The organism is Komagataeibacter saccharivorans (genome assembly GCF_004348195.1).
Taxonomy (GTDB): Bacteria; Pseudomonadota; Alphaproteobacteria; order Acetobacterales; family Acetobacteraceae; genus Komagataeibacter; species Komagataeibacter saccharivorans.
On sequence record NZ_CP036404.1, the window covers coordinates 467,940 to 523,658 of the forward strand.

Here is a 55,719-nt window from a genome sequence, read left to right on the forward strand (position 1 = left end):
GCGGGCCGACCGGCACGTCATGCCACCGCCCCAGCCGGACGGGAAAACGCGCGGCGATCAGGTCGCGCAGGCGGGTGGCCGTGGCGCGGCCCGTGGCGTCATCGAAATAGACATGGGCATGGTAGCTGGCGATTTCGGCCACGTGGCGGGGGGATGGGCTGGCGTCGGTCATGGGGCGGGTCGGTTCCTGTAAGGGCGTGCGGCGGCGGCCATCGCGCATCGGTGGGCGTATAACGCGCGGCGGGGCGTGGGGGCTGTTTCAAAAAACGGTCAGGACAGCACACCGTCCGCCATGCCCGCCCGCGCGTATGATCCCGCCTGTATCCGGCCCCCCGGTCAATGCGCGCAGGCGAATGATGCCCTGACTGCGCCCGGAATGTGGCACGGGCAGGGCAGGGCGTGCATTATTTCCACACCCACTTGCCAACCACGCGGCCATTGATGACCAGATCGGCGGCATCGACCTCATCCACGGGGTAGGTGGGATTGACGCTGATGATGCGGATGCGCGGCGGGCGGGAATTGGGCACCAGCATAAGCTGCTTCAGCACCACGCCCATGCCGTTCCACAGCACGTACACCCCGTCGGGCGAGGGCACGCGGTGGCCGGTATCGACCAGCACGCGGTCGCCCGCCATGAATTCCGGCTCCATCGAATTGCCCGCCACGCGGATGATGGCAAGCCCGCCGGTATCAGGCAGGTAGTTGCGGATGAAATCACGCGGGATGCGCCATGAATCCAGCGTGGGATGGCTTTCACCATCGCCGCAGGCCGTGTGATCCACGATCGCGCCCGCCCCGGCCTGTGGCGAGATGTCGTATTCATGCACCGTAACCGCCCCGTCATCATCATGCAGCGGCAGGGTGGCGCGTTCCGCCCGGCGGATGCTTTCGTTCAGGTCGGTTTCCCCCGGCACGATGCCGCACAGCCCCCATATCTCCGCCGGGGCGATGGGCGGGTCGCCCCGGTCCGTCAGCAGCGGGACAAGGCGGCGGACCATGTCAACGGGAATGAAATCCTTCTTCAGCTTGTTTTCATAGAAGGCGTAGCTGGAAAACTTCTCCCCCATGCCCAGATCGCGCGCCAGGCCGCGCACGGTATAGCCCGCGCGTTCACGCAGCGCCTTCAGGCGCTGTGCTGCGGGACTGGCCCCCGATGCGCTGCTGCCGCGCAGCAGGTCGCTGGCGGTGCAGCCCAGAACGGCGGCCACCTTTTCCAGCCGGTCGCCGCCGGGGTGGCGCGACTTGCCGCGCAGGATGTCATGCACGTACGTCTCGTTCAGGCCGGCGCGCTCGGCCAGACGTTTCTTGTTCAGGTTGAGCAGCGCCATGCGGCGCTCGATCTCGGCTGCGGCGGGGGAGCGTGTATCCATAATGGGAACTGTCCCATAATCCGGCGTCATGCGGTAGAGGGGACATATCCCATTACTGCTTGACATATTGGGAAATGTCCCATATCTATCCGGCCATGCCCGCACGCCCTTCCACCCCCATCCCGCCCGACCTGCACCGCGTCGCGCGGCTGGGCTGGCATGTCTATCCCGTGCGGCGGGGATCGCGCGCGGCGTGCTTCCGTGGCGCGGTGGATGCCGCCACATGCGATATGGACACCATCGCCACATGGTGCGCGCGCTGGCCCGGCTGTGGCTGGCGGGTGGTGACGGGGCCATCGGGGCTGTTCGCGCTGGATGTGGACCGTCCGGGCACCCATGCCGCCGATGGGGTGGCGGCGCTGGCGGCCCTCGTGCGCCAGCACGGTCCGCTGCCCCCGCGCCCGATGACGCGCACCGGCGGGTCGGGCGGTGCGGTGCTGTTTTTCCGCCATCGTGGCGAATCCCTGCGCGGGCAGTCCGGCTGCCCCGCCCCCGGTCTGGACCCGCACCGGGGGCGGCAGGCCGTCACCATCCCGCCCGCCATCCATGCCGCAACGGGCGGGGCCTATACATGGCGCGTCCCGCCATGGCAGGTGCCGCCGCCGCCAATCCCGTCATGGCTTGGCCGCCTGCTGGCCCCGACCGATGATACCCTGCCGCCCCCGCCGCGCCATGTGGACAGCGCGCGGGCGCAGGGGGCGCTGGTGCGCGCGCTGCATGCGGTATGCGACGCGCCCGCGGGCACGGCCAATACCACGCTGAACGCCCGCGCCTATGCGCTGGGCCGATGGTGCGGGGCGGGGCTGCTGGATGTGGCCACGGCGCGCGACACGCTGTTACACGCGGCGGCGCGGCGGCATATTCCTGTAGCCGAGGCACGGGCTACGGTCCGCTCCGGCCTGAATGCGGGCCAGCGCAATCCGCGCATGCCGTTTCATGGGCACTGAGTCCCATGCGTGCGGGGCAAAGCCCTGTCCTGACATGTCAGGGGTTACAAAACCCGCGCCCCCGCATCCCCGATCCATGGCTGCCGCCACCCTGTTTCAGCCCGTGCGCCGTGCCGCGCGGCAATCCCTGCACCCGTGCGGATGGCTGCTGATACGGGCCTCTTTTTACCCGAAAGAGCGGACGCGCCCGCGCCCCGGCGCAGCGCCCTGCCGCCCACAGGGTCGGTCCTGCGTATTCGGCCGGGTGATGGGGTGGACCGCTCTGCTGTTCAGAAAAGCAGCGACGGCGACATTCCGCCATGTCCGGCTCCGTGCCGGAGCGCAGCACCTGTCCCTGCCGCCAGACCGGCTGGTATCGCGCCATCCCCTCCTTACCCGCAAAAGCGGGCACGCCTGCATCCCGTCATGCCCGGCAATGCGCCGGACGGCAGCAGCTATCCTGCCGCCAGCGCAGCCCGTTTTCCGGGGCCTGCGGGATCGATCCTGTCCATTCTCCGTTCCGCCCGCGCAGATCCCATGGGATCTGCGCGGTTCAGCAGGGTCGGGCATGACCGCATCATGTTCGACGCACCGTTTCCACAGCCTGCCTCAGCCAGCCTGTATGCCGGTCATGCGCCGTGGCGGGCGGTGTTACGGGCTGCCCGCCCGTCATGATGACCGGCACAGCCAGCAAAGGCCCCGCCATGTATGACCGCACACCCGCCATGCCATGGGGCATGCCTGCCATGGGGGCGACCCCACCGGCTGCGTGGATGGACCTGCTGGTGCGCGGGCCGCGCGGGGTTGCGCCGTCGCTCAGCAACTGTCTGGTGCTGCTGGGGCACGATCCCGCCCTGCGCGGGCTGGTGGCGTGGGACGAATTCGCCTGCCGCAGCATGGTCACGCGCGCGCCGCCCCCGGCCTTTGACGGCGCGCCCCCGCCGCCGGGTCCATATCCACGCGCGATGGACGACATGGATGTCGCGCTGGTGCAGGCGTACATGCAGCGTGCCTATGGCCTGCCGGTCAGTCGCGCCGTAGCCGAACAGGCCAGCCGCACCGCCGCAGGGCTGTGCCGCCGCCATCCGGTGCGCGAATGGCTCGATGGCCTGCGCTGGGATGGTACGCCGCGCCTTGCGACGTGGCTGCATCATGCGCTGGGCACGGTGGATGATGGCTACCATGCCGCCGTGGGCACGCGTTTCCTTGCCGCCAGCGTGCGCCGGGTGCGCGAACCGGGCTGCAAGTTCGATTACGTGCCGGTTCTGGAGGGGCCGCAGGGCATGGGCAAAAGCCGCCTTCTGGCCGCGCTGTTCAGCCCGCCCTGGTTCAAGGACGACCTGCCGCGCGATCTGGGCGACAAGGACGCGGCGCAGGGCCTGCTGGGGGTATGGTGCGTGGAGCTGGGGGAACTGCAGGCGCTGGGGCGCAGTTCCAGCCGGGACGCCAAGGCGTTTTTCAGCCGCCAGCAGGACCGGTACCGCCCCAGCTACGGCGCATTTGAAGTGACGCGCCCCCGGCAATGCGTGTTCGCGGGCACGACGAACGAGCGTGAATACCTGACTGATCCCACCGGCAACCGCCGCTACTGGCCCATTAGCTGCACCCGCGCGGATATTGACTGGGTTGTGGCATGGCGCGAACAGTTATGGGCGGAAGCGGCGGCGCGTGAGGCCACGGCCCCGATCCCCCTGTGGCTGGAGGACGCGCATCTGCACGCCGCCGCCCGGCAGGCGCAGGATACCCGCATGCACGAAGACCCGTGGCATGATCCCGTCAACGCATGGCTGCGCACCCGTGGCGCGGCCAGCGTGCGAATGGCCGACGTGCTGCATATGGCGCTGGGCCTGCCGCGCGACCGGCAGAACCGCGCCAGCCAGAACCGTGCGGCCAGCGTATTGCGCGCGCTGGGCTGGACACGGCGCAAGATCCGCAGCGGCACGGAGACATACTGGGCATGGTCAGCAGCGCCCGAGGGCAATGCAGGCCCGCAGCCGGGATCATGATGGCGGTGGGCGGTTGTGGCGTATCGGGGCCGTCACGCCTTCGATAGCGGAGTGACGGCAGGGGCCTGACCGGCTCCCGCCCGCGACCACACGCCAGCGGACAGGCGGTGTTCCCCTGTGCCGTTCTGGTCAGTTTCCCGGTTTCCGGCGGCGCGGGCGTCTGTTCCCTCCGTTCCGCAGGGGTGCGGCCATATGTACGGGCTTCAATAACCCTGTATCCCAAAGGGGAGGGAACACAGGGAACATGCCCTGCCTTTCCGCACCACCACATGGCTACAAAGCGCCGCGCAACCGCCCCGGCGTTCTGCACGGTCATTTTCCGGGCACGCGATCCCTGCCAGCCCGCACCCGTGCCGCCCGTGGGAACAGCCGCGCGCTACCATCCATGGTGTCCGGTCAGGTGACGGGCAGCCGTGCCCCTTTGTTGCACGAAACCGGCTGGCGCAGATGTCCCGGATACATGGCGGCAGGACGGCGTGCCGTTCAGTCAGGGCAGGGGTGGATATATCCCCTTCGGGCAAGGGACGTGGGGATTTCGGGCCGCTGTCCGGCGGGGCGATCGGGTACGGGGCGCGCTGCCTGCATGACGAATCGTTAGAATAATCCTGTCGCACACCGTCGCACAGGAAATATCATGGCCGTACCGCATAGCCGCACCCCCGTTGCCCCCACGCCCGCGCGCAATAACCCCGATGGCGTTCCCCACCGTATTGCCGCCCTGCTGCGTGCGGACCGGCGGGCGCGGCTGCTGGCGCGTGACATTGCAGCCGGGCTGAAGCCGGACATGGGCACGGATGGTCCCGCCGCCAGCGCCCGCGTGGTGGAAACTGTCCAGATCGACATGGCGCCGCACATGCGTCCGCACACCGTGCGCCGGTTCAGTGATACCTGCACGCTGGACCGGCTGTTCCACCGCGTCAACGCCGCCCTGACTGCCGACCAGCATGCGGCGGGCCTGCGTTTTCGGGCCTGCTGGCTGCGCAGCACGCGCCATGGCGGACTGGTGCAGCGCTACACGCCCCATACCGGCAGCGGATCAGGCACCCTGGAGGAAACCGAGGCCAGCGTACACGCCCGCCGTGCAATAGATCGCGCGCTGTCCCTGCTGACACCGGCCCGCGCCCGCGTTGTCTGTGCGGTATGCGGCATGGACGAAAATCCCGGCACCCGCATCCGCACGCTGCATATGGCGCTGGATATCCTGCACGAACGGTGGTGAGGGCAGGGAGCGCGTGTGCCCCCATTGTCAGTTGCGTCCATAATCGCGCAAGGGTCCGGCGGTCATGCGGCAATGGCGTCATGGGACGGAAATGCCATGACCTGTCTGTGGCCAGCCTGCCACGCGGACTATTGGCACGCACGCCGCCATCGTCCTGTATCCACGGAATCCCGATGGCCTCAACCACAACCAGCCATGCCCGTCTCTGCGTGCCCGCAGGGATTTCGGCAGTTATGCCATGACATGAGATGTCGTGCCTGTGCTGGCTTCCGGGGCCGGTCATGGGGTCAGGATTGCACGGCTGCTGGCGTATCCGTCGTGGCGCCGATGCGGCGTGGCGTGGTATGGCAAGGGTATGAACAGAACCGGTCTCTGCCTTGCCCTGCTGTCCGCCGTGCTGTTTGGCATCAGCACGCCCTTTGCCAAGCTGCTGCTGGATGGCATGACGCCACAGATGGCGGCGGGGCTGCTGTATCTGGGTTCGGGAACCGGGCTTGCGCTGGTGCTGGCCGCGCGGCGGGCGCTGCGGCTGCCCACGCATGATGAAGCGCCCCTGACGCGCGCCGATGTGCCGTGCCTGCTGGCGGTGATCGCCAGTGGCGGCGTGGCGGGGCCGCTGCTGCTCATGATCGGGCTGGCGCGCACGGATGCGGCCAGTGCGTCGCTGCTGCTGAATCTGGAAAGCATCGCGACACTGCTGATTGCGTGGGTCGTGTTCCGTGAAAACGTGGATCGCAGGCTTATGCTGGGCGCGCTGGCCATCGTGCTGGGCGCGGGCGTGCTGTCATGGCAGGGGCATGCGACGCTGGCCCCCGGCGCGCTGTATATCGCCGCCGCCTGCCTGTGCTGGGGGATCGACAATAACCTGAGCGGGCGGCTGTCGGCGGCTGACCCGGTGCGGATCGCCATGATAAAGGGCGTGGCGGCGGGCAGCGTGAACCTTCTGGTCGCGCTGCTGGTGCAGCATGCGGGCCTGCCGGGGGCGGGGATTGCCGCCGGGGCCGCCGTGGTGGGCTTTCTGGGCTATGGCGTAAGTCTTGTGCTGTTCATGCTGGGCCTGCGCCACCTTGGGGCGGCGCGGACGGGGGCGTATTTCGCGCTCGCGCCCTTCATGGGGGCGGTCATGTCGCTGTTCGTATTCCATACGCATGATATTGCGCGCCTGCTGGTGGCCGGGGTGCTGATGGGGATCGGGCTATGGCTGCACCTGACCGAACGCCACTCCCATTACCATGTGCATGAACCCATGGAGCACACCCATCGCCATACGCACGATGCCCACCACCAGCACACCCATGGCCCCGACGACCCGCCGGGTGAACCGCATACCCACCGGCACGTCCATACCGAACTGGCGCACACCCACGCCCATTACCCGGACCTGCACCATCGGCACGGTCACGATCATGACCATGAATCCGGGCATACCCATGCCGCGTAAGGCCGGACGGGAAGGATGCCCGTAATCGCGCATCCTGCGCGCGACGAGTGATGGATACGCCCAATCGGCCTGTATGGGATGAAGGGCCGGCAGGTGCGGCATTGACCGCTGTAACGACCATGTCGGTCATGCCCGCGCAAGACGCAGGGATGGTTCCCGTCAATGCCTTGCAGGCGGTATCTGTTGTTCTGGATGGTGCTTATCAGTCCCTGAAAATACCGGATCTGTGCAGCGCTTTTTCGAGGATGTTCCGCATTTTGGTATCGGATGCCGCTTTCAGGTCGGAAAACTTTATTTTGCGGGGGTGGAACCTGTTTATCCCCTCGACATGGTCTTCAAACATCCGGGTGAATTCCTCCGGGTCCCGCCAGTTCAGCATGTTCAGGTCCCAGTACGCGTAATCCCACCATCTGATCTGAAGCATTTTTTCGATGATTCTGTCATCAAACCGCATCTTTATTATTCTGGCCGGATTGCCGCCAACGATGGCGTAGGGGGGCACATCCTTCGTAACGACCGACCCGGCGGCCACGACCGCGCCGTCATGAATTGTAATGCCGCCCTTGACCATGACCCTGGTGCCAATCCAGCAGTCATTACCAATGACTATTCTGCCATAATCCGTATCGAACGGCAGTATTTTCCAGTCCCTGCCGTGCTGATGCGCCAGTTCGCGGTAATAATCATCCGTCGTAACCGGGCTGGAGGTTACGAAATCGACCGGATGAATCTTGCTGAAATCGGTAAAGCCATGGGAAATGGACGAATACCTGCCCACGGATACATCCGCATAGATTTTTGAAAAGGAATAGGAAAACGCCCCGCACTGAAAAAGCGTATTGGTCTTGAACCAGGTATGGCTTTCTATTTCAGCCGATTCATTTTTGCATTGTATGAATATTTTTTTGTTATCGACATTGATATTGTTTTGTTCAAGAGCGTTTATCAGTTCTTTATTTGAAATTATTTTCATGCGATTGATCCCCCCTTATATCGCTCCGATACTGATTCTGCATGTAAAAAACTGTTCAATGATCTTTTTTCATATAATAGTGAAACAAAATATAGAATTAAAATTTACACCATAAATATCCTGTTTTATCTATCATCCATGCACTTCTGTACATAAAATATCCCCATTTACTACTGAATTCTGGTTATATATGCCATGCTGATACCTGTGTGATAACCAATGCCTGCCCTTTTTTGCAAAATCATGGCGGATACTTCCGCAGGGCGCGCGGATTGACACCATCCCCGCCCCAAACCAACATGTGTGTCCGTAAAGGGCTGTTTCGGGTGCCGGGGCTGCCGGATGACGCGAAAGGGTGGCGTGATGGACTGGTACGAAGGCTGGCGTGAAGCGGATCTGCCATCATGGCTGGCGACGCCACGGCAGGATTTTGACCGTCTGGCCGCAGTACTCCTGCCCGAAGCGGGCAATCTGCTGGTAACGCAGGGGGTTTTTGCCCCGCTTGGCGCGGTGCTGGACCAGCGTGGCGGCATCGAACGGGTGGATAATCCGCCCGACACGGCGGATGCGGAAGGCCAGCTTGCCCATGTGCAGGGCCTGCTGCGTGACAGGGTGCGTGCTGGCCCGCGCCGGGCGGCGGCGTGTGTGGTCAACTGCACCGTCATCCTGCCCGGACAGAATGATCCGGGCACGGCGGCCATTGTCATGTGCGCCCATCGTGATGGCACGGCGGCGCAGATCGTGTTTCCCTATGGCTTCATCAACGGACAGGTGAAGTTCGACGCCCCGCTGCTGGAGGACGGGATACAGGACATTTTCCCGCCCATCCGGCTGCGGCCCTACGTCCGCAGCCATCCTGCGCGGGCGGCGGGCTATACCATTGGCGTTTTTGTGGTCCACGGCATTGACCGGGCCGAAGTGCTGCGCCGTTTTGCCATGACCGATAGCGGCGTGGCGGAGGATGCGCGCCCGGCCTGCCGCGCCGTGGCCTCGCTGCCGGGGGGATGGACCGCGCTGTGGTGCAACAGCGCCGACGATGCCCGCGCCCACCTTGCCACCCTGCCGGAACGCGGGGCGGGGGCCACCATCGTCACCTCCTTTATCGACGAACCCGCCTATCGCAGCGCCGCCGCCTGTTACCGCGACGGGGTGGAAATCTGGTCCGTCACCCATGATGGCGCGACAGGCCCGCATGACCTGAACGTAACCGGCACGCCGCCTGCGCAGTTGTCCGACATCATCGCGGATATGGAAAAGGAGGAGGCCGATTGCGGCTATCCGCCCGGCGCGATTGATTTCTGGTTCGACATTCCCGTCGCCCTTGTCCAGTGCGTAACCGGCTTCAGCTACTGCCAGATTGATGAAAACTCGCCTGTTTTCAACAAGATAGCCGAAAGCGGCCTGCCTGCGTAAGATATGGCGGCCCGTGGGCGCATGCGGCCCTGAAATACTGCGTACCGCGCGATGTATTTGCTGCCTGCATGGTTTTTCGACATAAGGATCACATCATGAGACAGCCGCGCCCGGTGGCCGCCAACGCGGTGCCGGGCGCTGGCGTTTACGGAGAAAACCCGCCATGCCCCAGCACCCTGCCACGGCTGCGCGGCGGGGTGGCTACAGCCGGAAACTGGCCGAGGAAATCTGCATCCGTCTGGCGGACGGTCACAGCCTGCGCGCCATATGCGCGGATGCGGGCATGCCGCGCCGGGCTACCGTGTTCCGCTGGCTGCGTGACAATGCCAGCTTCCGCGCCCTGTACGCCGCCGCGCGCGAAGCCGCCGCCGATACACTGGCCGAGGAAATCATAGCCATAGCCGACCACGCCACCGGCCGCGATGACGTGCCCGCCATCAAGCTGCGCATGGAAGCGCGCATGTGGGTCGCAACCCGCCTGCGTGCCCCCGCCGAACGCCGGGGGGAAGGCCAGCCCGCCATCACCGTCACGATCTCGCCCGATGACGCAGCTCTTTAGCCTGACCGCTGACCAGCACGCCGCCAACCGGTTGCTGGGCACGGATGTCACCCATATCCTGCTGCGGGGCGGGGCGCGGTCGGGCAAGACCTTCGTGCTGGTGCGCGCCGTTGTCATCCGCGCGCTGAAGGCGGCGGGGACGCGGCACGGCATTTTCCGCCACCGGCTGAACGCGCTGCGGGCGACGGTGGTGGCCGATACGTTTCCCGCCGTCATGCGGCGGTGCTTTCCCACCGTGGAATGGGCGCTGTCACGCACGGACTGGACGGTGGAGCTGCCCAACGGCTCCACCATCGTATTCGGCGGACTGGATGATGAGGACCGGACAGAAAAGATACTGGGGCTGGAGTTTGCGACCGTTTACCTGAACGAAGCCAGCCAGATCACCTATGGCGCACGCAACATGCTGCTTACCCGTCTTGCGCAGAAATCACCGCTGGCGCTGAAGGAATATATCGACGCCAACCCGCCCACCACCGCCCACTGGCTGTATCGGGTGTTTGAACAGGGGGTGGAGCCGGTATCGGGCGCGCCGCTGCCCGGTCGGGACCGTTATGCCACCATGCGGCTCAACCCCGATGGCAACCGTGCCAACCTTTCGGCAGGGTATCTGGCGCAGCTTGAGGCCCTGCCGGAACGCGAGCGCAGGCGCTTCATGCTGGGGGAATACCAGCAGGCGGTGGATGGTGCGCTGTGGCGGATGGAGGATTTCCGCCGCGACGCCCCCATAACCCCCGCCACGCGCCCCGCCGTGGCCGCACGGATGCGGCGCATTGTGGTGGCGGTCGATCCATCGGGCTGTAGCGGGGCGGAAGATACCCGGTCGGATGAAATCGGCATTGTCGTCTGCGGCGTGGACGGGACGGGTATGGGCCATGTGCTGGCCGACCTGTCCCGCCGCGACAGTCCGGCGGGCTGGGCGCGCACGGCGTTGCAGGCGCAGGCCGACTGGGGTGCCGAACGGATCGTGGCGGAACATAATTTTGGCGGCGCGCTGGTGGAAGCAACCCTGCGTGGCCTTAACCCCAACGCCGCCCTGCGCATGGTTACGGCCAGCCGGGGCAAGGCCGCGCGGGCCGAACCGGTTGCGGCGTTATATGAACAGGGGCGCGTCACCCACCACGGCGCCCTGTGTGTGCTGGAGGAGCAGTTATGCCAGTTTTCCGCCAGCGGCTATCACGGCGCCCGTTCGCCCGACCGGGCGGATGCGCTGGTCTGGGCATTGAGCGACCTGATGCTGTCCACCCCGCCGCCCGCGCCCGCGCGGTGGGTGCCGACGCGGTTCAATATCGGACGTTAGCGCCCGGTTGCGGACAGGCGGGACAGGTGGGCAAGGAAAGGCGTCATCCGTTCGATCTGCGCGGCGGGGGAGAAACGCTCCGCCTGACTGTGGCCACGCGCCACCATCTGCTGCCACTGCGCGGTGTCCGCCGTCATCCGGTCAAGGGCTGCGATCCCCTGCGTGATGTCGCCGGTGTCCAGGGGATCGACCAGCAGGGCGGCATCCCCCGCGATTTCGCCCGTGGCGCCCCCGCGCGATGTCAGGACGGGCACGCCAAGGGCCATGGCCTCGATGATCGGCAGGCCGAAGCCTTCGGCAAGGGAGGGGAACAGCAGGGCATGCGCGTCGCGCAGCGTGCGCAGCAGGGATTCCCGGCTGCACCACGGAATGCGGATGATCTGCTGCCGGGGCGTGCGGGGGGTGAAATCGGGCTGGTCATCCCCGTCCGGCCCCATGATGACCAGCGGGCGGGCCGTGCCGCTAAGGGCATGCGCGGCCACAAGGCGTTCGATGTTCTTGCGCGCTTCCACCCGCCCGATGAACAGGAAACACCCGGCGGGGGCGATGGCGGGGGTGGCCTCCATCGCGCGGCGTTCGGCATCGGTGATGCTGACGGGCTGGTAGAGGTTGAATATCCTGTCGGCGGGAACGTGAAACATATCCACGATCTGCTGGCGCACCGTTTCGGAAACGGTGACCACCACATCCGCAAGGGCGACCTGCTGGCGCAGCAGCTTTTCCATGAAGGTCCGGTCTATGCCGGTCAGTTCCGGGTGGGTCAGCGGGATCAGGTCATGGATCGTGACCACGTTGATCGCGTCATCCACCAGAAAGGGCAGGGGATATGTCGAATACATGATGGCGGGCGGCTGACCGCCACACAGCCGCAGCGGGCGGTTCCAGATGCGGAAATGCACATTGGCCAGCCGGAACAGGTCCGGCACGAACCAGCACCTCTCCCCCGTATCCGGGCGCTGCCGCCTGCGTACCCGCGTGGGAAAGGGCAGCAGCGCGTGCATGAAGCGCAGCACCTTGCGCGCGGGCGTGTTGGGTGGGGGGGCGGTGGCGTCTGGCGCGCGGTCCCACAGATAGGTCACATCGCAGCCCATCTGCGTAAAACACTGGCGCATGCCCGTGGTGTAGGTCGCAACCCCGGTCCCGCCGGGACGCCCCGTATTGCGGCTGTCGAGCCAGATCCGCAGGGGGGATGTTGAACCCGGATCACGCAACACCATCAGCTTTCCCCATCTTCATTGACGACGCGCCACAAGGCGGGTCCACCTATCCCATGAATAGCCGCCCCTGTCATGCCCACCCGCCCGTCAGGCCGGGACGGGGTGGAAATGGCGGGTAACATCCACCCGCGCACCGGGGGCAAGGCGCAGCAGCGGGATGCGGACATGGGCGAAGGCGGCGTTGACCAGCCCGTCGCGGTACTGGCGTTCGGGTCGGGCATGGGTGGCGTCATCCAGTTCAATACCCAGCACCACCGCGCCGGTGCCTTCGTCCACCACCACGAAATCAATGGATTTGGATGCGATCTTGAAAAACGCCTGCCGGTTCACGGTGCTGTCCGGGCCGCGTGGCACGATGAAATCCGCCATGCGCACCTGCGGGCAGACATGATAGCCGCGCGGCACCTGCATGCGCAGCGTATCCAGCACCCGGCGTTCCCATACCGACAGCAGGGGCCGGGGCTGGTACAGCCGCACCGCCCAGTCGTAATCGGTCATGGATACGGGAACGCTGAACCCTGCATCGCCCGCAAGGTCGGGCGGGACGGGACGCGGGCACCCGGATGCGGGCGGGGGCGGCAGGGATGGCCGCCTGCGCCGCACCACCGCCACAACCGCCGCGATGGCCACAAAAGCCACCCCCAGCCGGATCGGTGTCAGGAACAGGGGACTGATATCCATTAATTTTTTCCTCCCCACGGGTGCCGTGTCGCATGGCGGCCTGTCTATCGCGCTTCCGCCGTGACCGCACCCCCCAGATCACACATCACCCCGCACGCCCTGATACCGGAGAGAGAGCATGGACTGGCAGGAACTGAAAAAAACCTACCCGCGCGACCCGGACCTGCCGCCGCGCGCGCATGATCTTGCCGCACTGGGCCGGGTGCTGGCGGGCACGCAGTACGACGCCATCCCCAATCCCTTCGGCACCGAATATAACGGGGCGGGGGAATACATACCGCTGGCGCGGCGCAGGCCATCGGTGCGGACCAATATGTGCCGCGCGGTGGTGGATGATGCGGTGTCGCTGCTGTTCGGGGCGTCGCACTGGCCCGCAACCGTGGCGTCCGATCCGGCGCTGCCTGCCATCATGGCGCAGATGGCGGCGGAAACGGCGCTGCCCGCCCTGATGACACAGGCGGCGACGCGCGGCAGCGTGGGGTCGGTTGCCGTGCTGGTGGAAGCGGTGGACCGCCACCTGCGTTTTCAGGTGCATGATACGCTGTACCTGACCCCGCAATGGGATGCGGATGGCACGCTGGCCAGCGTTACCGAACGCTACAAGGTGACGGGCGCCATCCTGCTGGCGCAGGGCTGGCCCATCGCGCCCGATGAAATGGGCAGCGTGTTCTGGTGGCAGCGCGTATGGGACCGGGCGGACTGCCACGTTTACATCCCGCAGCGCGTCGATGCCGGGCCGCCCACGGGGGTGGACGCCACGCGCGGCACGCATCACGGTCTGGGCTTCGTGCCGTGGGTGTGGATGGCCAACCTTGCCGCCCCCGGCGTGATGGACGGGCCATGCACGTTCGCGCCCGCCATCGATACGGTGATCGAATGCGATTACCTGCTGTCCCAGGCGGGACGGGGGCTGAAATACAGTGCTGATCCGCGCCTTGTCATCCGTGCGGGGGCGGACCCGTATGCCGATGGCACGCCCGCATCCAGCGGCGGGGCGGCGGCGGCGCTGACCCTGCCGCTGGATGGGGATGCCAAGCTGCTGGAAATCAACGGCGACGCCGCCGGGGCCATGCGTGACCATTACCGCGAACTGCGCGCCAGCGTGATGGAACAGATACACGGCAACCGCGCACAGGCCGACAGCCTGTCCGCCCCCACGTCGGGCCGCGCGATGGAGATGCTGTACCAGCCCCTGCTGTGGCTGGCGGACCGGATGCGCCTGTCCTATGGCGAATACGGGCTGCTGGCGCTGTATCGCATGGCGTGCCGTTTTTCGCAGGTGATCGCGGGCGGCATACGCATCGGCGGGGTGGATTACGCGGGGCTGGACCCTGCGGGCCTTGCGTTGCAGTGGCCGCCCTATTTCCCCGGCACGGAAGCCGAGCTTGCGCAACTGGCGCAGGGGCTGGGGGCGGCGGTGCAGGGTGGTTTCGTCTCACGGCAGACGGCCTGCGCCATTTTCGCCGCCCGCGCCGGGTGCCCCGCGCCCCATGCGGAATGGGCGCGCATCGTGACCGAAAGCCAGACCTGACCTTACCCTGAAAAAAACCGAGGTACGACATGACCCGATCCAGCGTTCCCCAGACCCCCGACATGGATACCCTGCGCCATGAACTGGCCGCCCTGCGCGCCGAACGGGATGAAGCCGTAAGCGCCCGCACCGCGCTGGAGGCCGACCTTGCCCGCAGCGCCGAACAGGCCAGCACGGCCCGCACCCGTGCCGATCGCGCCGTCATCCGCGCCGAAGCCCGCGCCCTTGCCGCCCGCATGGGGGCTGTGGAACCCGCCGATGTGGTGCGTCTGGTGGACCTGTCGGGCGTGACGCTGGGCGATGACGGGCTGCCGCAGGGGCTGGACACGATCATGCAGGCCGCGCGTGAAAGCCGCGCCTACCTGTTCACCACGCCGCAGCACGTATCGGGTGCGGCCACCGGCACCACCGCCGCAGGCCCCGCGCCGCGTGCGGGCGATCCCGCCCCGTTCGATGCCCGCACGGCTGGCGCGCGCGATGTAAGGGCGGCAGCGGGTGCGGCGGGCCTGCGCTGGCCGGTGGCGAACTGAAACCGTGCCGGTCCCGCCTGCGGGACCGGCAGACCGGAACACGGATGCAGGGGGCGGGATCGTTACGCAGGTATTGCGTGCCTGCCGCCATCAAGCCTGATTTACAGGACCGGAAGGCATGCGCGGGGGCGGCCCACTGGAACCGTCCCGCGTCTTTCGGTGTTGCTGAAGCCCTGCATGCCCTGACAGGTCAGGATGGAGGGGACATCCGGATCATTACATATTCCGTGCCTGTATCGGCACTGATATCCATATCATTATTGCGTAACACCACCTTTTACCCGTTCCGCGCCCGATGCTGCGCGGAACGGGCAAGGGGTCGTGCGTATCGTGCCCCTTATCTTCCAACCACCCCGGCCCCTACATGACGCCTGCCGTCATGGCCACCCCTGCCGCCGCCCGTGCAGTCCTGCATGGCGGCTTTTTTTGTTCTTTCAAGGAAATGAACTTCATGGCCATTGCCAATTTCCCCGCCGCCCTGCAGCCGGTCATCCAGCAGGGGTTCCTGTCGCGCGCGTTTCAGGATGCGCTGCAGTCGCGGCTGGGCTTCCGCTCCATCGCGGACCAGATGGAATTTCCCGCCCGCATCGGCCAGACCATTACCGATACCCGCGCGGGCCTGCTGCCGCCTGCGACCACGCCGCTCAACCCCACCGCCAATACCAGCTTCGACAACGGCATGACGCCCGCCGAATGGTCGGTGGAACAGTACACGCTGACCATCAACCAGTACGGCAACACCATGGACCTGAACCAGGTAACGGAAGGTGTCGGCATCGCCAACCAGTTCCTGGCCAACGCATCGCGCCTTGGCATCAATGCACGGCAGACGCTGGACCGGCTGGCGCGCAATGCGCTGTTCGGCGGGGCGCAGAACGGGGTGGGCGGCTATCTGGGCGGCAATACGCGCGTCACCGCCACGCTGGGTTCGGCAGGGACGGACGTTGCGGTGGACGACATCCGGGGTTTCCAGAACATCCTTTCCGCCGAGGGGCAGGTGGTGTCCGTTGGCGCATCCGCCGGCATGACCGTCACCATCGGGGCAGGGTCCTATACGCTGGTGGGCGTGACGGCTGACGCCACCAATACCTCCACCGCGCCGGAAGGGATTTCGGGCACGCTTACGCTGGGCGCCAGCGTATCGGTATCCAATGGCACGGCAGGCAATGCGGTGGTGGCCGCCACGGCCCCGCTGGTGCTGCGGCCCAATGCGCGCGCCACCACGGCGGCCCTTGCAACGGGCGACCTGCTGACGGTGCAGTCGATCCTTGGCGCGCTGGCGGTGCTGCGTGACAACAACGTGCCCACGCCGGAAGGCGGCGTCTATCACTGCTATCTGGACAACGCGCAGTTGCTTGGCCTGTTCCGTGATGACGACTTCAAGCTGCTGTATCGCGGGCAGTACGGGTCCGACACGTACCAGACCGGCCAGATCTTCGACCTGCTGGGCGTGCGCTTCATCCCCACGACGGAGGCCCCGCAGCAGGCATCGCTGGGGGCGGGGGCGATCCACCGCGCCATCATCTGCGGTCAGGGCGCGCTGATCGAAGGCGATTACGCCAATATCGGCACGCATTACGCCCCGCTTCTGGATGGCGGCGAACTGACGGATGTGGAGGGCGTGTGCATGATCACCCGCCCGGCGCTGGACCGTCTGGCGCAGATCATCGCGCAGTCGTGGTCGTGGATCGGTGGCTTCGCGCTGCCCACGGACCTGACCGCCAATACCACGGTCATTCCCACCGCCACCAACAGCTACCTCAAGCGCGGGGTGGTGATCGAAAGCCTTGGCGCGGGGGCCTGAGGGGTCTGACGGGGCGCGGGCGGGTTGCCCGCGCCCCTTTCTCCCGCCCGGCACGCAACCGGCCGGTGGGGTGACCCTGCAATCCCGCATTCCCCCGCAAAACGGCGCTGACAGGAAACGGAGGCGACAGCATGACAGACACCCCCTGCGGCGCGGACACCACCACGCCGGTCTCATCCCCGCCCGCCACCTGCGCGCCGGTTGCGTTGCCGGTTGCCGGTGCCATGGCGGACACGCCACTGGTGGATACGGAACTGGCGCAGGCGCGGCGCTACATGGGTTATCCCGCCATGGGCGGACAGGATGGCGGCATGCAGTCATGGCGGTTTTTCCGCGTTTACGGGTTCAATGAATGGCGGCTGCGTAACCTCGCACCCGAAGAATGTGCGCAGGCGCGCGCGTTCCTGACCCAGTGCCAGATGCTGGAAAGCGCGATCATGGCCGCCACCGCCAATCTTGATACCGACCGCGCCGCCGTGTGGACCCGCAACCGTAGCGAAGTGCCTGACCGCTTCATGCTGTACACGCGCTGGCGGGTGCAGTTGTGCAATTTCATGGGCGTGCCGCCGGGGCCGGGGCTGCGCGGGACGGGGGAAATCATCATCTGATGGACCAGACAGCCCTGAACAGCCTTGCCGCGCGTGGCTTCGCGCGCACGGCCTGCCATGTGGGCGCGCCCGCCACGCAGTTCCGCCCCACCGATGCGCTCGCCCCCTGCGCCAGTCCTTATGCACGGGTCATGGTGGCCTTCAGCGCCGAGCGGGATTTCACTTTCTCCGGCCCGGCATTGTGGGATGTGCCGTTCGTGTACGCGCTGATGGATACGCGCGACGTGCGGGCGGGCGACATTCTTGCCTGCGGCGCGGATACGGCCTTCATCGCCCGGTGCGTGCCCTTCCGCCCCCCCTTATGCGTGTTGTGCGGCACGACGATAACACTGACCGGCACCACGGCGCAGGGGACGGATCAGGCCGATCCGGGCGGCTACGCCACATCGGGCGATGTCGGGGCGCAGGTGACATTTGCCACGGGCTGGCCCGCCATGATCCGCGCGGGCGGGGGCGCTACGGTGCCCGGACCGGCACAGCCCGGCGCGATCCATGGTGGCGGGATGGAAATGTTCGTGCCCGCCATTCCGGGCATCATGGTGCAGCCCGCCATGTGGGTCACGGACGGGGACGGCACGCGCTACACCATCGGCGGCACGCATACAGGGCCGTGGGGCACGCGCTGCCAGATCCAGCAGCAGCAGGTTTAGGCCCCGTCAGTCGGCCCCGGTGAAACGGGGCGGGCGGGGAACCGGCTTTTCCAACCTCTTGGCAGAACCGGCCCGAAACCGTGCCCGTCCATGACGGATGCGGGGCAGGGCGGCTGCCTATCCACCACAGGGAGCAGGAGCGGACAGGCCATGGCCGATATCGCCACCATTTCCACCGCCATCGCAGGCGTGCTGGCCGCCGCCATCTGCCCCGATGGCACGACCGGCAGCGCCGTAACGGGGCGACCCGTCATCATCCGCCGTGGCGGGCTGACGCAGGCCGACCTTGGCGGCATGGTGCGGACAGTGCAGCAGGGGTGCGACTTCATCGGCATTGCCGACGTGCCGGATTCATGGGCGCGGCTGGACGAACCGCTGGGTCGCCCGTGGCGGATGGATACGGCACGCGCGCCCACGGCCACCATCGGGGCGACGGGCGTGACCGCCGTGGTCACGCTCACACCGGGGGTAGCGCCCTGCGGCACGCTGGGGCTGCGGGTGACGGGCCTGCCCGGTTACGGCGGGGCCGCATGCGTGCTGCATGTCGCCACGGCGGACGATACGGCGGACAGCATCGCCGCGGCCCTTGCCGCACCGCTACCGGGCGCCGTGGCGACGGGCGGCGCCATCACCATACCGGGGGCGGCCAGCGTGCAGGCGCTGAATGCGGGGGTCGTGACCACGCGCTGCGTCGCGCGCAGGCAGGAACAGATGTTCATCATCACCACATGGTCCGCCACACCCGCCGCGCGTGACGCGCTGGGGCGGGCGGCAAGTGATGCGCTGGCCCTGAATGACTGGCTGACGGACGCGGACGGCTCCACCTTCCGTATCGAGGCGCGCGCCGCCAGCAATGACGACACCGCCATGAACCGCGGCCTTTTCTCGCGCCCCGCGCACTACCTGGTCACGTTCGATACGGATCTGACCCGTCCGGCCCCGGTCATGCTGGCGGGCGGCATAGGCCTGCCCGGCGGCGCGATCGAAGGCGATGTGCTGCTGGGGCCTGCCGCCCCGGCCTGATCCGCCCACCACACCAAACCGGTTTCCACGCGGCATGCCGCGCAACAGGGAAAGACAGACGCAATGACCATCTACCAGTCCGGGCAGCTCAATACCAACAGCCTGAATGTGCCCGACCTGTATGTACAGATCCTCCAGCCGCAGACGCTGGCGCTCAACGGTGTCGCCACCGGGCGCATCGGCATCGTCGGCACCGCTGCATGGGGGGCCGTGGCGACGCCCGTCATCGTGGGCGGCATGGGCGACTGTCTCGGCGCCTTTGGCCCCAGGCAGGCGATGGCAACCGACATCGGCACGGCGGTCAACATCGCGCTGCTGCAGGGCGCATCCGACTTTCGCTGCGTGCGGGTAAGCGACGGGACGGACGCCGCCGCCACGGGCGAACTGGCGGGGGTTACACTGACCGCCATCCATACCGGCAGCGCGGGTAACGCCATTACCGCGACGCTGGTGCAGGATGCGATCATCACCACCGCCTATACCCTGAACATCAGCCATGCCGTGCTGGGCAGCCGCACCTATCGCGGCGCGACATGGACGGCGCTGGCCACGGCCCTTGCGGCCGATGGCGCTGCGCTGGTCCGCGCCACGGTTCCCGCCACAGTGCCGGTGCTGGCGGCGGGGTCCGTTACGCTTGCGGGCGGTGCGGATGGCGGTGTTCCGGCCACGGCGGCGTTCCTTGGCACCGACGGGGCCAGCCGCACCGGGATGTACGCCCTGCGCGGGCAGGGCTGCGCGCTGGGCCTGCTGCATGGGATCAGCGACAGCACGTCATGGACCACGCAGGCGGCCTTCGGGCTGGAGGAAGGCGTGTACATGATCGCCACCGGCCCCGCAGGCGACACGATCGCCAGTGCTGCGGCGCAGAAAGCGGCAGCCGGGGTGGACAGCTACGCCATCAAGCTGATGCTGGGTGACTGGCTGTGGTGGGATGACGATGCCAATGGCGACATGCTGGTGCCCCCGCAGGCCTTCGCTGCCGGTATCCTTGGCGGCCTGTCGCCCGAACAGTCCAGCCTGAACAAGCCGCTTTCGGGCGTGATCGGCAGCCAGAAGGCGGGACTGGTGTCCAGCGGTATGGCCGCGACCTATTCCACCGCCGAACTGTCCGCGCTGTTCGGCGCGGGGATCGACGTGATCTGCAATCCGGCACCCGGCGGGGCCTACTGGGCGGTGCGCGGCGGGATCAATACATCGTCCGATGCCGACACGGCGGACGACACCTATACCCGCCTGACCAACTACATTGCCGAAACCATCAATGCGGGCATGGGCGCGTTCGTGGGTGAGGTCATCAGTCCCACGCTGTTTGGCGATATCCGCGCCGTGCTGCTGGGCACGCTGTCTGGCATGGCGGGCAGCGGCATCCTTGCGGACAGCACGTCGTATGCCGTGGTGTGCGACAGCACCAACAACCCGCAGTCGCGCACGGCGCTGGGTTATGTCCGCGCGGACGTGCAGGTGCGCTACCAGGGCATCAACCGCTTCTTCATCGTCAACCTTCAGGGCGGGGCGAGCGTGACCGTCGCCACCGGCACGTCCGCCACCTGACGAAACGGGCTGCCGCCAACAGAAATACTTCACGGGCCGCCCGCCGGGTGGCCCATCTTCCTTACGGAGCGATGAATGTCCGCCAAGCCTTTCAATATCGGCCGCGACTGCCGCGTGGTGCTGGTCTATAACGGCAGCCGCATCGACCTGCCCACCGTTACCGGGTTTCAGGCCCAGCAGCGCACCAGCGCGATTTCGTCCAGCCCGCTCAACGACATGCCCATGTTCTATGACGTGCCGAACGGCTGGAATGGCCACTTTTCCTTCCAGCGCGACAGTTCCGGCGCGGATGACCTGTTCGCCGCAATCGAAAGCGGGTTCTGGGCCGCGGGCACGGTGCTGCTGGGCAGCATTTACCAGTACGTGACCGAATGCGACGGATCGCTGAGCACATATGAATATGTCGGCGCGTCGATCCAGCTGTCCGATGCGGGGCATTACCAGTCCGAAATGCTGGTCACGCAGGCCATAAGCTTCAGCGCCCGCGCGCGCAACCGCGTTTCCTGATCCCGCCACGAACCGAAAGTCATGCCATGACAGACAGAACAGTAAAGACCAGTGATGGCCGCACCATCACCTACCGCGAACGCGGACCGGGAGACGTGCTGGCGTTGCTGGAACTGGGCCCGGCCACGCCATCGACGGCGTGGATGGAATACGCGCTGATGGTCACATCGGTCGAGGCGATCGACACCGTGCCCGTCATCCGCCCGCAGACGCGCGTGCAGCTTGAACAGCTTGCCAACCAGATCGGCCATACGGGGATCGAGGCCCTGTCCACCGCCCTGTTTGGCGCGGACGGACAGGCGGCGGCGCAGGCCGAGGGCACAGCGGCAAAAAACTGAGTCGGCACCCCGCCCTGATCGAGGTCGCGGCCCTGATCAGGAACGGGGTGCCGTGGGATGTCGCCATGGCCATGCCGCGCGTGCGGCGCATGGCGTTTCTTGTCGCGTTTGGGGAACTGGCAGGCGGGCGGTATGACTGGAACACCCAGCAATGGGAACAGCCCGAGGGCTGATTTTCCTTACATGACGGCGGTGCATGCGGTGCGGGTATCGGCACGGACCGGGCGGGTTACGGGGCTTTCGCGCGTCATGGCGCGTGGGGGCGGTGTGCCGGGTCGCGTCATCGCGCGACTGCGGAGCGGAACGGGCCTGACCGGCATGCTGGCGCGCATCATCCAGCGCATCGCCGCAGGGGGCGCGGGACGGGTGGGGTTCATGCCGTTCATCCCACGCCCCCATGGCGGGAAGGGGGATGATGGGGGCGTGATGACCGCCCTGCCACCCGCGCCGCCCATCGCAGCACTGGCCGCCAGCATTCCCCATACGCACCCGGTGGCCGGTGTGTCCCGCGTCGGGGCGCCTTTCCTTTTCCCCATGCAGGGAAATGCGCGCACCGCACTTCCCGCCGCCGTCACGCCTGCCGCGCCGTCATTGTGGCGTGGCGGAAACGCTGCGGGCTCCGTCGTGCAGGATGGCGTGCAGCCCGTCGCGGCAATGCGCCATGCCCGCCCGGTCTGGATGCCGATGGCACGGGAAGAAGTGTCCGGTTACGGGAATACGCTGTCCCCTGCGCGCCGTTTCGTGGCGCAGGGGGCTGTGATGGCCGGGCCAGTGTCCCGCCTGACGTCTGCCATTTTCATGCCTGCCCGTGTGGTGGAGACCAACCTGCCCCATGATGTCGGTATAACAGGGGGCGGAACGGATCGGGTGGCGGCCCCTGCGCTGCCTGTCGCCACGGCTATTGCGGCGGGGACCACGGATGGCGGTGGGGCGTGGCTGCGCGCATCCGGTCCTGCTGCGCATATGGTCATGCCGCCCCGTATGGTGCGCCCGGCGGGGCATGGGGGGGATTATGCCCGTGCCGCCGGGCCTGTCGCTGCATGGGTTCAGGCCGGGCGGGATGTGCATGGAACGGTGGCGTTGCCGCCCGCGCGTGAACCGCGCAGCGGGCCGGTGATAACGCCGGTTTGTCGGCCATGGCTTCCATCGGGCGGCGCGCCCGTGGCAGGCGCGCCTTATGCCCCGACGGGGTATCCGGTCCAGCAGGCCGTGTTCGTGCCCACGGGTGCGGGGACGGTCGGGTCGGTCGTGCCCCGGTCTGGCGTGCCCCAGCCGGTCCGGTCTGTCTGGCCCACGCAGGGCAGGCCGCCCTTCATCGCGCCCGCCGTCCCGGTTGCGCGTCGGGAAGGGGATGTTGCCCCCGTGGCGGCACGCAACATCCCGCCGCCCGCAATTCAGGTCACCATACCGGTAACGCTGGACCACCACGTACTGGGGCAGGCCGTCGCCCGTATCGACACCAGCCGCGCGCGGCATGAACACCGCGCCACCGGCACCGCGCCCGATGGCGTGCGCCATGCGCAGTTACCGGGCCGTTCCATCGGGCTGTAAACACCACCAGCACCCGTGAGCCGCATAAAGCGTCCTTCCCGCCTGCACGATCTGGCGTTAGACAGTAGCCATGATGGCATAGCCGCGTAAGGCGGTGCGGCGGGATCATGCAACCGTAATACTGCACCGCGTCCGTGCAGCGGAAACCATCATGTCCCTGACCCTTGAGAACACGGAAACCGCAATCGGTTCCATCGGGCGGCTGTGGGCGTCCGCCCCCGTCACCATTGGCGGCCTGACGCTGACCGGCATGGAAGTGCCACAGGTCATACGCGATGGCGGCACGCAGCAGGTCGCCATACACCGCCTGCCCGGTGGCAACCGGATTATCGATGCGGTGGGAAACGATCCCGACCGGCTGGAACTGCAGGGCACCTTTGTCGGACCCACCGCCATCGAACGCGCCATGGTGCTCAAGCAGATGCGCATTGCGGGGGTACCCGTTGCCTTCGCCGGGGCGGGGCTGTCGCTTATGGTGCGTATTGTCCAGTACGCCTTCGATTACGCGCATAAGGGCGTTGTGATCCCGTACCGGCTGGTGCTGGAACAGCCGCCGCAGGTTGCGGCTGCATCGGGCGGTGTGTCCGGTCTGTCCGCGCTGGTGGGCAGTGATGCGGCATCGGCGCTGTCGGGCCTGAGCGGGACGCTGGCGGATGTGGCCAGTGTTGCGGGTGATGTGACCGGGCAGCTCGCCACCGTCATGGGGCAGGTGACGCCCATTGCGGACATGACCGGCGCGGGTGGCGTGTTCGCGGGCGTGCAGGACCAGCTTGGCATGGTCGGTGGCCTGTCTGGGGCGGGGGTCAATCTGGCCTCGGTCCCCGGCAGCGTGACCGGCGTGCTGTCCGGGCTGGAGGCGGCGGGCAGCGGACTGACCACCGCCATAAGCCAGACCGGGGCGAATATCGACGCAATCAGCCCGGACAATGCAGCCAGCCTGTCCACCCTGACCGCGAATGCCGCGCTGCATGCCACCGCCGCCACATCCGGCGCGCTGGTCAACCGGGCCTACGCCAACACCATAACCGCAACGGGCGGGGCACGGAACGGACCGCCCGTCACCGCGTAGAGGCAGGATCATTTCCCATGGCGAATACACTCAAGGTCACGGCGGCGGACATATCGCTTTATCATGTGGCCGCACGCCAGCTTGGCGATGCGACGCAGTGGTGGCGGATCGCGCGGCTGAATGGTCTGGATGATCCGGATCTGGGTGGTTTTGCAACGCCGGTGGTGCTGACGCTGCCCCCCGTTGACGCCACGCAGGACAGTGGGGTGGCGGGAGTATCGTCATGAGCGAAAGCATGACCGTAACCGCCAGCCGTGGCCATCCGCCGTGGCGCATGCCGCGCGCGCGGCTGCTGGTCAACGGGGCGACGCGGCCTGAAACCGGGCTGGAACGCTTCAGCCTTGCCCGCACGCGCTACAGCCGCGCCGACACGCTGGACCTGACGCTGGCGCTGGACCGGACGCAGGTGCCGGGCACCGGGCTGTGGTTCGACCTGGCGGACCCGGCGGCGGGCAGCGTTCTGTCCGAAATCGACATCGAACTGCAGATGCGTGACGAAGCGCAGTCCGGCGCGCAGTGGACCACCATGTTCCGTGGCCTTGTCGATCATGTTGCATTCAGCCCGGCGGAAACATCCGTCCATGTCCAGTGCCGCGACTATCTGGCGCGACTGCTGGACATGCGGGTTGTCGACGGGTGGATGAACATGACCGGGGCCGGGGTGGTCCGCGCCATGATCGCCGCAGCCGGGCTGACGCCGCAGGTCAACATGGATGACGCGATGGTGGGACAGTTCTGGCAGGTCGAGCACAAGCGCGTATCCGCCGCCAGCCACTGCCGTTTCCAGACCGCGTTCGACCTTGCCAGCCATCTGGCCGTCCTGTCCGGCTGCGACCTGTATGCTGATGGAACCACCATCATCTGCGCGCCCCGTCCGGCGGCGGACGCCACCAATACGCATAATCTGGACTATACCGATACGGGACCGGACAGCCCGGTTGCGATGGGGGCCAGCTTCCTGCGCTTGAGCCGGGATTACCAGATTGCGCGCGGCGTGATCGTACACGTCACGGCGTGGGACAGCAGGCAGCGTACGCGGGTGGATTATTACTGGTCCGCCGCCGGTGGATCGCCCGCAAACCCCGGCGGCACCGGCACGCTGCACAGCTTCACCGCCCCCGGCGCGCGGCTGGATGACGTCAAACGCATTGCGTGGTGCAAATATAACCAGATCGTAGCCCATGCCCGCACCGTAAGCGGCACCATACCGGGCCGCATCACATTGCAGCCGCGCCAGTTCATGCAGGTCAGCGGCACGGGCACGACATGGGATGGCACGCTGGACATTGATGCGGTCGAGAGCAGTTTTTCGTGGGATGGCGGCTTTTCGCAGCAGCTTGTCCTGCGCCTGCGCGATGTGACGAAGGATGAGAACAGTGATGACTGACCCGCGCATGATCGCCGCAGGCATGGCGCATGGGCTGGCGCAGCCCGGTTTCGGGCTGGTCAGCGCGGTGGACCCGGTCAACCACGCGGTCAAGGTCACGCTCCAGCCTTCGGGCGTGGAAAGCGGCTGGGTGCCCTATGGCGCGATGCAGGTGGGCAGCCTGCGCATCGCCTGCATGCCCGATACCGGTACGCATGTGCTTGTCACGCCCATCGAGGGCGACGCCGAACATGCGGTCATCGCCTGTCCGGTTTATGACGCGGTGATGATGCCGCCCCTTTCACCCGCCACGGGGCAGGTGGCCCAGCCGGGGGAAGTGCTGATCGTAAGCGGCTGCGCCCCGCCACCGGCGCAGGCTGGTGGCGTACCCGGTTCGCCGGGCCAGAACGCCCCGTGGTGGCACATGACGAAAACCGCGATCCATGCCGGGGCGGGGGATGCGACCGCAACCCTGAACGCCAGCGGGCTGACATGGGCGGTAGGCGGCGTGACGATGGCGCTGACGGCGGATGGCCTGGCCATGCGTGGCGGCAGCATCACGACCGACCGGGACATGACGGCGCAGGGGACGGTTACGGGACAGGCGGACGTGAAGGCCGCTGGCGTTTCGGGCCGCGAACATACCCACCCGGTCGGCAGCGCGCCGGGTGTTACGGGCATTCCGCAATGATGCGGCGGCCCGTAACATATCATACACCACCATGGCGGGGCAGGAATGAGTGCATTATCCCACATTGCGGGCGGTGATCTGGCGCTGTCCGCCACGGGCGGCCTGTCCGTCGTAACGGGGGCGGAGCAGACAAGGCAGGCGCTGCTGCGCAGGCTGTGCACCAATCCCGGTGCGTATATCTGGCAGCCCGGTTATGGCGCCGGACTGCCCGCGAAGGTTGGCGCGGTCATGGACGAAGCAGCCATCCGCGCGCTTGTGCTGGCCCAGACGCAGGCCGAAGCCGGGGTGGACCAGACACGGCCCGTAACGGTCACGCTGACCACACCGAAGGCCGGGGCCTGCCTGCTGGCCATATCCTACACCGACGCCACCACCGGTACGGTGCAAGAACTGACGCTGACAGGCTGAACGCAGCGCGGATGGCTGTTCCGGCCAGTTTATGCGACGCGCAGCGTGACCTTGTGCAGCTCCTTTTGCACGCTGGCGTCCGGGTGGCCGACATGGAAGGCTTCACCGGGCAGCAGGCGGATGTCGCTGATACCGGACAGCGGCAGGACGCTCCATTCCCCGGTGGGAGGCACGCGTTTTTCGTGCGCGTCCTCGCCACGATAGATCAGGACCTGCGCCGTGCCGTCACGCTCGCCCAGCGCGTGGGGCGAACCGATGTAATTCCTGGCGCTGAAGGTAAAGCCGACCACGGTTTTTTTCTCGATGGCGTCACGAAGCGTCTTTTCAACGGACATGTCTTTTTCCCAATCTGCGCGACCCCGATGCGGGGTGCCGCGTGTTATAACGAGTCTGTCAGACTATATCCGTTCCGCCCGCGCATAGAAGCGGGCAGGGGCGTTTATTATTGCAATACTGACCTGCATTGCGCCGTTTCTGGATGTTGATGGCAGGTTGTGTGGTTTTCTTTGTTTCGAAACAGTAAAAGTCATTCCAGACCATAATGAAGCGCATGACAGGATTGATCTGCGTCACGGCGGGCGGGGATCACTGGCCGCAGCATCCGTCATGCAGGGCGGACATGACCCGGAACAGACCGCTCCGGTTATGTATTTGAGGAGAATGACCATGATTGCGCGACCGACATTTGTTGCGACACCAGTACGCACGGCCACGGCGCGGGTGGCGGACCCGTTTGCGGTGCTTCAGCGCCAGGTGGGCAGGCTGATTGATGATTACCGCGCGCCTGATACCTTCGGTTCGGGCCGTATCGGGGCCACGGATATTACCGAGGACGCGGCAGGCTACCACATCTATATCGAAGTGCCCGGCTGTTCGGACAGGGACATCACGCTTAACGCCAGCAATGGTGTGCTGAGCATTTCGGGCGAGAAGAAAAGCCCGCTGGCCGAAGGCGACCACAAGCAGCACGTATCCACCCGCAGCTTCGGCGCCTTTGCCGAACATTTCAGCCTGCCCGAAGGCGTGGATGAGGACCGGATCACCGCCCGCATCAAGGATGGCGTGCTGCATGTCACCCTGCCGCGCCGCGAACCGGCAAAGCCGAGCGAACGCAGGATCGAAATCCAGCCCGGCTGACCGGCCTGCACGTTTCATATTTCTTAAGGGGCTGAAATGGCCCCGATCCGGTTTTACAGCCGCATGCCCCGTGCATGCGGCTGTATGCGTCTGGGGACAGGGATGCCGCACCCTGTTTCCCCCTTTCCGCTCCCACCATGTCGTGCCTGTCCGCATGGCCGCCCGGCGGGGTGTGTTCCCGTGGCCTTTATGGGGCGTCCGTTCCCTGCGCTGGCCGTGGCCCGTCGGGGCCGTTTCATGCCGTAGCGCAATGCACGCATCAGCACTGGCGATGTCGCAGCCTGCGCCGGTATTGCGCGCCGTCAGCGCGGGTTTTCTGAAAAAACAGGATTAATCACCCTAACCAAGACGGAGGGCCGCGTGGCCATCACGTTCCAATCCTTCAAGACCACGCTGGGCAATATGGTGGCCAGCGCGCAGGGCGCGTGTCCCGCGCTGCTGGACCTGAATGTGGGGTCCGCCGGTCGCGCCATGCTGGAAGCGGTTGCGGGGCTGGGGCTGTGGTTCCAGTTCATCGCGCTGCAGATCCTATCCCGCACGCGGCTGGCGACATCCACCGGCGCGGACGTGGACAGTTTCGTGCAGGATTTCGGCCTGTCCCGCCTGCCGGGCACCACCGCCACGGGTATGGTCACCTTCACATCCTTTTCCCCCGCCAGCCAGTCGGCCACCATCGCGGCTGGCGATACGGTCAAGACGGCATCCAGCCTTGTTTATGACGTGGTTGAAGACAGCACGAACCCGGCATGGTCAGCGGCGCAGAACGCCTATATCCGCCCCGCCGGGACAGCATCCATCACGGTGCCCGTGCAGTGCGAAACCACCGGCGCGGCGGGCAACGTGGCGGCGGGGGCGGTCTGCCTGCTGGGCACGGCCATTTCCGGCATCGACACCGTCACCAACACCGCCGCCCTGACCAATGGTAGCGACGGGGAGACGGATGCAGCCCTGCGCACGCGGTTTGTCGCCTATATCAACAGCCGGTCCAAGGCCACGATGGCCGCGATCGAGAACGCGGTGACGGATGTATCCGCCGACCTGATCTATCAGGTGGTGGAGAACATCGACACATCCGGCGCGGCACTGCCGGGCAATGTGGTGGTATATGTCGATGACGGGTCGGGCGATGTGGCTGATGCGGTCATCGTGCAGGTCTACACATCGGTCGATGCGGTGCGGCCCGCTGCCGTATCCGTTCAGGTGGTACGCCCCGATGTGGTGCGCCCGGCGGTGGCCATGACGGTCAGCGTGAACGGCACCGGCGACCTTGCCACGGTGGACGCCACGATCAGCACCAACATTGCAACCTACCTCAACGGTCTGGCTATTGGCGATGCCGCCAGCTATTCGCGCCTGATCCAGATCGCCTACGCCGCCAGCACATCCGTTACCAACGTGACCGGCGTGACGCTGGCCGGTGGCGTTGTGGACCTGCCTGCGACAACCGGCACGGCCTATCGGGCCGGGGCGGTGGATTTTGGCTGATGTAACCCCCAATGGCTTCGCCCTGCGCATCCGCGCACTGCTGCCATCCGGCTGGTTCCCCGCGCCACCCGCCACGGGGCAGGTGGAGGCTGCACCCGTCCTCAATGCCGTGTTGCAGGGTTTCGGCAATCTGTCTGCGTGGGTGTGGGCCCTTCTTGCGGGCACGAATGACCAGACACGGCTTGCCAGCATGAGCGGGGCGTTTCTGGACATGTTCGCCGCCGACTTTTTCGGCACCACCCTGACCCGCGCCGCAGGCGAGGGTGATGACGCCCTGCGCACCCGCATTGAGGAAGCGCTGTTCCCCTCGCTGGGCACGCGGCCTGATGTGGTGAATGTGCTGGCCGATGAACTCGGCACGGCCGGGCGCGTGATCGAGCCACGCAGCGCCACCGACTGCAAGGGGCTGGGCAGCGTCACCAGCCCGGCCACCGGCGGGGGATATGGTTACGGGACACCGGGGCTGAGATACGGGTCGCGCCATGCCCCGTTCCGGCTTTTCGCCCAGTTGCCGACAGGGGGCACGGACGCACCGTCCCCACAGACGATGGCCAGGATTGCAGCGGTGCTGCCAGCGGGCACGATTGCATGGGTACAATGCACGCCTGTAGCGATAGAAGCTGAAGTCAATAATGATTTCGGTGGAGATATTTCATGAGAAACGTTTTCCTTGCGACCGCCCTGTGCGCGCTGCCCGTTGCGGCCGGGGCGCAGTCCATGCCGGACTGGCAGTCCTATCAGGCGACGGGAAACCCCGGTGCGATGGTCCGTTCCGCCGGAACAGCGGACAGCGTTGCGGCATGGATGGGGAAAAAGGTCGATGTGAATAGCGGCAGGATCAATGCGCCTGTCCTCAATGGCGGGAATGAAACCTTTGAACCAAAGGATATTCCAGGCGCCAGCGGCACCGCCATTCCCAACACGTTCTGGGTCGACAGGTATTACAGCCCGAAATCGTGGTTCATAACCGCGAATACGACATGGAACGTATGTGCATCGGGCTGCCCCTACACCAATCCGCTTGATGCGTGGAATGCGGCCCTGCATGCCACGTTCCTCAATGGCGCATGGCTTACGATCAGCATTGCGGACGGCACCTACAACATCAGCAACCAGTTCTTCACCAACGTCACGCGGACACAGTCCGTGCAGGTTGTGGGGGACACCGCCAACCCGGCGAAGGTGGTGCTGAATTTCACGGGCACGAAGGGCACCAACACAGGGGGCTTCACGGCCTATGATGGCGGCAGGATCGGCCTGATAGACGGCGTGACCATTCAGGCCCCGACCGATGGCAGCGCATCGCTGGCGTCCACGGACCCGGCAGGACGGCATATCTGGAATTCGCAGAGCTACGGCGGCGGCATACAGGCATATGGCGGCGGGTCGAACATCCATGTCGGCAGCCATGTGGTGATCCGCAACTTCTACTATTCCATGGTGGCGGACAATAATGGCGTCCTCAACGCGCCCAACGGGGGTGTGACCATGTCCGTGGCGGGCGATGTCAACGCCATGGCGCGTGGCGGCGGCGTGATTGTATGCACGCCGTGTTCGGCAACCGATGCCAGCGATTACAGCTATCCCGCCATCACGCTGGGGTCCAATTACGATGCCGAACGCGGTGGCTCGCTTTACATCGACGGGTCCACCGGGTCGAAATCACTCGTATCCGGCGTTGTCGGCCTGACGGGCGGCCATATCTGGGCGCACAACATGACGCTGAGCGGCGCGCTGATTGCAACGCAGGGGCAGGGGGCGTGGATTACCGGCAATGCATCGGCCGAATTCAGCGGGTCGAACATTTCGGGCTACAATATCGGCGTCAATGCGGTTAACGGCGGCTATGCCAGCGTAGACAGCACCAGCATCCACAATAACAGGCTTGCTGGCATCACCGCCGATGGCGGGCGCGTGACGGGTGGTTCCGCAACCATCACGAACAACACGACATACGGCATACAGGCCCTGCATCAGGGTTCGGTCGTGCTGTTTGGCAGTTACGCCCGGATGAGCGGCAATGGGACGAATTTTTCCGTGCAGCCCGCTGGCATCCAGAACGTGTCCGGCACGGCCTATTCGGCTTCCAGCATAGATGTCCAGTGACGTGATTGCGTGTGGGGGTGGCTGACCGCCGGTCATCCGCCCGCCCCGCTGGTACATCTGTTCGCGCACCATATTTGTGAAAGGCTTCGAGGTAATGGATAGGCAGATCGTGTACCCTGCCCAGATTCCGATGGACAGTGACCAGTTGAATGCCCAGCGTAACGCATATGTTGGCATGGGGCACCTGGCTGGCATGGCGTATGGTCAGGCCACTGTCGCGGCGTCCGGCTTCGCCTGCGCGCCGGGAACTGGTCTGGCGCTGATCATGGCGCCCGGATCGCTGATTGCGCCGGGCGTTGTCGATGCGTCGTCTTACGGCACGCTGGCGGCAGTCCCGAGTACGCTCGTGCACCAGTACGTCAGCCGCGACCCGGTCACGCTGGATGTGCCGGGGGCCGGGGCTGTCCACACCGTGTATGTCACGCCCGTTACGCAGGATGCGGACGATACGGTGCTGCCGTTCTACAATGCGGCAAACCCGTCCGTGACCTATGCGGGGTCGGATAACAGCGGGGCCACTGCGCCCACCGTGCGGCAGGATCTGGCGCAACTGGGAATTGGCGCATCCGTTCCCGCTGGCGCATACCCGCTGTGGACCGTGACGGTGCCCGCGGGGGCTTCGGCCATTACGGCGGATATGCTCACGCAGGCGGCGGGCGCGCCGTTTTACGACACCATCCCGCAGCTACAGGCCGCCAAGCAGGACGCGCTTGGCTTCACCCCGGTCCAGCAGGGCGGCGGGCCGGATCAGACCGGCGACAAGGTCAGCCTGGGGCAGGACGCCAGCTATCCGGGGATAATGCGCGTCAGCGTCAACGGGGGTGACGCAGGCGGCCTGCTGTCGGGAACGTATGGCAAAAGCGCCCCCGACTACCAGATGCTGGGGCTTTACCAGCAGTCCACCACCGGGCGCCCGGTCGCGGTGTTCAATAACGGCACGACGACCGTTTACAATGGCATCGCCAACTACACCGACGTAACGGGCGAGGCATCCGCCCGGCAGGATGCTGATACGGCAATCCAGACAAACCTGACCACGGCGATCGGCAACCAGTCGGACATGAACTGCACCCTGTCGTCTGACATCAGTAACTGCGTTTCCGGGATATATGGAAAAGGGACCAGCGATTACCAGATACTGGGTCTTTATTTCCAGACCAGCACGGGACGCCCCATTGCCGTATTCAGCAACGGCACGGCGAACGTGTTCAATGGCATTGCGAACTATACCGATGTCACCACGCTCCAGACCAACCTGACGTCATTCCAGACACAGCAGGCCGATACGAACAGCGTATTCGCCAGCGGGATTGCATCGCGTGTCCCGACAAATGCTGAAAATGACGGGGTGAACGCGCCCATCACGCTGTTCAACTATTTCGTGGGCGACGGCACCCCGTGGGCCAGTGCGAACGGGGTCAGTTTCTCGCTGGTAAAAAGCGCGCCGGGGACGGGGTTCAACAAGGTCCTGAACATCAGCACCGATGGCGCGGGCAACCTTGTCGTGCCCGACGGTTCCGGCAGGACCAGCACATATGCCCCATGCAGTGCCGCGATAACATCGGATACGGTGTCGGTTACGAAGATCGGTGGTCTGGTTATCCAGACGTTTCAGGCCTCGATCGCCAATCCGAATAATGGCGGCGCGGGCTGCGTGAGCGTTACCCTGCCGCAGGCCCTGACGCAGTCCATCCAGTTTTCAAAGGGCAATGCCCTTGGCGGGACGCAGGGCGGCACGCTGTGGATTCCGTCCGTCAATGTCGTTCCGTCCTCCCTTACCGAAGTCACCATTTATGCCGATAACCTGCAGGACCTGAACTGGACCGCCGCCGTCACGGTTCAGGTGCTGGTCATCGGTTCGTAGCAACTCAAGGAATATCCCATGTCAGGAACGACCACGTCTGCCGGTAGTGCCGCCTCTGGGTACCAGAACTACATCCTCTACCGCACTGTCGCCAGAACCTATCAGCCCGCATCCTATATCGGACCGGACGGCAAGACGGTAACGCCCGCCGCCATTACGGCGCAGCCCGTGGGCTATGTCGTGGCCACGCAGCTTCTGTCCAGCCTGTCGGGCATTACGGTGCCGGCCGGATTTGCCTATGCGCCCGATGCCGCAGGCACATATCCCGTGGGCAGCACCTATACGCCGCCTGCCGCATCCTGATCCCTTTTTGCCGATCCTGCGCCCGCCCGACCGCCTCTGAGGCGGTTTTTTTATGAGAAAAAACATGAGCGAAACCACCACAGTACCACCGGTCGCCGCACCATCCATGCGCTGCGCCACGGTCGAGGATCTGGCGCGGGTGCGCGAACGGCTGGCGAAGGTCGAAGGCGGCCACGACAACCTGCGCGACGGGCTGAATGTGCTGTCCGTCCAGTTTTCCGACCTGCGGCGCGACCTGACCCGCTCCGTGGCTGACAACGCGGCCCAGACCCGGCGCGAGGTCATGGCCCGCGTGGACGTGATGGCCGGAAACGCCGCCGAACGCGACACCGAAATATCAGGCCGCCTGTCCAGCATCGAAGGCGGCCTGAAGCTGACATCATGGATGACCATGACCTTCATCGTGCTGGCCACCGGCCTGCTGGGCTGGGGGCAGGTGGGCGATGCGGCATGGTCGTTGTGCCGCCGCGCTTTGGGCTACGGGCCATGACCGGCCTGTGCCCCGTGCAGGTCCGGCGCGAGATCGTAACCCCCGTTCTGGACCTGATCGGGCTGGGCGGTGATGCGGCGGCCAGCCTGCTGACCGGCACCGCGCTGGCCGAAACGGGCCTGGCGTATATCCGGCAGGTAACGGATGGCGGACCCGGTCTCGCGCTGGGGCTGTGGCAGATGGAACCGTTCACCCATGACGACATCTGGGCGACATTCCTGCCCGCCCCACGGCTGGCGGGGCTGCGGCGTCACCTGCTGCTGCTACGCGGGCAGTGGCCGGCGGGGGCGGCGCAGATGGCGTCCAACATGGCCTATGCCTGCGCCATGGCGCGCGTGAAGTATTACCGCGCGCCCGACCCGCTGCCCGCCGCCACCGATGCCGTGGCCATGTGCCGGATGTGGAAGCGTATCTACAACACCAGTCTGGGGGCAGGGGAGGCGGACCCGCGACACGTCGCCCTGTTCCAGCAAGCCATCGGGACATGACATGAATACAACCGCCAGACTGGGCGGCCTTGGGGCCGTCTTCGCGCTGCTGCTGACCGAAGTGCCGGAGCAGTACACGTTCTACGCCGCCATGCTCGTCATCGCCTGCGGCACCATCGCGGCCACGGTGCCGCCCCCTGTGGCGGGCGGCCGGTGGGCTGCGGTCTATCATGTCATTTCGGCGATCGGGCTGAATATCGGCTGGGCCGAAAGCCGCCTGAAGCCGGGCGTATCGGGCATTCCCGTATCGCGGGGTGACGAAGCGGCGGCACGGCAGGCAGTGCATGATGCGGGCATACCCGTCCTGCCCGGACGCGGGCAGGACGTCCGTTCGCCGGAGGCGGCGCGGGAACCACCGCTGGGCAGGTGACTGTGCGGGGAGAAGACCACCTGCCCAGACGGGGCTGCCAGCCGCGGGGGCTGACGCGGTCGGGGCCCAGGTGGATGGCCGATAGCCCCGACCGTTCCTGCATGAAAGTCCCGTGGCGTAACACCCGTATGGCAGCGCCGAAACAGTCCCGTGCAAACAGTAACAAACCATCACCGCCCGACCGGCGGCCTTACCGGAGCGCCAGATGAACCCTTCATCCCGGCGCGCTTTCCTGCGCGCATCATGTATCCTTGCCAGCGGCTTCCCGCTGGCGGCCTGTTCCACCACCACGACCGGCCACGTCACCACCATCACCCTGAATGTCGCGGAAGTGGAGGATTACGGCACCGCCATCCTGTCCTTCGCCACCACGGCCCTGACCATTCCGTTCGTGGCGACGGCCATGGGTCCGGCCAGCGTGGCGCTGGCGGGCACGGTGATTGCGGGACTGAAATCCGCACTGGACTCTTTCCGCGCCGCGGCGGGGACCAGCACATCCGTCACCTGCGACAACAGCAGCGTGAAGGCGGCGTTTGACAGCCTGCTGTCCGATGTGACGCAGATCGATACGCTGGTGGTCCAGACCATTACCGCCGCATCCGTCACCGCCACCGGTTCGGTCGCGTCCGATGCACGGACTGCGGCAGGGGCCGCAGCCACGCTGATCGCCCTGCTGCGCGCCATGGTGGACAGCGCCACGGCCATGACGCGTCCGCCCCCGCCGGAACGCGGCGCGATCGCCACCATCGACCGCTTTGTCGCAGGCCGGGCATGAACGGCTTCGCGGCGGGCGTGATGACGGGCGCGGGCGGCATGGTCGTGCTGATCGGGCTGCTGGTGATCGTGCCGATCCGGGTCCATGCCTGCCTTATGGCCGCGCGGCTGCGCGCACGCGGGCTGGAATAAGGCGCGCCGCCGCCTCCTAGTAGCGCATGCGCATGAGGTCGGCCAGCGCGTCCAGCTTGTCCGCCAGTGCCGCGGTGCTTGAGCGCAGGGCGTCCGTAATTGCGCCGTCCTGGTCCATGGCGGTGGACAGGCGCTCCACGTCCGAACGGATTTCATCCAGCAGGGTGGCCCGCTCGGTCAGGATTCCGTCTTCGTCGCGCATGTGATTCTCCCCTTTTCGCATCCGTACCAACGATGCGCATATTTGCAGGGTTTCCACAATGATACGCAGACTTGGCTGCCACCCGGCCCGACCCCGTCCCGGTCAGCCGCGCCTTGCGGCCATGCGCGGCTTCATCGCCCGTCCGGCCCCGCCACTGCTTGACCGCAGCCGGATCGACCCGCGCCCGGCCATGCTGGGCAATGACACGCTGGGCGACTGCACGGCGGCGGGCATTGGCAATCACCTGCACGCCACGGCGGCGCTGGCGGGGTTTTGCATTGGCGTCGATACGTCTGATGCGGTGCGGTTCTATGCCCGTTCCACCGGCTATGTGCAGGGCGATCCCGCCACGGATGGCGGGGGTGTCGAGGTCGATGTGCTGACCACGGCCCTGCGCGATGGCTACGCGCTGGCGGACCAGACGCTGTTTCCCCTGTGGGGCAGTGCCGATCCGTCCGACCTGAACGGGGTGCGCAACATCGCCGCCGGCCTGTCCGCCGCCTATCTGGGCGTGCAGCTTGCGCAGGCGGATATGTGGGAAGATGAAGCCGGCAACCTGTCCCCCGTATGGGATACGCACGGCCCGCCGGGCCACGGCGACCCCACGCCGGGCAGCGCAGGCGGGCACTGCCTGCTGCTATGGGACTACGCGGGCACGGATGACACCGATCTTGTAACGCTGCTGACATGGGGCACCACGCAGAAGGCGACGTGGCGCTGGGTACGATCGCGCATCATGGAAGCGCATGGCCTGGCATGGCGGCAGTTACACGCGCCCGGAAGCCTGTATCCCGTGGGCGATGACTGGGCGGCGCTGGTCGCGGCGAACGACGCCTATCTGGCCGGGACGGGATGAGGTCCGTGCAGCCTTATCCGCTTTCTCCTTCCATTAAACAGGGATCACGTTGCATGCGTAATCGCCGGGGCAGCGCCGTTTCCATCATCTGTGTCCTGCTGGCCCTGTCGGGCTGCGGGGGGCATCCTGATGGCGTGCGGACCACCATTCCCGCCGCCATGGCGGGTATCCAGTCCTCCCTCGCGCAGGCGGGGGTGGTGTCGGTATCGCATGCGGATGCGTGGACACCGCAGCAGGACGCCCGCTTCACCCGCAACGTGCAGGCCATCCAGTGCGCCCAGCGCACGCCCGACCCGGTGGTGGGCACGATCGCGGGTGACGTGACGGTGCAGTTAAGCGGCACGTTCACGCAGGGTGGCCAGTTCAGCGTGGGGGCGACGCCTGCCGCGCCAACCGTGGCGTTTGGGGGCAATGCCACGCGCATGCGCGGCCAGACGCTGGGGGTCAGCGTATCCTATGCGCCGTTATCGGCCATGCCGGATATCGAAATGGGGCGGCAGATGGGGTATGAAACCGCGCTGCTGGGCCAGAACGATGCCATCCGCCATGCCGAAAGCACACGCCTGCTGGCCGGGCGTGACGCGCTGGCGGCGAAGGTGCGCGGGCTTGTTACCGGCTGGCGGGCAGGGGCCTGCGCTGCTTCCGCGCCCGAAGCGGCCTTTGTCGGGGGCAGGCGGGGCGGGTAAGCTTCGTCCTGTTCAGCGCGGCGGGTGTCCTGTATGAACGGGCGGACGCCACGGGTGCGGACAGATCGGCTTTTTTTGATCGCCCGCTTTCACCCGCCGGTTTTTCCCGCCATGGAGGGAAAAAACCGCATGACCGGGATCGACCGTTACGCATTGGTGTGCGAATTCGGGCCTGTGCCGGTTTCAGGCACGCGATGCATCCCCTATGGTCGCGGGCGGCAGAGTTGACACGAACAAGGCGTATCGGGGTTCCCATGCGGGACCGGGACGCCGTGCAAGCGGGTTTGGAGCATTATTGAAATGGCACAGAAGTTTCGGATCGTGATTGTTGGCGGTGGTGTGGCGGGGCTTGCGCTTGCCACGCGGCTGGGCAATTCGGTCGGACGCGCGGGGCGTGCGGAAATCACCCTGGTGGACAAAAGCTTCGCCCATGTATGGAAACCCATGCTGCACTGCTTCGCCGCAGGCACGGCCGCGAACGAAAATGACCGCATAAGCTTTATGTCGCAGGCCAGCCGCCACCATTTCGAGTTCTGGCCCGGCGAGATCACGGCAGTAGACCGCAGCGCGAAAACGCTGGCCCTCGCCCCCATCCGCGACCCTGCGAACGGGGAACTGGTGGTTGATGCCCGCACGCTGGAATATGACGCGCTGGTACTGTGCATCGGCAGCCGGGCGAATGATTTCGGCACACCCGGCGTTGCCGAACACTGCATGTTCATTGACAATCTGGTGGATGCCAACGGCTTTAACGACCGGTTCCGCATGGAACTGCTGCGCGCCTTCGCCAATCATCAGGCGCTGGACATCGCCATCGTGGGCGGGGGGGCGACCGGCACCCAGCTTGCCGCCGAACTGCACAAGGCGCTGGATATCGCATCCCTGTACAGTTTTGGCGAAAAGCCGCCCAAGCTGCGCATCACCCTGCTGGAAGCAGGCCCACGCATCCTGCCTGCCTTCCCCGAGGCCGTGTCGGACGCGGCAGTCAGGCAGCTTGAGGCGATTGGCGTCAGTGTCCGCACATCCGCCATGGTCAGCGGCGCGGATGAAAACGGCTTTGTGCTGAAGGACGGCAGCCGCGTTCCCGCGACGCTGCGTGTATGGGCGGCGGGGGTCAAGGCCCCGGACGTGACCAGCCATTTCGGCGGGCTGAAACTGTCACGTTCCGGCCAGCTTGAAGTCCGTCCCACCCTGCAGGTGATGGAGGACGACAACGTCTTCGCCATGGGGGACTGCGCCTTCATCGCCGAAAAGCCCGTCGCCCCCACGGCGCAGGCCGCCCGCCAGCAGGCCCACCATCTGGCGCGCTACCTGCCACAGTGGATGAATGGCAAGCCGCTGCCTGCCTTCACCTTCCGCAACAAGGGCGCGGTCGTGGCGCTGGGTGATTATAATGGCTGGGGCACGTTCCCCGGTGGCACCGTGTTCGGCGGGGGCTGGCTGCATGGCCTGTCCGCGCGGATGGTTCACCTCATGCTGTATCGCCAGCATCAGTTTGAACTGTACGGGCCGGTGCGCGGCACGATTTCGTGCCTTGTGGACTGGCTGGACGTGTTTGTCCGCCCGTCCGTCCGGCTGGACTGAAACGGGACGCGGGCAACCACAGCGGATGCAGGCCTCCTGCCCATACAGGCGGGGGCCGCGTTCGGGGTATCGTATCCTTCATCATGAGCCGTATCAGGCACAGCCGCGCCCTGCGGACGGGCACGGCCATCCCTTTTCTGGCCGCGGCCATTGGCGTGGCCTACGGGGTGGCCGCGCGCGCCGCTGATGGCGTGCAGGTGGATGGCAGACAGGCCACCACCACCGCGCCGGAAAACATCACGGTGCATGTGCGCCCGCGCCCGCCCATCCAGATCTATCCCCACGCCAACCCCATCGGCCAGCCCTACCGGCTGAGTGGCGCGGAAAACCGCAAGAACGGCCATCCCTATGACTGGGGCATATTCAACCGCGACAATGGCGAGGCCGCGGGCTTCGGCCCCATTGGCCGCTACGGCGTGGCCCCATGGGCGGAAGACTGGAGCAGCCTGCGCGACCACCCGAAGCACGATGACCCGTTCGACGTGCTGAAATACATTCCCCTTACCCGTAGCGGGTCGGTCTGGATCAGCTTTTCGGGTGAGACGCGGGCGCGGAACTGGTTTGAAAGCCGCCCGATGCTGGGTACGCAGAAACCATCGGATTCCGGCCGTTTCACCATACGCAACCTGTATGGGGCGGACCTGCATATCGGGCCGCATCTGCGGTTTTTCGGGCAACTGGTCAACGCGGATGCGGGCGGCTGGGGCGGGTATGGCTATGGTTCGACCTACCGCAAGCGGCTGGACGCGCAGCAGGCCTTTGTCGAGACGCGATGGACCATGCTGGGGGCGAAAAGCGGCTTCATGTTTGGCCGCCAGCAGTTTCTCGATGCGCCGTCCTACATCATATATAACCGTGATACGCCCAGCGTGCCGCTTTCGTGGAACGGGTTCCGCTCCTACATGATCTGGTCGCGCATCCGTATCGACGGCTGGGACTTCGTGCAGACCTACGACAATGAACGCGCGATGTTTCACGATACGGAAAACTACGCATCCCGGCTGTACGGTTTCAATGCGACATGGGCGCCGCCCGATTTCACCTTCATGGGGCAGAAGGGCTATTCCTTCGTCGATGCGTTCTATATCGGCTACAAACTGGCAGGGGCGACGGGCGTGATCGCGGGGCCGGACGGGGCGGTTACGGGGTCGAACACACGCAATACCTTTGGCACGCGCTGGCATGGCGTGGCGGGGCCGGTCGAATTCTCGCTTGGCGGCGTGTGGCAGGGCGGGGTGTTCCGTCCGGCGGCCACCAGCACGGCGCGCGGGGTCAGCGCATATGCCATCAACGCCACGCTGGGCTACCGGCTGCCCGATCCGGTGCTGCACAGCTTTGCCGGGATTCAGGCCGATGTCTATTCGGGCGGGGATGCCGCGCGGCGCAGTGGCACGATCGGCACCTATACCGCGCCGTTCAGTCCACAGACCGGCTATCTCGACACCACCACTTACATGAACCCGTCCAACCTGATCGGCTTTGCGCCGCTGGTGCGCATCACGCCGTGCAGTTCGGTCAGCATCCAGTTGAAATACCCGCTGTTCTGGCGCGACAGCGTGCGCGACCCGATCTATCGCTCAACGGGGTATTACAGCTTCGCGCAGACATTCCATGGCCGGTTCATCGGCATGGCCCCGCAGGCATCCCTGGCATGGCAGATCAATACGCACCTGTCATGGACGCAGTATGTCTCGCGCTTCATGACCTCACGCGGGCTGGACGCGGCGGGCGGGTCCAGCGGCACGTATTACCAGTCCAATTTCGCCTTCCGCTTCTGATCGTCAGGGCCGGGCCGTCGTGGCGGATGGGGGCAGATCGCGCACGGCCAGCATGCTGCACAGGCGGCGGACAACATCATCCCACTGTCCCGCGCGAAGCTGGCGTATGATCCGCAGGTTGGGATACCACGGGCTGTCCGTCCGGCCTGAAAGCCACCGCCAGCAGTTGTCGAAACGGTCCAGCAGGATGACGGGACACCCCATCGCCCCCGCCAGATGGGCGATGGCCGTATCGACCGACACCACCACATCCAGCCCGGCGATCAGCGCGGCCGTGTCATCCATGTCGCGCACGCTTTCCATCGGGTCATACAGCCGCATGCCAGCGGGCATGTCGCGCATCTGCGTGGCATAGGTGCCCATCTGCAGGCTGACCAGATTGACCCCCGCCATGCCCGCCAGCGGCGCAAGCGCGCGCAGGGGGATGGAACGGCGACGGTCCATGGCGTGGGCCGCGGGCACGTCCGGGCGGCTGGCCCCGCCCCATACCAGTCCCACGCGCAGGCCGTTGCCGGTGGGCAGGAACGGCGCCCAGTACTGCACCAGTGCCGGTTCGGCCCGCAGGTAGGGCACGCTGCATCCCGCATGACCCGCTGTCCGGCGCAGCGCGCGCGGCAGGCTGAGGAACGGACAGTGCCAGTCATGGGCAGGCGGGGGACGGCGGTCATCAAACACGCGGCGGACACAGCCCATGCGCCGGATCAGGCCATGCAGCGTAAGGGGGGCCTGCACATAAACCCGCGCGCCCATATCCGCCAGCACCGGCACGAAGCGCAGCATCATGAGCATATCGCCCAGGCCCCCTTCGCGCGTGATCAGCACGCTACGCCCGCGCAGGTCCGCATCGGGTTCCAGAACGGGCAGCAGTCCCGCCGATGGCAGCCGCAGGCGACCGGGCAGGCGGTGCCGCCATTCATATTCATCCCACCCTTCATCCATCCGCCCGGTCTTGAGCAGGGTCAGCGCGTGGTTCATGCGTAGCTGTGGATCATCGGGGCGCAGCGCCAGCGCGCGGCCATGGGCCTCCAGCGCCGCATCCGTGCGGTTCCATGCCGCCAGCAGGTGCGCAAGGTTGGCATGTGTCATCGCGCTGTCGGGGTGGTGGTTGAGGATGTAGCGCAGCAGGTCATGGCCTGCGGCGAATTCCCCCTGTTCCATGAAACACACGGCCATGAGGTTGCCGGTAGTCAGTTGCGCGGGCGACAGGCTGAGGCCGTCCGCAAGCACCGCCTGCGCCTCTGCCGTTCTGCCGCGTTGCAGCAGCAGTTCGCCCAGCATGTCATGCGTGCGGATGTCGCGGCCCGCGCGCTGACGCACGGCGCGCAGCACGGCTTCGGCTTCCTCCACCCGGTCATGCGGCAGCAGCAGGTCCAGCATGTCGCGTGCTGGGTGGCGCGCGCCGGGATTGGCATGGGCCTGACGGCACAGCAGCCGGGCGGCTTCATGCACGCGGTTGCAGCCCGCATGGGCATGAGCCAGCAGGATTTCCACGCGCGGGCCGGAGGGACAGACCTCCAGCACGGCGCGGGCATGGGCGAACTGGCCCCGGCGCAGCAGGTCCAGCGCATGCGCAAGCGCGGTATCGGTCGGGACGGACATGGTGGCTCCTGCCTGCGGGTTCAGGCCAGCGCGGGCGGCAGCATCTTGCCGGGGTTGAGGATGTTATACGGGTCCAGCGCATGCTTGATCGCACGCATGACGCCAAGGGCGGGCGCGCCGTGTTCGGCTTCCATGAACTCGATCTTGCCGGTGCCGATGCCATGTTCCCCGCTGCATGATCCGCCCAGCGCCAGCGCGCGGCGCACGATGCGGCGGTCCAGTTCCAGCGCGCGTTCGTATCCGCCTTCCTCCGGCGGGACGAGGATGACGGTATGGAAATTGCCGTCCCCCACATGCCCCACGATCGGCGCGCACAGGGCGGATCTGCCGATATCCTCCTTCACGCCGGTCATGAGTTCGGTCAGGGCGGATATGGGCACGATGGCGTCCGTCGCCAGCCCGTGATGGCCGGGACGGTAGGCAAGGGCCGCCCAGTAGGCGGCGTGGCGGGCTTTCCACAGGCGGGTGCGCTCTTCCTGGCTTTCGCTCCATGTAAAGCCGAGGCCCGCATTGTCGCCCGCGATTTCCTCCACCATTGCAATCTGTTCGCGCACGCTGGCGGGGGAACCCTGAAATTCAAAGAACAGCGTTGTCAGCCGCTGATAGCCTTCCAGCGCGGAATAGCGGATGCACGCATCCATCTGCACATCGTCCAGCAGTTCAAGCCGGCCGATGGGCACGCCCATCTGCATGATCGCAACCGCCGTGCGCACCGCGTCATCCAGCGTGGGAAACTGGCACACGGCGGCGGCCATGGTTTCGGGAATGCCATGCAGGCGAAGCTGGATTTCGGTTATGACGCCCAGTGTGCCTTCCGAACCGACCAGCAGCCCGGTCAGGTCGTAGCCGGTGGAGGATTTACGCACCCGTCCCCCGGTATCAACCACCGTTCCGTCCGCCATGACGGCGCGCAGGCCCATGACGTTTTCGCGCATCGTGCCGTAGCGCACCGCCGCCGTGCCCGATGCGCGGGTGGCGCACATGCCGCCGATTGTTGCTTCCCCGCCCGGATCGACGGGAAAGAACAGTCCCATGTCACGCAGATGTGCATTGAGCGCCTGCCGCGTCACACCAGCCTGCACGCGGCAGTCCAGATCATCGGCATTGACCTGGAGTATGTCGGTCATCTGCGACAGGTCGAGGCTGATCGCGCCGGGCGGCGGGGTAACATGCCCTTCAACCGACGTGCCCGCGCCGAAGGGGACCAGCGGCACCCGATGGGCATGGCACTGCGCCACGATGGCGGAGACTTCCTGCGTCGTGCGGGCGAACAGTACCGCTTCGGGCATGTTGGCGCGCATCCAGCCTTCGCCGTGGCTGTGCTGGGTACGGATGGAATCATTATGCGTAATCCGCTCGCCCAGCAGGGGCGTAAGGGCGGCAATGACCTGTTGCAGGGGGGAATGGGTCATGGTGGGCAGTTCTTCCAAATGGCATGCGGCAAGGCGCGGCGCAGTTTAACGGCCACGCCCCTGACGTCTAGGGGCCGTGACGGGGCGGGTGCCCTGCGGGCGGAAAGAGACGCTGCACGGCCATTTATACATTATTAATAGTTATTTAAAAACAACGCGATTTTCCGTGATATTTTATTGACCGGCCAGCCGGTTCTTCCTATATCCGAAAGGAACTGGTCCGGCCCATGCGGCACAATTCAAGGCATATGACCGCATGCCACGGACCACATCAAATCACGGACGGGATCTGTATTTTTCTCCCGCACGGTCCCGTCACAGATGGTCCGGCACCGGATCATTAACCCGAGGAAGGTGGCCTGCCATGAAACCCGGTTCCCTTGCACTGGCCCTGCTGCTGGCCACAGTCCCGGTACCGCTTGCTTCCGCCTGCATGGCCGCCGGATCGCTGCCACAGATAGGCGATGCCAGCGTCAGACCCGTGACCGCCCCCTATGGCCCGGCGGAAGGCGCGCAGCAGGCAGTGGACGCGGCCTTCGCGCTTGCACGCCAGACGGGACGCAGGGTGCTGCTGGATTTCGGGGCCAACTGGTGCCCGGACTGCCGCATATTCGCGGGCGTGCTGACACAGCCGGATGTGGCGCCATGGGTCGAAAAGAACTTCGTGGTGGTTCCCATAAACGTCAACCGTGACAAAAACGCGCCACGCAATGGGGAACGCTACAACAGCAATGCGGACATAGCGCGGAAATATGGCGTGGTTATCGAAGCCATTCCGGCGGTTCTGGTCTTCACCCCCGATGGACAGCTTGTGAACCGGGACGATGCCCTCGTACTGGGTGACGCCCGCAGCCTGACGCCGCAGGCCATGATCAACCAGCTTGATAAATGGGCGCCGCCTTCCTGATCCGCCGATAGACAGCCCGGTATCTGTTGGGGCCTGACCGAAAATAAATTGGGGGATTTCGGTCAGTTATGATTCATGTGTCTGCGACGCCCTGATGAAATCATGATGGGCTGGACCGAGATTGCCCCTGCGCCGTATCGCCACACCGAATGGACCGCGCCATTACCGGCGCACCGATCCGGGACAGCCTGTTTAAATAATCCGTTAGACCGAACCCAGACCCAGATGCTGTTCCAGCAAGGCGACATTGCGCAGGTTGGCCTTGAACGCGACATCGAATACATCGCCCACTACCGGCACCAGATCGGCTGCGGTCTCCACCGCGACATTGGCCAGCATGCGCCCCAGCACCGCGCCGCGTACCCCCAGTTTCCAGCTTTTCCATACGATATAGAGCGACGGCAGCAGCATCACCGTCGTCCCGCCCACCGGCAGCAGCCCGATCAGCGCATCAAGCCCCCAGCGGGCTTTCGTGCCGGGAATGCGGAAGGCGGCGTCCAGCACCGTGGCAAGCTGGCGCAGGCGCTGCACTTCCCGGTGGATATGGGCGCGATCGGCATGTGGGGGCATGGTTTTCATACCCTTGATTATGGGATGGGGCAGGGGCCGTTACAATGTGCCCGCTACGGCTGGCGTGGTCAGGGGGGCGGATCGCCATCGGGCGTGGATTTGCGGTCGATATGGCCCATGTCGCGTTCGGGCGCGATAACGTCGCGCACGCGCTGCTTGAGTTCCTTGGGGCCGGGAAAGCCGCCGTCGCGCTTGCGTTCCCACACCACATGACTGTCAACCGTGATTTCAAAACATCCGCCATCGCCCGGCACAAGGGTCACGCCCCCCAGTTCCATGCCGAAGGTGGAAAGCAGTTCCTGCGCCATCCACGCCGAACGCAGCAGCCAGTTGCAGCGCGTGCAGTACAGGATGGATATCTGGGGGCGGGGCGTGTTTTCCTGCGTCATGGATCAGCTTCTTGCGATGGTCCCGGACCGGGCGGGAGCGCCCGGCAGCCCGCATTGTGGGGAGGAATGCCGCACGGATGCAAGAGCCACCGGGTAAGGGTCAGCTCAGATGCTATGAACCCGCCCTTCGCGTGCCCACAGGCGCAGCGCGCCGCAGGTCTGGATGAACGTGTCCGCATCCGATGCGGATTCCAGCGCGATCACCCCTTCATCGCGCATTTTGGGGTGCAGGCCCGCCGCCGCCAGAAGCAGTTCGGCGGCATCGTTATGGGCGATGAACTTGGCATGGGCGAAGGCATCCGCGATGAAGTCGCGCATCGTCGCCTCATGCCGCAGGGCGTTGGCGCCTTCCACCGTGGGCAGCAGGGCCACCGCGTCATACAGGACCGACGGGCCGCCATTGATGCGCTGCTGCGCCACAAGCGGGTTGCCCGCGCTGTCCTTCAGTCCGCCCACGGTCGGCGCGATCAGCTCCACGGTGGCATTCACCGCCGCCACGGCATCCTGTAGCGCGCCAAGCAGTTCATGATCCACGCCATTGGTAATCACGATACCCAGCTTGCGGCCCGTAAAACTGCCTGGACCGTTTTCAAGGATGCTCAGCGCGGGTGAGGGTTCCAGCCCGGCCACGACCGGGCGGGCAGCCTGCGCCGGGGCGGGCAGGGGCGACAGGCCCAGTCCCTTTGCCACCGCTTCGGCCAGTTCCTTGTCCACATGCAGCAGGTGGCTGACCATGCGCGCGCGGATGGCGGGGGTTTCGACCTTGCTCAGTTCAAATATGAACGCATCGCGCATGTGGGTCTGTTCCACCGGCGTCTGGCTGATAAAAAACTGGCGGGCCTGACTGTAGTGATCGGCGAAGGATTCCGAACGCTGGCGCAGCTTGGGGCCGGACACGTCCGCGGCGAAGGTCTGGAAGTCCTCCCCCGTTTCCCGCGGGCCGCCCGTGGGCTGGGACCACGAATTGGGTTCGTAGTTGGCCCGCCCCTTCGGGTTGTGCATGGCCATGTGCCCGTCCTGCTGGAAATTGTGGAAGGGGCACTTGGGCGCGTTTATGGGGATATGGGTGAAGTTGGGACCGCCAAGGCGCTTGGTCTGGGTATCGAGATAGGAGAAATTGCGCCCCTGCAACAGCGGGTCGTTGGTGAAATCGACGCCGGGCACGATGTTCTGCGTACAGAAGGCGACCTGTTCGGTTTCGGCAAAGAAATTGTCCACCATCCGGTCCAGCACCAGACGGCCCACGCGGCGTACGGGCACCAGTTCCTCGGGGATCAGCTTGGTCGGGTCGAGGATGTCGAAGGGGAAGCTGTCAGCAAACGCATCATCAAAAAGCTGCACGCCCAGTTCCCATTCGGGAAAATTCCCGCTGGTAATGGCCTGCCACAGGTCGCGGCGGTGGAAATCGGGGTCAGCGCCGTTGATTTTCAGCGCCTCGTTCCATGCGACGGACTGCAGGCCCAGCCTGGGCTTCCAGTGGAACTTGACGTAAGTGGAGCGGCCCTGCGCATCGATCAGGCGGAAGGTATGGACGCCAAACCCTTCCATGAAGCGGAAGGAGCGCGGAATGGCCCGGTCCGACATGGCCCAGCAGACCATATGCGTCGCTTCGGGGGAGAGGGAGACGAAATCCCAGAAATTGTCATGCGCCGTCTGCGCCTGCGGGAAGTCGCGGTCCGGGGCCTGCTTGGCCGCATGCACGAAATCGGGGAACTTGATCGCGTCCTGAATGAAAAAGACCGGGATGTTGTTGCCAACCAGATCCCAGTTGCCCTGCTTGGTATAGAACTTGACGGCGAAGCCCCGCACGTCACGCACCACGTCCGCCGAACCCTTGTTGCCCGCCACGGTGGAAAACCGCACGAATACCGGGGTGCGTTCGCCCTCGCGCTGGAAAATATCGGCCTTGCTGACATCGCTCAGGCTGTCGGTCAGTTCAAAAAAGCCATGCGCGCCGTAGCCACGGGCATGGACCACGCGCTCGGGTATGCGTTCATGGTCGAAATGGAAGATTTTTTCGCGGAAATGGAAATCCTCCATCAACGCGGGACCGTTCGCGCCCGCGCGCAGCGTATTCTGGTCATCGGCCACCGGCACGCCCTGCTGGGTGGTCATGACCGGCGTGTCGCCCCCCGCGACCTGATGGGTTTCCCCGCCGGGGCCGGTATGGGTGGCGGGGGATGCGGATGGGTGCGGTGTCTTTGTCATGAGATGTTCGCGTGTCCCTGATGGTCATGGTGATAAGGGGCAGCGGGCGTGCTGGAATGCCGTGCTGCGTGGGATCGGGATTTCCAACGGGCGGGGATGGAGCGGGTTTCATGCCTTCACGCAGGGCACGGTTGCCAAGCGCGCAAGGGCAGGGCACAGGTGCGCAGTCGAACACCTGCCGCCAAGGACCGCAGCCGCATGCGTAACCGTTTCCGTATTCTGGCCATTGCGCCGATCATGCTGGCGCTGTGGGGGCGCGCGCCCGCCCATGCCGCCGCCCCGGACAGCGTCGATTTCGCGGACCTGACATGGACCGAAATCCGCGATGCCATCCGCAATGGCACGACCACCGCGATCATTCCCGTGGGCGGCACGGAACAGAGCGGACCCTATATCGCAGTGGGCAAGCATGACGTGCGGGCCATGATCCTTGCGCGGCGCATCGCACGCCAGACGGGGCATACGCTGGTCGCCCCCGTCATGGCCTACGTGCCTGAAGGCAGCACGACCCCACGCACGTCGCACATGCGTTTTCCCGGCACGCTCAGCCTTTCCCCCTCCACCTTCCGCGCCGTGCTGACCGATGCGGCGGAAAGCCTGCGCGTGCAGGGCTTTACCCGCGTGGTGCTGATCGGGGATCACGGCGGCTACCAGCGCGACCTGCGCGCGGTGGCGGACATGCTGAACTGGCGTTGGCAGCGCAACGGGGCGCATGTGCTGTACATCCCCGCCTATTATGACGTGATACCGGGCGCTTACGCCACATGGCTGCGCCAGCATGGCCACGGGTCGGAAGTGGGACAGCATGCCGACCTGTCCGATACGGCGCTGATGCTGGCGCTGGACCCGGCCATGGTGCGCACGCAGGCGCTGCGTACCGCCCCCCTGCCAACGGCGGCGCAGGGCGTGTATGGCGGCGATCCCCGCCGGGCCGATGCGGCATTGGGGGAAGTGGGCGCGGACATGCAGGTCAACGCCGCAGTGGCCGCCATGCAACACGACCTAACAGGACAGAAAGCGAACTGATTGCGCCGGGTTCACGGCGTGCTATAGGGGCCGCGAGGAACAGGATCACACTATGACACAAAAGAAAAAACTGCCGATTCTGGGGCTGGCCGCGTCGCTGCTGATGGGTGGCACGGCACTGGCCCAGACCGTGGACACCATCCCCGGAATGCCGCCGGTCGTGGACCCGCACAACATCTATTCCGAGACGACGGCAGGCCACCTGAACCCGGAAGTGGCCAGGGACCCGGCGCGCGTTTACGTGCCCAACCTGCGTTCGAACAACGTGTACGTAATCGACCCGCAGACATACAAGGTCGTCTCGCGCTTCAAGGTGGGCAAAAGCCCGCAACACGTCGTCCCGGCATGGGACCTGCGCACGCTGTGGGTGACCAACAATGCCGAGGGCACGACGGCGGGCACGCTGACCCCCATCGACCCGCGCACCACGCAGCCGCTGGCCGATGTGCCGGTGGATGATCCGTACAACATGTATTTCACGCCCGATGGCAAGTCAGCCATAACCGTGGCTGAAGCACGCGAACGGCTGGATTTCCGCGATCCGCACACCATGGAACTGCAGGGTTCGGTGTCCGTGCCGCAGTGCAAGGGCGTGAACCATGCCGATTTCTCGATCGACGGGCGTTACGCCATCTTCACGTGTGAATTCGGTGGCTATCTGGCCAAGGTGGATACCGTCAACCGCAAGGTGATGGGCTACCTGAAACTGTCTGGTGGCGGCATGCCGCAGGATATCCTGATCGCGCCGGACGGGCACAAATTCTATGTGGCCGACATGCATGCCGATGGCGTGTTCATCATTGACGGCGACACCTTCCGCGAGACCGGGTTCATCCCCACCGGCATCGGCACGCACGGCCTGTATCCCAGCCGCGACGGGACGAAAATGTACGTGGCCAACCGCGGTTCGCACAAGATCCACGGCCCGCCCCACAGCAAGGCCGGCGGCGTGAGCGTGATCGACTTCGCCACGGACAGGGTCGTGAACCAGTGGCTTATTCCCGGCGGCGGCAGCCCCGACATGGGCAATGTCAGCGATGACGGCAAGACATTGTGGCTGTCCGGCCGGTTTGATGACGTGGTTTACGCCATCGACACGACCACGGGCGCCACGCGCAAGATCCCCGTGGGGCAGGAACCGCATGGCCTGACCGTCTGGCCGCAGCCGGGTCGGTATTCCATTGGGCATACCGGCATCCTGCGCTAGGATCACCACACCCCGCGCATTGTAGACCATGCGCGGGGATTGGGTTCTTGCATAAGGATAGCAGGCCATGAACGCGTCACAGGTGCGATCACGCGACAGTCAGGGTGATATCCGTCTCGGCATGGGGCAATCCACACTGGGCGCAGTGCTGGTGGCGATGCGTGGCGACCGGATTGCAGCCGTCATGCTGGATGATGATGCGAACAGCCTGCGCCGTGCCGCCCATGAACGCTTTCCCGCCGCCCCCATTGTGGAAGGGGACAGCACGATGGACGGGGCGATCGCCACTATTACGGCCTGCATTGACGCGCCAGGCACGCAGGCGGACCTGCCGCTTGAGTTAAACGGCACGGCGTTTCAGCAACAGGTATGGCAGGCGCTGCGTGCCATACCCTGCGGCACGACCCTGACCTATGCCGAACTGGCCGCGCGCATCGGCAGGCCGGGCGCGGTGCGGGCCGTGGCGGGTGCATGCGCCGCGAACGAGATGGCGATCATCATACCATGCCACCGGGTCATCCGCAGCGATGGCAGCCTGTCAGGCTATCGGTGGGGGCCTGCGCGCAAGGCACAGCTACTGGCCCGGGAACGGGCATGGGTGGCCCATGGCGGCACGCCCGTCTGAACGCGCCGCCTGTCATCCACATTCAGGAAAGATGGACCACCAGATCCTCGTGCTGCTGCGCAATGGACCGCCCGGCACCGGGCAGGCCGATAGGCAGGACAGGGTGGCCGAACTGGATTTCCAGAATCTCGGCCGCGGCCAGATAGATCGCGCTGAAACCGCAGAACAGTCCTTCATATCCCGCCACGACGCCAAGGCCGGGACGGTCGAAAACTTCAGCACTGCCCAGCAGGAGAAACAGTACCAGCAGGCTGAAAAACACGACCTGATGCGCACGCGACGCAGCCAGTGACCCCAGCGCCATGATGGCGGTGAACAGCCCCCACATCCACAGGTAACTTCCCATAAGGGTAGGGGAAGACGCCGCCACCAGCCCCCATTGCGGCAGGAACAGCAGGACCACCAGCGAAATCCAGAACGCCCCGTATGCCATGAAGGCGGTCATGCCGAATGTATTGCCGTTGCCATATTCCAGCATTCCGGCGACAAACTGCGCAGCCCCGCCAAAAACCAGTCCCATGGCCAGTATCGCCGCCCCCATCGGCACGATATGGGCGTTATGCAGGTTAAGCAGCACTGTCGTCATGCCAAACCCCATAAGGCCCAGAGGCGCGGGGTTGGCTTTGGCATAGTCGTGGGACATAGGGTGGTTCCATTCCGTAACAGGTGAATTATGACAAAACATGTCACCTTATCGGGGCCGGACGTATTAAAATATTGCTTAGGCTCAGGACACATTCTTTGAGATGGAAGCCGAAGGTTGCCGCGATCTGGATAGCAGACATGAGTGCATGAGCGCACTGGTCGTATCTGGTCGTAATACGTCGCCAGTCTTTGAGTTTTCCGAACATATTTTCGATCATGCAGCGCTTTTTATACTGGTGCCCGTTGTAAAACGGCTTTGATTTCCCGTTTTTGCCCGGCCCGAAATACAGGCTGTGATATTCTGCCCTGCAAGAGACTGTCTGACCCTGCTGCTGTTATATCTCCGGTCTGTGGTGACTTCCCCGGTCTTATCGGAAAGGTCTGCCAGCAAAACATCGCCCGCCTTGAAGTCACCGACCCGTCCAGCAGTCAGATAAAGCCGGACAGGCCGATCCTCGTCGTCACATACGGCATGAAGCCTTGAGTTCAGTCCGCCCTTTGTGCGCCCGATATGGCGGGGAAAAGCTCCCTTTTCGGGCAGGAAGACATAGAAGGTCAGGTTGGGAACATGTTGGCGGCTCCGTGGGTTACGGTCTGACAGTCCACGCAGTAAATGCTATCTATATTTTACATTGTTTTCATTATATCGGGTTTTATTGATGTTGCGTCAGCAGGACCATTTCGGACCGGAGATGCGGCTGTTATTCAGCCTGTCAAAGGACATACAGATGGACATATCATATGTTCGATGTGATATTTGGATATCAGATTGCAAATAGAGAACCATGTGGCCTGGACTGTCATATCGTAATGAAAAACCACGCTATAAAATGTACAGGCATCCAGAATAGATTAAAAATATTAAGCTTCTGCGTTCTCATCTTTTTTCCATTCCGGACACATGCCCAGAGCATAACGCCCGAGCGGGAAGTGCTGGGTTTTATAAAAAATATATGATTGCATGCGCTCAATTTATTAGTAAACCCAAACAAGAGGACATGGATGATTTATTTTGTGGTGTAGACATTAAAAAATACATTACAAAATCATTGTTTGAAAAAATAGTTCGCTCCCATAAATCTGAACCAGAGGGTAATCTTCTACCACCATGGAGCCCAAATTATTTGGGAGATTCAGATTATTTTCTCCACATTCAGGATTTTGATGCCCAGTGGGCATCTTCCATGTCGACCAGGATTATACATAAAAATAAAAACATGTCCGTTGTCCGTCTTTTTATGGATTTCCCAAAAGATTCCGGCGAATCACTCGCGATATGTGTTCGGCTACAACGTGACAAGATAGGCTGGAAAATTTACCAGGTAGATCTACCTACAGATAATAACCTTCCAGACTGCAAGGGTGGATAATTTTTTTATTAGTAATAAACATTGTTATTAAATAATGTTGAATGTCGTTTTATTTATATTATCAATATTTTTATAATACATAACCACCTGCAAACAACCTTACTGACAACATCCTTGATGCGGATAGGCATGTTTCTGGAGTTCCGCGAGGTCTTCAGGATTATCGCAGCATCAAGACCTGTTAGTTTGTTGAATTAAGCTGTGTTCCGTGATTCACAGTCCTTCGGAGAGGATTATACTGTATTTTCCTTTGACGTATGGCATGCCGCGCGTGGATAATCGCCGCGTCCTGAACGGGTGCATGAAAAATATTCAGGCAGCGCCTTTTTTCAGGAAGGCGGCACAGTCTGAATCTTTTTAAAAAAAGCTGCACCAAACACTTTCTTACGTTTTTCTAGAGGGTGTTATGTACTTTTTTGTGTAATTGTTGCAGAATATGTGGATGAATACTGCTCGCAAACCGTATCCGTCTGATATCAGTGACGAAGAGTGGTCTCTGATTGTTCCCTATCTCCTTCTGATGAAAGAGGATGCAGAGCAGCGACATCATGATCTGAGAGAGTTGTTCAACGGCCTGCGGTATGTGATCCGTTACGGTATAGCATGGCGCGCGATGCCGAACGATCTGCCACCGTGGACTGCGGTTTATCAGCAATCCCGGCGCTGGATGGACGCAGGATGTTTCGAGGTTGTCGTCCACGATCTCCGGGCCGTGCTGCGTCTGGCTGCAGGAAAGCAGGCCGAGCCGACAACGGCGATTATCGACAGCCGGACACTGCGCTCAACCCCTGAGAGTGGTTCACGCGCCGGGTATGATGGCGCGAAAAGAAAAAAGGGATCGAAGCTGCACATGGCGGTCGACACCCTAGGGCATCTTCTGGCCCTGCACGTCACCCCGGCAGACAGAGATGATCGGGCAGAAGTCGCTCCGCTCGCGCAAGCCATTCAGCAGGCAACAGACGGTAGCGTTGAACTGGCATGGGCTGATCAGGGCTATACCGGATCAAAACCGGCGAAAGCTGCCAGAGAGCAGGAAGAGGAGGCCCCGGAAAATCGGACAGGGTGATAAGCTATCCCCGGCCTGGATAAGGACAGGGACTGATGGGCAAGGTTACGAGGAAACGGTATTCGTGTGAGTTCAAGTCTCGTGTGGCTCTTGAGGCGATCCGTGGCGAGCAGACGTTGTCGGAACTGGCGTCGAAGCACGGTGTGCATCAGACGATGATTGCCCAGTGGAAGCGTCAGGCGATCGAGGGCATGGCAGCGACCTTTTCGGGCAAGGCCGTTGCGGAGCCTGCGACGAGTGCGGCCGAGGTTGAGAAGCTTCATGCGAAGATCGGCCAGCTTTTGGTGGAACGGGATTTTTTGCGGGATGCCTCTGTTCGCTTGGGCGTGACCAGAGGCGGGAAATGATCGACCCGCAACGTCCCCGCTTGCCGATTGTCAGGCAATGCACCTTGCTGAGGCTCAACCGATCTGGGGTATATTATCAGCCTGCGCCCGAAAACGCGTTCAACCTGATGCTGATGCGGTTGATCGACGAACAGTTCATGGAAACGCCGTATTATGGCGCCCGGCAGATGGCGCGGCACCTTCGCCGTCTGGGCCATGAGGTAGGCCGCAAGCGGATCGGACGGCTGATGGCCCGGATGGGGCTGGTTGCGATCTACCAGAAACCCAGGACGACGGTGCCCCACCCGGAGCATCGCACATATCCTTATCTCCTGCGGGACCTGACGATCGACAGGCCCAACCAGGTCTGGTGTTCGGATATCACCTACATTCCGATGCGCCGGGGTTTTCTGTATCTGACGGCGATCATGGACTGGGCGACGCGCAAGGTTCTGGCCTGGCGCCTGTCCAATACCATGGATGCGGACTTCTGCATCGAGGCCTTGTAGGAGGCGTTGGCCCGCTACGGGACGCCGGAGATTTTCAACACGGATCAGGGCCGCCAATTCACCACGCCGCGCTTCACCGAAGTGCTACAGGGCCGGCAGATCCGCATCAGCATGGACGGGCGCGGCCGCTGGATGGACAATGTCTTCATCGAACGGCTCTGGCGGTCATTGAAATATGAATGCGTGTATCTCCACGCTTTCGAGACCGGCTCGGAACTTCGTGCCGGCCTGGCGAAATGGATTGGTCATTATAATTCGCGGCGCCCACACTCGGCGCTCGCTGGACGCACGCCCGATGAGGCGTATCATGGATCCGCTCCGACACCGCTGCCGGGGTTAACCCCGGCAGCGGTGTCGGTCAGCAACAACGAGAAATTGGCGGCATAGCAACATCGGGCGATAGCTTATTCAACCCGCAAATCTGTCCGAACAAATGGGGCCACCTCTGGATATCACCCTCGAAATCGTCAGGCTGCCTCAGGCAAAGCGGGGTTTTGTGCTGCTGCCCCGACGATGGATCGTGGAGAGATCGTTCGCATGGGCGACACGGTGCAGAAGGCTCGTAAAAGACTACGAGCGCTGCGCCTCAACCCTCGCCGCAATGCACACCATCGCCTTCGCTGGCTTCATGCTCAGAAATGCCGCTCAACTGCTCGCCCAAAGTGCATAACACCCTCTAGAATTTCCGGGGTCAGGGCAGGGGATGAATGACATCCAGAATTTTGCGTTTTTCCGCCACCGCCGGGGGTGACAGGCGCTCCGTCCGGGCTGTAGCAATATCGGAGGGGGTAAAAAGCACCGTTTCCTCCCCGCCCGGCAGGCTGGCGACATGGTTCAGGATGGCGGCAATATCCTCATCGGGCAGCATCT

Annotated in this window: 60 protein-coding genes and 3 pseudogenes (2 of these 63 running past the window's edge); 47 read left to right on the top strand and 16 right to left on the bottom strand. The window is 64.7% G+C overall.

Annotation, left to right across the window (positions count from 1 at the left end):
• A protein-coding gene (locus tag KSAC_RS01980) for a DOPA 4,5-dioxygenase family protein (protein WP_118963344.1) crosses the window boundary here: on the bottom strand, positions 1-172 show its beginning. The gene continues 257 nt to the left of window position 1, outside the view; the window shows 172 of its 429 coding nt (coding positions 1-172); it begins with the start codon at positions 170-172; the stop codon falls past the left edge of the window.
• A 232-nt stretch (positions 173-404) separates the two neighbouring features.
• A complete protein-coding gene (locus KSAC_RS01985) occupies positions 405-1,373 on the bottom strand; it encodes a S24 family peptidase (RefSeq protein ID WP_102324233.1) in 969 nt (322 codons plus the stop codon).
• A 74-nt stretch (positions 1,374-1,447) separates the two neighbouring features.
• Here KSAC_RS01985 and KSAC_RS01990 point away from each other — a divergent pair, with 74 nt between their 5' ends.
• Positions 1,448-2,320 (top strand): bifunctional DNA primase/polymerase, encoded by an 873-nt coding sequence (locus KSAC_RS01990; protein WP_243705264.1) that lies wholly within the window; start codon positions 1,448-1,450, stop codon positions 2,318-2,320.
• Positions 2,321-2,357: 37 nt separating this feature from the next.
• On the opposite strand, the gene KSAC_RS01995 is transcribed toward KSAC_RS01990, so the two are convergent.
• Positions 2,358-2,711, bottom strand: a complete 354-nt coding sequence (locus KSAC_RS01995) for a hypothetical protein (RefSeq protein ID WP_132303898.1) — start codon at positions 2,709-2,711, stop codon at positions 2,358-2,360.
• Positions 2,712-2,970: 259 nt separating this feature from the next.
• Here KSAC_RS01995 and KSAC_RS02000 point away from each other — a divergent pair, with 259 nt between their 5' ends.
• The 4 genes from KSAC_RS02000 to KSAC_RS02010 all read left to right on the top strand — a co-directional run bounded on the left by KSAC_RS02000 (position 2,971) and on the right by KSAC_RS02010 (position 6,965).
• Positions 2,971-4,305 carry a virulence-associated E family protein gene (locus KSAC_RS02000; RefSeq protein WP_243705265.1) on the top strand — a complete coding sequence of 445 codons (1,335 nt, stop codon included), beginning with the start codon at positions 2,971-2,973 and terminating at the stop codon, positions 4,303-4,305.
• Between the two features lie 269 nt (positions 4,306-4,574).
• Positions 4,575-4,709, top strand: a complete 135-nt coding sequence (locus tag KSAC_RS17685) for a hypothetical protein (RefSeq protein WP_279433717.1) — start codon at positions 4,575-4,577, stop codon at positions 4,707-4,709.
• Between the two features lie 230 nt (positions 4,710-4,939).
• On the top strand, positions 4,940-5,524 hold the full coding sequence (locus KSAC_RS02005) for a hypothetical protein (protein WP_132303900.1): 585 nt from the start codon (positions 4,940-4,942) through the stop codon (positions 5,522-5,524).
• Positions 5,525-5,777: 253 nt separating this feature from the next.
• Positions 5,778-6,965, top strand: coding sequence for an EamA family transporter (locus tag KSAC_RS02010; RefSeq protein WP_456305942.1), 1,188 nt, complete (start codon positions 5,778-5,780; stop codon positions 6,963-6,965).
• A 202-nt stretch (positions 6,966-7,167) separates the two neighbouring features.
• Here the strand turns inward: KSAC_RS02010 and KSAC_RS17690 are convergent, their stop codons facing one another.
• Entirely contained in the window at positions 7,168-7,938 is a 771-nt protein-coding gene (locus tag KSAC_RS17690) for a CatB-related O-acetyltransferase (protein ID WP_102323785.1), read from the bottom strand.
• 342 nt (positions 7,939-8,280) lie between these two features.
• Between KSAC_RS17690 and KSAC_RS02020 the strand changes: the two genes are divergently transcribed.
• The 3 genes from KSAC_RS02020 to KSAC_RS02030 all read left to right on the top strand — a co-directional run bounded on the left by KSAC_RS02020 (position 8,281) and on the right by KSAC_RS02030 (position 11,210).
• On the top strand, positions 8,281-9,351 hold the full coding sequence (locus KSAC_RS02020; RefSeq protein ID WP_243705266.1) for a hypothetical protein: 1,071 nt from the start codon (positions 8,281-8,283) through the stop codon (positions 9,349-9,351).
• 163 nt (positions 9,352-9,514) lie between these two features.
• The gene (locus KSAC_RS02025) at positions 9,515-9,910 is read left to right on the top strand and encodes a terminase small subunit-like protein (RefSeq protein ID WP_132303902.1); all 396 of its coding nucleotides are present in this window, start codon (positions 9,515-9,517) and stop codon (positions 9,908-9,910) included.
• The gene (locus tag KSAC_RS02030) at positions 9,894-11,210 is read left to right on the top strand and encodes a phage terminase large subunit (protein WP_132303904.1); all 1,317 of its coding nucleotides are present in this window, start codon (positions 9,894-9,896) and stop codon (positions 11,208-11,210) included. Before KSAC_RS02025 ends, KSAC_RS02030 begins: the two co-directional genes overlap by 17 nt.
• Here KSAC_RS02030 and KSAC_RS02035 read toward each other — a convergent pair.
• Both KSAC_RS02035 and KSAC_RS02040 read right to left on the bottom strand, forming a co-directional pair.
• On the bottom strand, positions 11,207-12,427 hold the full coding sequence (locus KSAC_RS02035) for a glycosyltransferase family 4 protein (RefSeq protein WP_132303906.1): 1,221 nt from the start codon (positions 12,425-12,427) through the stop codon (positions 11,207-11,209). The two genes, KSAC_RS02030 and KSAC_RS02035, sit on opposite strands and share 4 nt — an antisense overlap.
• An 87-nt stretch (positions 12,428-12,514) precedes the next feature.
• Positions 12,515-13,108 (bottom strand): DUF2726 domain-containing protein, encoded by a 594-nt coding sequence (locus tag KSAC_RS02040; RefSeq protein ID WP_132303908.1) that lies wholly within the window; start codon positions 13,106-13,108, stop codon positions 12,515-12,517.
• Positions 13,109-13,226: 118 nt separating this feature from the next.
• Here KSAC_RS02040 and KSAC_RS02045 point away from each other — a divergent pair, with 118 nt between their 5' ends.
• From KSAC_RS02045 to KSAC_RS02115, 16 genes are all read left to right on the top strand, one after another.
• On the top strand, positions 13,227-14,639 hold the full coding sequence (locus KSAC_RS02045) for a phage portal protein (RefSeq protein WP_132303910.1): 1,413 nt from the start codon (positions 13,227-13,229) through the stop codon (positions 14,637-14,639).
• Between the two features lie 29 nt (positions 14,640-14,668).
• Entirely contained in the window at positions 14,669-15,169 is a 501-nt protein-coding gene (locus KSAC_RS02050) for a phage scaffolding protein (RefSeq protein WP_165927272.1), read from the top strand.
• Between the two features lie 451 nt (positions 15,170-15,620).
• Positions 15,621-16,973 carry a DUF4043 domain-containing protein gene (locus KSAC_RS02055; protein ID WP_110547860.1) on the top strand — a complete coding sequence of 451 codons (1,353 nt, stop codon included), beginning with the start codon at positions 15,621-15,623 and terminating at the stop codon, positions 16,971-16,973.
• A 131-nt stretch (positions 16,974-17,104) separates the two neighbouring features.
• Entirely contained in the window at positions 17,105-17,581 is a 477-nt protein-coding gene (locus KSAC_RS02060) for a hypothetical protein (RefSeq protein ID WP_132303912.1), read from the top strand.
• A complete protein-coding gene (locus KSAC_RS02065) occupies positions 17,581-18,231 on the top strand; it encodes a hypothetical protein (protein ID WP_132303914.1) in 651 nt (216 codons plus the stop codon). Before KSAC_RS02060 ends, KSAC_RS02065 begins: the two co-directional genes overlap by 1 nt.
• A 150-nt stretch (positions 18,232-18,381) precedes the next feature.
• Complete coding sequence (locus KSAC_RS02070; protein ID WP_132303916.1) at positions 18,382-19,254, top strand: hypothetical protein; 873 nt, start codon at positions 18,382-18,384, stop codon at positions 19,252-19,254.
• 63 nt (positions 19,255-19,317) lie between these two features.
• On the top strand, positions 19,318-20,805 hold the full coding sequence (locus KSAC_RS02075) for a phage tail protein (protein ID WP_132303918.1): 1,488 nt from the start codon (positions 19,318-19,320) through the stop codon (positions 20,803-20,805).
• Positions 20,806-20,880: 75 nt separating this feature from the next.
• Positions 20,881-21,312, top strand: a complete 432-nt coding sequence (locus KSAC_RS02080; RefSeq protein WP_102323772.1) for a hypothetical protein — start codon at positions 20,881-20,883, stop codon at positions 21,310-21,312.
• A 26-nt stretch (positions 21,313-21,338) separates the two neighbouring features.
• A complete protein-coding gene (locus KSAC_RS02085) occupies positions 21,339-21,650 on the top strand; it encodes a hypothetical protein (protein WP_102323771.1) in 312 nt (103 codons plus the stop codon).
• A 47-nt stretch (positions 21,651-21,697) separates the two neighbouring features.
• Positions 21,698-21,823 (top strand): hypothetical protein, encoded by a 126-nt coding sequence (locus KSAC_RS17695; RefSeq protein WP_279433719.1) that lies wholly within the window; start codon positions 21,698-21,700, stop codon positions 21,821-21,823.
• A gap of 10 nt (positions 21,824-21,833) precedes the next feature.
• A complete protein-coding gene (locus tag KSAC_RS02090; RefSeq protein WP_132303920.1) occupies positions 21,834-23,201 on the top strand; it encodes a hypothetical protein in 1,368 nt (455 codons plus the stop codon).
• 151 nt (positions 23,202-23,352) lie between these two features.
• The gene (locus tag KSAC_RS02095) at positions 23,353-24,270 is read left to right on the top strand and encodes a hypothetical protein (RefSeq protein ID WP_102324228.1); all 918 of its coding nucleotides are present in this window, start codon (positions 23,353-23,355) and stop codon (positions 24,268-24,270) included.
• Between the two features lie 17 nt (positions 24,271-24,287).
• Complete coding sequence (locus KSAC_RS02100; protein WP_102323769.1) at positions 24,288-24,497, top strand: hypothetical protein; 210 nt, start codon at positions 24,288-24,290, stop codon at positions 24,495-24,497.
• Positions 24,494-25,657: a hypothetical protein gene (locus KSAC_RS02105; RefSeq protein WP_132303922.1), complete on the top strand. Its 1,164-nt coding sequence runs from the start codon at positions 24,494-24,496 to the stop codon at positions 25,655-25,657. The genes KSAC_RS02100 and KSAC_RS02105 overlap by 4 nt, the downstream gene beginning before the upstream one ends.
• Complete coding sequence (locus tag KSAC_RS02110; RefSeq protein WP_132303924.1) at positions 25,650-26,327, top strand: phage baseplate assembly protein V; 678 nt, start codon at positions 25,650-25,652, stop codon at positions 26,325-26,327. The genes KSAC_RS02105 and KSAC_RS02110 overlap by 8 nt, the downstream gene beginning before the upstream one ends.
• A gap of 45 nt (positions 26,328-26,372) precedes the next feature.
• Positions 26,373-26,735, top strand: coding sequence for a phage tail protein (locus KSAC_RS02115; RefSeq protein ID WP_102323766.1), 363 nt, complete (start codon positions 26,373-26,375; stop codon positions 26,733-26,735).
• A gap of 29 nt (positions 26,736-26,764) precedes the next feature.
• Here KSAC_RS02115 and KSAC_RS02120 read toward each other — a convergent pair whose 3' ends face one another.
• Complete coding sequence (locus KSAC_RS02120) at positions 26,765-27,070, bottom strand: hypothetical protein (protein WP_102323765.1); 306 nt, start codon at positions 27,068-27,070, stop codon at positions 26,765-26,767.
• A gap of 331 nt (positions 27,071-27,401) precedes the next feature.
• On the opposite strand from KSAC_RS02120, the gene KSAC_RS02125 reads away from it, so the two are divergent.
• From KSAC_RS02125 to KSAC_RS17700, 11 genes are all read left to right on the top strand, one after another.
• Positions 27,402-27,872 carry an Hsp20/alpha crystallin family protein gene (locus tag KSAC_RS02125; RefSeq protein ID WP_243705267.1) on the top strand — a complete coding sequence of 157 codons (471 nt, stop codon included), beginning with the start codon at positions 27,402-27,404 and terminating at the stop codon, positions 27,870-27,872.
• 360 nt (positions 27,873-28,232) lie between these two features.
• Positions 28,233-29,357 (top strand): baseplate J/gp47 family protein, encoded by a 1,125-nt coding sequence (locus KSAC_RS02130; protein ID WP_132303928.1) that lies wholly within the window; start codon positions 28,233-28,235, stop codon positions 29,355-29,357.
• Positions 29,350-30,015: a hypothetical protein gene (locus KSAC_RS02135; RefSeq protein WP_132303930.1), complete on the top strand. Its 666-nt coding sequence runs from the start codon at positions 29,350-29,352 to the stop codon at positions 30,013-30,015. Before KSAC_RS02130 ends, KSAC_RS02135 begins: the two co-directional genes overlap by 8 nt.
• Positions 30,012-31,463, top strand: coding sequence for a hypothetical protein (locus KSAC_RS02140; protein ID WP_118963328.1), 1,452 nt, complete (start codon positions 30,012-30,014; stop codon positions 31,461-31,463). The genes KSAC_RS02135 and KSAC_RS02140 overlap by 4 nt, the downstream gene beginning before the upstream one ends.
• 94 nt (positions 31,464-31,557) lie before the next feature.
• Positions 31,558-33,327 carry a hypothetical protein gene (locus KSAC_RS02145; protein WP_132303932.1) on the top strand — a complete coding sequence of 590 codons (1,770 nt, stop codon included), beginning with the start codon at positions 31,558-31,560 and terminating at the stop codon, positions 33,325-33,327.
• Between the two features lie 18 nt (positions 33,328-33,345).
• Entirely contained in the window at positions 33,346-33,630 is a 285-nt protein-coding gene (locus tag KSAC_RS02150; protein ID WP_102323758.1) for a hypothetical protein, read from the top strand.
• A 64-nt stretch (positions 33,631-33,694) separates the two neighbouring features.
• Complete coding sequence (locus KSAC_RS02155; RefSeq protein ID WP_102323757.1) at positions 33,695-34,120, top strand: hypothetical protein; 426 nt, start codon at positions 33,695-33,697, stop codon at positions 34,118-34,120.
• Positions 34,081-34,608: a hypothetical protein gene (locus tag KSAC_RS02160; protein ID WP_341812784.1), complete on the top strand. Its 528-nt coding sequence runs from the start codon at positions 34,081-34,083 to the stop codon at positions 34,606-34,608. Before KSAC_RS02155 ends, KSAC_RS02160 begins: the two co-directional genes overlap by 40 nt.
• A 1-nt stretch (position 34,609) precedes the next feature.
• Positions 34,610-34,978, top strand: coding sequence for a hypothetical protein (locus KSAC_RS02165; protein WP_132303934.1), 369 nt, complete (start codon positions 34,610-34,612; stop codon positions 34,976-34,978).
• A gap of 205 nt (positions 34,979-35,183) precedes the next feature.
• Positions 35,184-35,753, top strand: coding sequence for a hypothetical protein (locus KSAC_RS02170; protein ID WP_132303936.1), 570 nt, complete (start codon positions 35,184-35,186; stop codon positions 35,751-35,753).
• Complete coding sequence (locus KSAC_RS17700) at positions 35,750-35,884, top strand: hypothetical protein (protein ID WP_257997525.1); 135 nt, start codon at positions 35,750-35,752, stop codon at positions 35,882-35,884. The genes KSAC_RS02170 and KSAC_RS17700 overlap by 4 nt, the downstream gene beginning before the upstream one ends.
• Before the next feature lie 16 nt (positions 35,885-35,900).
• Here KSAC_RS17700 and KSAC_RS02175 read toward each other — a convergent pair whose 3' ends face one another.
• On the bottom strand, positions 35,901-36,086 hold the full coding sequence (locus KSAC_RS02175; RefSeq protein WP_102323753.1) for a hypothetical protein: 186 nt from the start codon (positions 36,084-36,086) through the stop codon (positions 35,901-35,903).
• A 58-nt stretch (positions 36,087-36,144) separates the two neighbouring features.
• Here KSAC_RS02175 and KSAC_RS02180 point away from each other — a divergent pair, with 58 nt between their 5' ends.
• The 4 genes from KSAC_RS02180 (at position 36,145) to KSAC_RS02195 (ending at position 40,990) form a co-directional block, all read left to right on the top strand.
• Positions 36,145-36,942, top strand: coding sequence for a hypothetical protein (locus tag KSAC_RS02180; RefSeq protein WP_132303938.1), 798 nt, complete (start codon positions 36,145-36,147; stop codon positions 36,940-36,942).
• A 53-nt stretch (positions 36,943-36,995) separates the two neighbouring features.
• Positions 36,996-37,628 (top strand): hypothetical protein, encoded by a 633-nt coding sequence (locus KSAC_RS02185; RefSeq protein ID WP_132303940.1) that lies wholly within the window; start codon positions 36,996-36,998, stop codon positions 37,626-37,628.
• 300 nt (positions 37,629-37,928) lie between these two features.
• The gene (locus KSAC_RS02190) at positions 37,929-39,212 is read left to right on the top strand and encodes an NAD(P)/FAD-dependent oxidoreductase (protein ID WP_102323750.1); all 1,284 of its coding nucleotides are present in this window, start codon (positions 37,929-37,931) and stop codon (positions 39,210-39,212) included.
• Positions 39,213-39,295: 83 nt separating this feature from the next.
• Positions 39,296-40,990: an alginate export family protein gene (locus KSAC_RS02195; protein WP_132303942.1), complete on the top strand. Its 1,695-nt coding sequence runs from the start codon at positions 39,296-39,298 to the stop codon at positions 40,988-40,990.
• Between the two features lie 3 nt (positions 40,991-40,993).
• Here KSAC_RS02195 and KSAC_RS02200 read toward each other — a convergent pair whose 3' ends face one another.
• Complete coding sequence (locus KSAC_RS02200; protein ID WP_132303944.1) at positions 40,994-42,589, bottom strand: glycosyltransferase family 9 protein; 1,596 nt, start codon at positions 42,587-42,589, stop codon at positions 40,994-40,996.
• 20 nt (positions 42,590-42,609) lie between these two features.
• A complete protein-coding gene (locus KSAC_RS02205; RefSeq protein ID WP_132303946.1) occupies positions 42,610-44,001 on the bottom strand; it encodes an FAD-binding oxidoreductase in 1,392 nt (463 codons plus the stop codon).
• Between the two features lie 364 nt (positions 44,002-44,365).
• Here KSAC_RS02205 and KSAC_RS02210 point away from each other — a divergent pair, with 364 nt between their 5' ends.
• The gene (locus tag KSAC_RS02210; protein WP_132303948.1) at positions 44,366-44,908 is read left to right on the top strand and encodes a thioredoxin family protein; all 543 of its coding nucleotides are present in this window, start codon (positions 44,366-44,368) and stop codon (positions 44,906-44,908) included.
• 204 nt (positions 44,909-45,112) lie between these two features.
• Here KSAC_RS02210 and KSAC_RS02215 read toward each other — a convergent pair whose 3' ends face one another.
• From KSAC_RS02215 to KSAC_RS02225, 3 genes are all read right to left on the bottom strand, one after another.
• Entirely contained in the window at positions 45,113-45,478 is a 366-nt protein-coding gene (locus tag KSAC_RS02215) for a DUF4112 domain-containing protein (protein ID WP_243705268.1), read from the bottom strand.
• Positions 45,479-45,546: 68 nt separating this feature from the next.
• Positions 45,547-45,867: a SelT/SelW/SelH family protein gene (locus KSAC_RS02220; RefSeq protein ID WP_132303952.1), complete on the bottom strand. Its 321-nt coding sequence runs from the start codon at positions 45,865-45,867 to the stop codon at positions 45,547-45,549.
• Between the two features lie 105 nt (positions 45,868-45,972).
• Complete coding sequence (locus tag KSAC_RS02225) at positions 45,973-48,075, bottom strand: catalase (protein ID WP_132303954.1); 2,103 nt, start codon at positions 48,073-48,075, stop codon at positions 45,973-45,975.
• A 237-nt stretch (positions 48,076-48,312) separates the two neighbouring features.
• On the opposite strand from KSAC_RS02225, the gene KSAC_RS02230 reads away from it, so the two are divergent.
• The 3 genes from KSAC_RS02230 (at position 48,313) to KSAC_RS02240 (ending at position 50,933) form a co-directional block, all read left to right on the top strand.
• The gene (locus KSAC_RS02230; RefSeq protein ID WP_243705337.1) at positions 48,313-49,101 is read left to right on the top strand and encodes a creatininase family protein; all 789 of its coding nucleotides are present in this window, start codon (positions 48,313-48,315) and stop codon (positions 49,099-49,101) included.
• Positions 49,102-49,153: 52 nt separating this feature from the next.
• On the top strand, positions 49,154-50,308 hold the full coding sequence (locus KSAC_RS02235; RefSeq protein ID WP_102323743.1) for a YVTN family beta-propeller repeat protein: 1,155 nt from the start codon (positions 49,154-49,156) through the stop codon (positions 50,306-50,308).
• A gap of 67 nt (positions 50,309-50,375) precedes the next feature.
• Positions 50,376-50,933 (top strand): methylated-DNA--[protein]-cysteine S-methyltransferase, encoded by a 558-nt coding sequence (locus KSAC_RS02240; protein WP_132303956.1) that lies wholly within the window; start codon positions 50,376-50,378, stop codon positions 50,931-50,933.
• Positions 50,934-50,955: 22 nt separating this feature from the next.
• On the opposite strand, the gene KSAC_RS02245 is transcribed toward KSAC_RS02240, so the two are convergent.
• Together KSAC_RS02245 and KSAC_RS17785 are read right to left on the bottom strand one after the other, a co-directional pair.
• Positions 50,956-51,576, bottom strand: coding sequence for an acetate uptake transporter (locus KSAC_RS02245; protein WP_132303958.1), 621 nt, complete (start codon positions 51,574-51,576; stop codon positions 50,956-50,958).
• A gap of 216 nt (positions 51,577-51,792) precedes the next feature.
• Positions 51,793-52,188 (bottom strand): transposase, encoded by a 396-nt coding sequence (locus KSAC_RS17785; protein WP_132306051.1) that lies wholly within the window; start codon positions 52,186-52,188, stop codon positions 51,793-51,795.
• Positions 52,189-52,576: 388 nt separating this feature from the next.
• Between KSAC_RS17785 and KSAC_RS17790 the strand changes: the two genes are divergently transcribed.
• From KSAC_RS17790 to KSAC_RS02270, 4 genes and pseudogenes are all read left to right on the top strand, one after another.
• Positions 52,577-52,948 carry a DUF3828 domain-containing protein gene (locus KSAC_RS17790; RefSeq protein ID WP_408884737.1) on the top strand — a complete coding sequence of 124 codons (372 nt, stop codon included), beginning with the start codon at positions 52,577-52,579 and terminating at the stop codon, positions 52,946-52,948.
• 442 nt (positions 52,949-53,390) lie between these two features.
• Positions 53,391-54,011 (top strand): annotated as a pseudogene (locus KSAC_RS02260) (IS5 family transposase); the annotation flags it as partial.
• A gap of 38 nt (positions 54,012-54,049) precedes the next feature.
• Positions 54,050-55,236: pseudogene (locus KSAC_RS02265) on the top strand (IS3 family transposase).
• A 64-nt stretch (positions 55,237-55,300) separates the two neighbouring features.
• Positions 55,301-55,519, top strand: a pseudogene (locus KSAC_RS02270) (transposase); the annotation flags it as partial.
• Between the two features lie 21 nt (positions 55,520-55,540).
• Here KSAC_RS02270 and KSAC_RS02275 read toward each other — a convergent pair.
• Positions 55,541-55,719, bottom strand: partial view of a c-type cytochrome gene (locus KSAC_RS02275; protein ID WP_341812786.1) — the end only. Its footprint extends 280 nt past the window's final position; the window shows 179 of its 459 coding nt (coding positions 281-459); its start codon lies beyond the right edge, outside the window — the gene reads right to left on this strand; its stop codon occupies positions 55,541-55,543.

Coding starts and splice junctions, on each gene's coding strand:
- KSAC_RS01985 (WP_102324233.1), bottom strand. CDS start 1,373: ATGGATACACGCTCCCCCGCCGCAGCCGAGATCGAGCGCCGCATGGCG.
- KSAC_RS01990 (WP_243705264.1), top strand. CDS start 1,448: ATGTCCCATATCTATCCGGCCATGCCCGCACGCCCTTCCACCCCCATC.
- KSAC_RS02000 (WP_243705265.1), top strand. CDS start 2,971: ATGATGACCGGCACAGCCAGCAAAGGCCCCGCCATGTATGACCGCACA.
- KSAC_RS17685 (WP_279433717.1), top strand. CDS start 4,575: ATGGCTACAAAGCGCCGCGCAACCGCCCCGGCGTTCTGCACGGTCATT.
- KSAC_RS02005 (WP_132303900.1), top strand. CDS start 4,940: ATGGCCGTACCGCATAGCCGCACCCCCGTTGCCCCCACGCCCGCGCGC.
- KSAC_RS17690 (WP_102323785.1), bottom strand. CDS start 7,938: ATGAAAATAATTTCAAATAAAGAACTGATAAACGCTCTTGAACAAAAC.
- KSAC_RS02020 (WP_243705266.1), top strand. CDS start 8,281: ATGACGCGAAAGGGTGGCGTGATGGACTGGTACGAAGGCTGGCGTGAA.
- KSAC_RS02025 (WP_132303902.1), top strand. CDS start 9,515: ATGCCCCAGCACCCTGCCACGGCTGCGCGGCGGGGTGGCTACAGCCGG.
- KSAC_RS02030 (WP_132303904.1), top strand. CDS start 9,894: ATGACGCAGCTCTTTAGCCTGACCGCTGACCAGCACGCCGCCAACCGG.
- KSAC_RS02035 (WP_132303906.1), bottom strand. CDS start 12,427: ATGGTGTTGCGTGATCCGGGTTCAACATCCCCCCTGCGGATCTGGCTC.
- KSAC_RS02040 (WP_132303908.1), bottom strand. CDS start 13,108: ATGGATATCAGTCCCCTGTTCCTGACACCGATCCGGCTGGGGGTGGCT.
- KSAC_RS02045 (WP_132303910.1), top strand. CDS start 13,227: ATGGACTGGCAGGAACTGAAAAAAACCTACCCGCGCGACCCGGACCTG.
- KSAC_RS02050 (WP_165927272.1), top strand. CDS start 14,669: ATGACCCGATCCAGCGTTCCCCAGACCCCCGACATGGATACCCTGCGC.
- KSAC_RS02055 (WP_110547860.1), top strand. CDS start 15,621: ATGGCCATTGCCAATTTCCCCGCCGCCCTGCAGCCGGTCATCCAGCAG.
- KSAC_RS02060 (WP_132303912.1), top strand. CDS start 17,105: ATGACAGACACCCCCTGCGGCGCGGACACCACCACGCCGGTCTCATCC.
- KSAC_RS02065 (WP_132303914.1), top strand. CDS start 17,581: ATGGACCAGACAGCCCTGAACAGCCTTGCCGCGCGTGGCTTCGCGCGC.
- KSAC_RS02070 (WP_132303916.1), top strand. CDS start 18,382: ATGGCCGATATCGCCACCATTTCCACCGCCATCGCAGGCGTGCTGGCC.
- KSAC_RS02075 (WP_132303918.1), top strand. CDS start 19,318: ATGACCATCTACCAGTCCGGGCAGCTCAATACCAACAGCCTGAATGTG.
- KSAC_RS02080 (WP_102323772.1), top strand. CDS start 20,881: ATGTCCGCCAAGCCTTTCAATATCGGCCGCGACTGCCGCGTGGTGCTG.
- KSAC_RS02085 (WP_102323771.1), top strand. CDS start 21,339: ATGACAGACAGAACAGTAAAGACCAGTGATGGCCGCACCATCACCTAC.
- KSAC_RS02090 (WP_132303920.1), top strand. CDS start 21,834: ATGACGGCGGTGCATGCGGTGCGGGTATCGGCACGGACCGGGCGGGTT.
- KSAC_RS02095 (WP_102324228.1), top strand. CDS start 23,353: ATGTCCCTGACCCTTGAGAACACGGAAACCGCAATCGGTTCCATCGGG.
- KSAC_RS02100 (WP_102323769.1), top strand. CDS start 24,288: ATGGCGAATACACTCAAGGTCACGGCGGCGGACATATCGCTTTATCAT.
- KSAC_RS02105 (WP_132303922.1), top strand. CDS start 24,494: ATGAGCGAAAGCATGACCGTAACCGCCAGCCGTGGCCATCCGCCGTGG.
- KSAC_RS02110 (WP_132303924.1), top strand. CDS start 25,650: ATGACTGACCCGCGCATGATCGCCGCAGGCATGGCGCATGGGCTGGCG.
- KSAC_RS02115 (WP_102323766.1), top strand. CDS start 26,373: ATGAGTGCATTATCCCACATTGCGGGCGGTGATCTGGCGCTGTCCGCC.
- KSAC_RS02120 (WP_102323765.1), bottom strand. CDS start 27,070: ATGTCCGTTGAAAAGACGCTTCGTGACGCCATCGAGAAAAAAACCGTG.
- KSAC_RS02125 (WP_243705267.1), top strand. CDS start 27,402: ATGATTGCGCGACCGACATTTGTTGCGACACCAGTACGCACGGCCACG.
- KSAC_RS02140 (WP_118963328.1), top strand. CDS start 30,012: ATGAGAAACGTTTTCCTTGCGACCGCCCTGTGCGCGCTGCCCGTTGCG.
- KSAC_RS02145 (WP_132303932.1), top strand. CDS start 31,558: ATGGATAGGCAGATCGTGTACCCTGCCCAGATTCCGATGGACAGTGAC.
- KSAC_RS02150 (WP_102323758.1), top strand. CDS start 33,346: ATGTCAGGAACGACCACGTCTGCCGGTAGTGCCGCCTCTGGGTACCAG.
- KSAC_RS02155 (WP_102323757.1), top strand. CDS start 33,695: ATGAGCGAAACCACCACAGTACCACCGGTCGCCGCACCATCCATGCGC.
- KSAC_RS02160 (WP_341812784.1), top strand. CDS start 34,081: ATGGTCGTTGTGCCGCCGCGCTTTGGGCTACGGGCCATGACCGGCCTG.
- KSAC_RS02165 (WP_132303934.1), top strand. CDS start 34,610: ATGAATACAACCGCCAGACTGGGCGGCCTTGGGGCCGTCTTCGCGCTG.
- KSAC_RS02170 (WP_132303936.1), top strand. CDS start 35,184: ATGAACCCTTCATCCCGGCGCGCTTTCCTGCGCGCATCATGTATCCTT.
- KSAC_RS17700 (WP_257997525.1), top strand. CDS start 35,750: ATGAACGGCTTCGCGGCGGGCGTGATGACGGGCGCGGGCGGCATGGTC.
- KSAC_RS02175 (WP_102323753.1), bottom strand. CDS start 36,086: ATGCGCGACGAAGACGGAATCCTGACCGAGCGGGCCACCCTGCTGGAT.
- KSAC_RS02180 (WP_132303938.1), top strand. CDS start 36,145: ATGATACGCAGACTTGGCTGCCACCCGGCCCGACCCCGTCCCGGTCAG.
- KSAC_RS02185 (WP_132303940.1), top strand. CDS start 36,996: ATGCGTAATCGCCGGGGCAGCGCCGTTTCCATCATCTGTGTCCTGCTG.
- KSAC_RS02190 (WP_102323750.1), top strand. CDS start 37,929: ATGGCACAGAAGTTTCGGATCGTGATTGTTGGCGGTGGTGTGGCGGGG.
- KSAC_RS02195 (WP_132303942.1), top strand. CDS start 39,296: ATGAGCCGTATCAGGCACAGCCGCGCCCTGCGGACGGGCACGGCCATC.
- KSAC_RS02200 (WP_132303944.1), bottom strand. CDS start 42,589: ATGTCCGTCCCGACCGATACCGCGCTTGCGCATGCGCTGGACCTGCTG.
- KSAC_RS02205 (WP_132303946.1), bottom strand. CDS start 44,001: ATGACCCATTCCCCCCTGCAACAGGTCATTGCCGCCCTTACGCCCCTG.
- KSAC_RS02210 (WP_132303948.1), top strand. CDS start 44,366: ATGAAACCCGGTTCCCTTGCACTGGCCCTGCTGCTGGCCACAGTCCCG.
- KSAC_RS02215 (WP_243705268.1), bottom strand. CDS start 45,478: ATGCCCCCACATGCCGATCGCGCCCATATCCACCGGGAAGTGCAGCGC.
- KSAC_RS02220 (WP_132303952.1), bottom strand. CDS start 45,867: ATGACGCAGGAAAACACGCCCCGCCCCCAGATATCCATCCTGTACTGC.
- KSAC_RS02225 (WP_132303954.1), bottom strand. CDS start 48,075: ATGACAAAGACACCGCACCCATCCGCATCCCCCGCCACCCATACCGGC.
- KSAC_RS02230 (WP_243705337.1), top strand. CDS start 48,313: ATGCTGGCGCTGTGGGGGCGCGCGCCCGCCCATGCCGCCGCCCCGGAC.
- KSAC_RS02235 (WP_102323743.1), top strand. CDS start 49,154: ATGACACAAAAGAAAAAACTGCCGATTCTGGGGCTGGCCGCGTCGCTG.
- KSAC_RS02240 (WP_132303956.1), top strand. CDS start 50,376: ATGAACGCGTCACAGGTGCGATCACGCGACAGTCAGGGTGATATCCGT.
- KSAC_RS02245 (WP_132303958.1), bottom strand. CDS start 51,576: ATGTCCCACGACTATGCCAAAGCCAACCCCGCGCCTCTGGGCCTTATG.
- KSAC_RS17790 (WP_408884737.1), top strand. CDS start 52,577: ATGGATGATTTATTTTGTGGTGTAGACATTAAAAAATACATTACAAAA.